The organism is Limnohabitans sp. 2KL-3 (genome assembly GCF_001269405.1).
Classification (GTDB): domain Bacteria; phylum Pseudomonadota; class Gammaproteobacteria; order Burkholderiales; family Burkholderiaceae_C; genus Limnohabitans_A.
Genome location: NZ_CXON01000004.1, coordinates 111,573 through 168,535, shown reverse-complemented (window position 1 = coordinate 168,535; position 56,963 = coordinate 111,573). Strand labels below are relative to the sequence as shown.

The 56,963-nt window shown below is 60.9% G+C and carries 50 protein-coding genes (1 of these 50 only partly in view); 17 read left to right on the top strand and 33 right to left on the bottom strand.

Annotated features, from left to right (window positions below; translation table 11 throughout):
* The 7 genes from AMM41_RS07855 to AMM41_RS07825 all read right to left on the bottom strand — a co-directional run.
* Positions 1-1,417 carry the 5' portion of an AAA family ATPase gene (locus AMM41_RS07855; RefSeq protein ID WP_089955803.1) on the bottom strand. 956 nt of this gene lie to the left of the window's left edge, so the window shows 1,417 of its 2,373 coding nt (coding positions 1-1,417); the start codon lies at positions 1,415-1,417; its stop codon lies off the left edge, out of view.
* Position 1,418: 1 nt separating this feature from the next.
* Complete coding sequence (locus AMM41_RS07850; RefSeq protein WP_089955797.1) at positions 1,419-2,882, bottom strand: hypothetical protein; 1,464 nt, start codon at positions 2,880-2,882, stop codon at positions 1,419-1,421.
* Entirely contained in the window at positions 2,872-6,186 is a 3,315-nt protein-coding gene (locus AMM41_RS07845) for a DEAD/DEAH box helicase (protein WP_089955793.1), read from the bottom strand. The genes AMM41_RS07850 and AMM41_RS07845 overlap by 11 nt, the downstream gene beginning before the upstream one ends.
* A gap of 7 nt (positions 6,187-6,193) precedes the next feature.
* Positions 6,194-7,621: a protein kinase domain-containing protein gene (locus AMM41_RS07840; protein WP_089955789.1), complete on the bottom strand. Its 1,428-nt coding sequence runs from the start codon at positions 7,619-7,621 to the stop codon at positions 6,194-6,196.
* A complete protein-coding gene (locus AMM41_RS07835) occupies positions 7,618-8,247 on the bottom strand; it encodes a PP2C family serine/threonine-protein phosphatase (protein WP_228769158.1) in 630 nt (209 codons plus the stop codon). Before AMM41_RS07835 ends, AMM41_RS07840 begins: the two co-directional genes overlap by 4 nt.
* Before the next feature lie 71 nt (positions 8,248-8,318).
* Positions 8,319-9,131: a vWA domain-containing protein gene (locus AMM41_RS07830; RefSeq protein WP_228769157.1), complete on the bottom strand. Its 813-nt coding sequence runs from the start codon at positions 9,129-9,131 to the stop codon at positions 8,319-8,321.
* Between the two features lie 33 nt (positions 9,132-9,164).
* The gene (locus AMM41_RS07825; RefSeq protein ID WP_228769156.1) at positions 9,165-10,349 is read right to left on the bottom strand and encodes a sigma-54 interaction domain-containing protein; all 1,185 of its coding nucleotides are present in this window, start codon (positions 10,347-10,349) and stop codon (positions 9,165-9,167) included.
* Positions 10,350-11,081: 732 nt separating this feature from the next.
* Between AMM41_RS07825 and AMM41_RS07820 the strand changes: the two genes are divergently transcribed.
* From AMM41_RS07820 to AMM41_RS07795, 6 genes are all read left to right on the top strand, one after another.
* A complete protein-coding gene (locus tag AMM41_RS07820; RefSeq protein WP_089955776.1) occupies positions 11,082-12,056 on the top strand; it encodes a Bug family tripartite tricarboxylate transporter substrate binding protein in 975 nt (324 codons plus the stop codon).
* A 48-nt stretch (positions 12,057-12,104) separates the two neighbouring features.
* Positions 12,105-13,004: an L-threonate dehydrogenase gene (gene ltnD, locus AMM41_RS07815; protein WP_089955773.1), complete on the top strand. Its 900-nt coding sequence runs from the start codon at positions 12,105-12,107 to the stop codon at positions 13,002-13,004.
* Positions 13,001-14,281 carry a 3-oxo-tetronate kinase gene (gene otnK, locus AMM41_RS07810; protein ID WP_089955769.1) on the top strand — a complete coding sequence of 427 codons (1,281 nt, stop codon included), beginning with the start codon at positions 13,001-13,003 and terminating at the stop codon, positions 14,279-14,281. Before ltnD ends, otnK begins: the two co-directional genes overlap by 4 nt.
* Positions 14,282-14,416: 135 nt before the next feature.
* On the top strand, positions 14,417-15,076 hold the full coding sequence (locus AMM41_RS07805; RefSeq protein WP_089955766.1) for a class II aldolase/adducin family protein: 660 nt from the start codon (positions 14,417-14,419) through the stop codon (positions 15,074-15,076).
* A gap of 57 nt (positions 15,077-15,133) precedes the next feature.
* The gene (gene otnI, locus AMM41_RS07800; RefSeq protein WP_089955762.1) at positions 15,134-15,967 is read left to right on the top strand and encodes a 2-oxo-tetronate isomerase; all 834 of its coding nucleotides are present in this window, start codon (positions 15,134-15,136) and stop codon (positions 15,965-15,967) included.
* 72 nt (positions 15,968-16,039) lie between these two features.
* The gene (locus AMM41_RS07795) at positions 16,040-16,783 is read left to right on the top strand and encodes a sulfite exporter TauE/SafE family protein (protein WP_089955759.1); all 744 of its coding nucleotides are present in this window, start codon (positions 16,040-16,042) and stop codon (positions 16,781-16,783) included.
* A 650-nt stretch (positions 16,784-17,433) separates the two neighbouring features.
* Here the strand turns inward: AMM41_RS07795 and AMM41_RS07790 are convergent.
* The 18 genes from AMM41_RS07790 to AMM41_RS07705 all read right to left on the bottom strand — a co-directional run bounded on the left by AMM41_RS07790 (position 17,434) and on the right by AMM41_RS07705 (position 38,441).
* A complete protein-coding gene (locus AMM41_RS07790) occupies positions 17,434-19,611 on the bottom strand; it encodes a xanthine dehydrogenase family protein molybdopterin-binding subunit (protein WP_089955755.1) in 2,178 nt (725 codons plus the stop codon).
* Complete coding sequence (locus AMM41_RS07785; protein WP_089955748.1) at positions 19,608-20,081, bottom strand: (2Fe-2S)-binding protein; 474 nt, start codon at positions 20,079-20,081, stop codon at positions 19,608-19,610. Before AMM41_RS07785 ends, AMM41_RS07790 begins: the two co-directional genes overlap by 4 nt.
* A 340-nt stretch (positions 20,082-20,421) precedes the next feature.
* Positions 20,422-21,426 (bottom strand): XdhC family protein, encoded by a 1,005-nt coding sequence (locus AMM41_RS07780; RefSeq protein ID WP_089955744.1) that lies wholly within the window; start codon positions 21,424-21,426, stop codon positions 20,422-20,424.
* 45 nt (positions 21,427-21,471) lie between these two features.
* Positions 21,472-22,623, bottom strand: coding sequence for a hypothetical protein (locus AMM41_RS07775; protein WP_194944660.1), 1,152 nt, complete (start codon positions 22,621-22,623; stop codon positions 21,472-21,474).
* A complete protein-coding gene (locus AMM41_RS07770; protein WP_089955737.1) occupies positions 22,616-23,314 on the bottom strand; it encodes a TIGR02466 family protein in 699 nt (232 codons plus the stop codon). Before AMM41_RS07770 ends, AMM41_RS07775 begins: the two co-directional genes overlap by 8 nt.
* 12 nt (positions 23,315-23,326) lie before the next feature.
* Positions 23,327-24,007, bottom strand: a complete 681-nt coding sequence (locus AMM41_RS07765; RefSeq protein ID WP_089955734.1) for a nucleotidyltransferase family protein — start codon at positions 24,005-24,007, stop codon at positions 23,327-23,329.
* Positions 24,008-24,009: 2 nt separating this feature from the next.
* Positions 24,010-25,098 (bottom strand): XdhC family protein, encoded by a 1,089-nt coding sequence (locus AMM41_RS07760; protein WP_089955730.1) that lies wholly within the window; start codon positions 25,096-25,098, stop codon positions 24,010-24,012.
* A 24-nt stretch (positions 25,099-25,122) separates the two neighbouring features.
* On the bottom strand, positions 25,123-26,307 hold the full coding sequence (locus tag AMM41_RS07755) for a vWA domain-containing protein (protein WP_089955725.1): 1,185 nt from the start codon (positions 26,305-26,307) through the stop codon (positions 25,123-25,125).
* Positions 26,304-27,287: an AAA family ATPase gene (locus tag AMM41_RS07750; RefSeq protein WP_228769155.1), complete on the bottom strand. Its 984-nt coding sequence runs from the start codon at positions 27,285-27,287 to the stop codon at positions 26,304-26,306. Before AMM41_RS07750 ends, AMM41_RS07755 begins: the two co-directional genes overlap by 4 nt.
* 2 nt (positions 27,288-27,289) lie before the next feature.
* Positions 27,290-27,919, bottom strand: a complete 630-nt coding sequence (locus AMM41_RS07745; protein WP_089955718.1) for a CoxG family protein — start codon at positions 27,917-27,919, stop codon at positions 27,290-27,292.
* A gap of 12 nt (positions 27,920-27,931) precedes the next feature.
* Complete coding sequence (locus AMM41_RS07740) at positions 27,932-30,343, bottom strand: aerobic carbon-monoxide dehydrogenase large subunit (protein ID WP_089955714.1); 2,412 nt, start codon at positions 30,341-30,343, stop codon at positions 27,932-27,934.
* Between the two features lie 29 nt (positions 30,344-30,372).
* Positions 30,373-30,858, bottom strand: a complete 486-nt coding sequence (locus AMM41_RS07735) for a (2Fe-2S)-binding protein (RefSeq protein ID WP_089955711.1) — start codon at positions 30,856-30,858, stop codon at positions 30,373-30,375.
* A 17-nt stretch (positions 30,859-30,875) separates the two neighbouring features.
* Positions 30,876-31,739 (bottom strand): FAD binding domain-containing protein, encoded by an 864-nt coding sequence (locus AMM41_RS07730; RefSeq protein WP_089955707.1) that lies wholly within the window; start codon positions 31,737-31,739, stop codon positions 30,876-30,878.
* A 1,122-nt stretch (positions 31,740-32,861) separates the two neighbouring features.
* Positions 32,862-33,605: a LytTR family transcriptional regulator gene (locus AMM41_RS07725; protein ID WP_194944659.1), complete on the bottom strand. Its 744-nt coding sequence runs from the start codon at positions 33,603-33,605 to the stop codon at positions 32,862-32,864.
* A 196-nt stretch (positions 33,606-33,801) separates the two neighbouring features.
* Entirely contained in the window at positions 33,802-34,533 is a 732-nt protein-coding gene (locus AMM41_RS07720) for a ribonuclease activity regulator RraA (protein ID WP_089956334.1), read from the bottom strand.
* 11 nt (positions 34,534-34,544) lie between these two features.
* Complete coding sequence (araD, locus tag AMM41_RS07715; protein ID WP_089955700.1) at positions 34,545-36,296, bottom strand: L-arabinonate dehydratase; 1,752 nt, start codon at positions 36,294-36,296, stop codon at positions 34,545-34,547.
* Between the two features lie 20 nt (positions 36,297-36,316).
* Positions 36,317-37,303: a Bug family tripartite tricarboxylate transporter substrate binding protein gene (locus AMM41_RS07710; RefSeq protein WP_228769154.1), complete on the bottom strand. Its 987-nt coding sequence runs from the start codon at positions 37,301-37,303 to the stop codon at positions 36,317-36,319.
* A gap of 109 nt (positions 37,304-37,412) precedes the next feature.
* Complete coding sequence (locus tag AMM41_RS07705; protein WP_089955697.1) at positions 37,413-38,441, bottom strand: LacI family DNA-binding transcriptional regulator; 1,029 nt, start codon at positions 38,439-38,441, stop codon at positions 37,413-37,415.
* A 94-nt stretch (positions 38,442-38,535) separates the two neighbouring features.
* Between AMM41_RS07705 and garD the strand changes: the two genes are divergently transcribed.
* Together garD and AMM41_RS07695 are read left to right on the top strand one after the other, a co-directional pair.
* The gene (gene garD / locus AMM41_RS07700) at positions 38,536-40,089 is read left to right on the top strand and encodes a galactarate dehydratase (RefSeq protein WP_089955694.1); all 1,554 of its coding nucleotides are present in this window, start codon (positions 38,536-38,538) and stop codon (positions 40,087-40,089) included.
* A 49-nt stretch (positions 40,090-40,138) separates the two neighbouring features.
* Positions 40,139-41,284, top strand: a complete 1,146-nt coding sequence (locus AMM41_RS07695; protein ID WP_089955690.1) for an L-talarate/galactarate dehydratase — start codon at positions 40,139-40,141, stop codon at positions 41,282-41,284.
* Positions 41,285-41,575: 291 nt separating this feature from the next.
* Here AMM41_RS07695 and AMM41_RS07690 read toward each other — a convergent pair whose 3' ends face one another.
* Positions 41,576-42,664: a 3-deoxy-7-phosphoheptulonate synthase gene (locus AMM41_RS07690; RefSeq protein WP_089955684.1), complete on the bottom strand. Its 1,089-nt coding sequence runs from the start codon at positions 42,662-42,664 to the stop codon at positions 41,576-41,578.
* 109 nt (positions 42,665-42,773) lie between these two features.
* On the opposite strand from AMM41_RS07690, the gene AMM41_RS07685 reads away from it, so the two are divergent.
* Both AMM41_RS07685 and AMM41_RS07680 read left to right on the top strand, forming a co-directional pair.
* Positions 42,774-43,373, top strand: a complete 600-nt coding sequence (locus tag AMM41_RS07685) for a DUF502 domain-containing protein (protein ID WP_194944658.1) — start codon at positions 42,774-42,776, stop codon at positions 43,371-43,373.
* 57 nt (positions 43,374-43,430) lie between these two features.
* The gene (locus tag AMM41_RS07680) at positions 43,431-43,898 is read left to right on the top strand and encodes a DUF3237 domain-containing protein (RefSeq protein ID WP_089955679.1); all 468 of its coding nucleotides are present in this window, start codon (positions 43,431-43,433) and stop codon (positions 43,896-43,898) included.
* On the opposite strand, the gene AMM41_RS07675 is transcribed toward AMM41_RS07680, so the two are convergent.
* Positions 43,883-45,106, bottom strand: a complete 1,224-nt coding sequence (locus AMM41_RS07675; RefSeq protein WP_089955676.1) for a pyridoxal-phosphate-dependent aminotransferase family protein — start codon at positions 45,104-45,106, stop codon at positions 43,883-43,885. The two genes, AMM41_RS07680 and AMM41_RS07675, sit on opposite strands and share 16 nt — an antisense overlap.
* A gap of 136 nt (positions 45,107-45,242) precedes the next feature.
* On the opposite strand from AMM41_RS07675, the gene AMM41_RS07670 reads away from it, so the two are divergent.
* Together AMM41_RS07670 and AMM41_RS22365 are read left to right on the top strand one after the other, a co-directional pair.
* A complete protein-coding gene (locus AMM41_RS07670) occupies positions 45,243-45,671 on the top strand; it encodes a PaaI family thioesterase (protein ID WP_089955672.1) in 429 nt (142 codons plus the stop codon).
* Between the two features lie 80 nt (positions 45,672-45,751).
* Positions 45,752-45,886: a hypothetical protein gene (locus tag AMM41_RS22365; RefSeq protein WP_255350435.1), complete on the top strand. Its 135-nt coding sequence runs from the start codon at positions 45,752-45,754 to the stop codon at positions 45,884-45,886.
* A gap of 70 nt (positions 45,887-45,956) precedes the next feature.
* Here AMM41_RS22365 and AMM41_RS07665 read toward each other — a convergent pair whose 3' ends face one another.
* The 3 genes from AMM41_RS07665 to modA all read right to left on the bottom strand — a co-directional run bounded on the left by AMM41_RS07665 (position 45,957) and on the right by modA (position 48,697).
* Entirely contained in the window at positions 45,957-47,132 is a 1,176-nt protein-coding gene (locus AMM41_RS07665) for an ABC transporter ATP-binding protein (RefSeq protein WP_089955670.1), read from the bottom strand.
* Positions 47,132-47,809 carry a molybdate ABC transporter permease subunit gene (modB, locus tag AMM41_RS07660; RefSeq protein WP_089955668.1) on the bottom strand — a complete coding sequence of 226 codons (678 nt, stop codon included), beginning with the start codon at positions 47,807-47,809 and terminating at the stop codon, positions 47,132-47,134. Before modB ends, AMM41_RS07665 begins: the two co-directional genes overlap by 1 nt.
* A gap of 69 nt (positions 47,810-47,878) precedes the next feature.
* A complete protein-coding gene (gene modA / locus AMM41_RS07655; protein ID WP_228769153.1) occupies positions 47,879-48,697 on the bottom strand; it encodes a molybdate ABC transporter substrate-binding protein in 819 nt (272 codons plus the stop codon).
* A 217-nt stretch (positions 48,698-48,914) separates the two neighbouring features.
* Here modA and AMM41_RS07650 point away from each other — a divergent pair, with 217 nt between their 5' ends.
* A complete protein-coding gene (locus tag AMM41_RS07650) occupies positions 48,915-50,795 on the top strand; it encodes a phosphoenolpyruvate carboxykinase (GTP) (RefSeq protein ID WP_089955664.1) in 1,881 nt (626 codons plus the stop codon).
* 82 nt (positions 50,796-50,877) lie between these two features.
* On the opposite strand, the gene AMM41_RS21805 is transcribed toward AMM41_RS07650, so the two are convergent.
* Positions 50,878-51,552 carry a hypothetical protein gene (locus tag AMM41_RS21805; protein WP_194944657.1) on the bottom strand — a complete coding sequence of 225 codons (675 nt, stop codon included), beginning with the start codon at positions 51,550-51,552 and terminating at the stop codon, positions 50,878-50,880.
* 68 nt (positions 51,553-51,620) lie between these two features.
* On the opposite strand from AMM41_RS21805, the gene AMM41_RS07640 reads away from it, so the two are divergent.
* Positions 51,621-52,568 (top strand): DMT family transporter, encoded by a 948-nt coding sequence (locus AMM41_RS07640; RefSeq protein ID WP_228769152.1) that lies wholly within the window; start codon positions 51,621-51,623, stop codon positions 52,566-52,568.
* A 9-nt stretch (positions 52,569-52,577) separates the two neighbouring features.
* On the opposite strand, the gene AMM41_RS07635 is transcribed toward AMM41_RS07640, so the two are convergent.
* Entirely contained in the window at positions 52,578-53,057 is a 480-nt protein-coding gene (locus tag AMM41_RS07635) for a hypothetical protein (protein WP_194944656.1), read from the bottom strand.
* Positions 53,058-53,203: 146 nt separating this feature from the next.
* On the opposite strand from AMM41_RS07635, the gene AMM41_RS07630 reads away from it, so the two are divergent.
* From AMM41_RS07630 to AMM41_RS07620, 3 genes are all read left to right on the top strand, one after another.
* Complete coding sequence (locus AMM41_RS07630) at positions 53,204-54,181, top strand: LysR family transcriptional regulator (protein WP_089955658.1); 978 nt, start codon at positions 53,204-53,206, stop codon at positions 54,179-54,181.
* Positions 54,178-55,044, top strand: coding sequence for a metallophosphoesterase (locus tag AMM41_RS07625; protein ID WP_089955654.1), 867 nt, complete (start codon positions 54,178-54,180; stop codon positions 55,042-55,044). Before AMM41_RS07630 ends, AMM41_RS07625 begins: the two co-directional genes overlap by 4 nt.
* Before the next feature lie 90 nt (positions 55,045-55,134).
* On the top strand, positions 55,135-56,097 hold the full coding sequence (locus AMM41_RS07620) for a threo-3-hydroxy-L-aspartate ammonia-lyase (RefSeq protein ID WP_089956319.1): 963 nt from the start codon (positions 55,135-55,137) through the stop codon (positions 56,095-56,097).
* 12 nt (positions 56,098-56,109) lie between these two features.
* Here AMM41_RS07620 and AMM41_RS07615 read toward each other — a convergent pair whose 3' ends face one another.
* Complete coding sequence (locus AMM41_RS07615) at positions 56,110-56,814, bottom strand: class I SAM-dependent methyltransferase (protein ID WP_089955650.1); 705 nt, start codon at positions 56,812-56,814, stop codon at positions 56,110-56,112.
* Positions 56,815-56,963 lie beyond the last annotated feature (149 nt).

Here is a 56,963-nt window from a genome sequence, read left to right as displayed (position 1 = left end):
TTAGCAGCTGAATATCTTCTAGACGGAAATGCAGTGTTGCACCTTCCTCCGCTTGAGCGATCCTGTGCTGCAATTCATTCGAAAATGTTTTCAGATCAGGAACGTCCTGCTCCGGCAGGCCCAACTCCTTGGCTTTGCGATCCTTGATCCAGTCTGCATTGGATGCCGAATCCATCCATGCCATCTGGGGGAACGGCTTTTCGGACTGCTGCGACTGGGTGAGGTCATCCACCGTTTTACCCAAGTCATTCAGCCTTGCACTCAAAATCTGATTGTTTTTTTCGAGGGCACGCTTCTCTTTTTCAAGGTTCTCTTTGTCACTGACGCCGAGTCGCAGGCGATGAAGCTGAGCTTTTGCATCAGCCAAGTCCACGTGAACCTCATCAAGTTGAGTCTTTTGCTCATCACGAAGTTTTCGCAGTGCTTCGTTCTCAGATTGCAGCTGATCATCTTGGCTATTTGCAATTTGGTTCTCCAGCTGAGTGACTCGACGCTTGTGAGCTGCCAACTCGTCAAGAATCTCGCGTGCAGACCGTCCCGCCAGTGCCTCTGAGAACTCTCGGTATTGTTCTAGTTTTTTTTCAGTCAAGGTCCAATCACGGTACACCTTTTCAAGACGAGACTCTGCTCGTTGTCGGGCCTCCGTCAATCTCGCAATTTCCTGGCTGGCCTCACGATGTGCATCTTCACGGATCTGTGTCCGTTCGCGCTCTAGCTCTTTCCACTCTGCATCTTGCCGTCGTTGTTGCTGCTGAAGACTTCTTTCCTTGTTTGCAATCTCCGCTTCTCGACCCATCAGTTCTGAGGCGCGCGCAGACTCGTCGTCCCGTGCTTTCTGGTCTGCTTGAAGGATGCCAAGTTGAACTTCTGTCTTCTTAGCCTCTAGCTCCACGATCTCCTTTTTTAAGTCACTGAGTGCTGCGACGTTTTGGGCGGCAAAACCGGATCGCGCATCCAACTCCCGCTTTTCAAGTTCCCGCTCCTTGTCAGCTAGATTTGATTCAGATTTTTTTATCTCGGCTTGTCTTTGCTTCAACTCATCGTCGAGTTTGTGGATTTCTTCGGTTCTCTTTTTGTTCTCATCACTTCGGCGAGAAAATGCTTCCTCCTTGCGAGCCACGTCTTCCGTGCGCTTCTGTGCATCCTCATTCAACTCACGAACTCTCTTTGCGACGTCAGAGACATCCGCCAACAGCTTCTCGAGCTCAACCTTTTTCTCAGGTTCGATTTTCTCCAATTCGCTGACCTGATCTTTGTCGAGGTCGGGGAGCGCCACGACGGAAGCATCGCTTTGCACCAGTGATGCAAGAGAGCCAATGCCAGCAGTTGCTTTCTGCCATGCCGATGCGACTCCACTTTGTGCAACATTCGTGTTTTGCGCCACTGGGGCTTTATTCCCTTTATTGTGTTTTGCCATATCAATACCAGCCCTTAAAAATTTGAACCCATTCGATAACGAAATCAGCGTATTCCATTGCTTCGTCTTTGCTTATCTTGTCACCGCCCGCGTGACCGGCCTTCCGATTTCTCGCGTCAGCCATATCCAATATTCGATCTAGGGCAAGAGCTTCGGGGGCAAGGTCCTTGAGAGGATGATTGGCATCCTCAATCGTGGAAAGCAGCGCGGCAAACATCAACGCCTTTAATGAACTATTCCCTCGAACAAGCGCATTCCGAATCTCTCTCAAATTCTGCGAAGCCAGTCGCCTAACTGTGTCATCGGTGAGTTGGGCCACCGGGAGTGTTCGCAGAATTTCCGAAGCTAGATCCTTTGTCCATTTTTTGTCCTGGCTCCGATCGGGCAATCTACGGACGTCCACTGGAAATCTCTTCAACAACCATTGAAAAACACTTTCGACGAGGTTGTGAGTCTCAATCAGTAAACTGGTCAAATCTTCCTGCCAAGTTTTATCCTGGGAGGCTAGCAGTGCATTCCTGCGTAGCACACTGGTCAAGTAGCCTGAAATAGGCGGCACTTTCCCGGACCAGCTGTAATCGGCCAGCACAGTCAAATCGATCTGGTTCTCAAGAGATCGCAGCCACTCCTCTGCCGACAATTCATTCGATCGGGTCTCACCAAGTGTGTTAGCGATGTAGCGTGCCAGGCCATCGTTACGAGGCAGGACTTCCTGCAATGGCTTACGCAACCATGATGCTGCTTGCTGAATACCGAAAGGGTCGGCAACCAGCCAGGGTTGTGGCCCTGCCTCATCTGGGAAGATCCACGTCCACAACCACATCGGTTGCGACGAATCTTCCACAAAGCTCAGGCTCTCAATGCGGACACGTGTCGGAAGTTCATCGTCACGCTGCTTAGCATGGTCGTGATCCGTCCGATAGCGCTCGAACGCATCAAAGAGCGCCCCCATGTCCAGCGCACTTTCCCGAATGTGATTTAGGCGAAATGGTCGATCTTCCTTTCCGGAATCCAGATCACGTAGAAATATTGGGTAACCACGCTCATCGATTCGCTTCGCTTCGATTTCTGGAAGTTCTTCAGTGAATCTCGGCAACCAGTTGCCAGTGACCGCGTCCTGATACGCGTATCCCATTCGGACTTCCTCGCTGGCGTCCTGCGTCTCTTCGAGAACACGCTCACCTTGAGTAGTAACGGCACCCAAGGTATTCATCCAGCCGTTGGGGATCAGCTGTGTGGCAATGATGAACACCACGAGCTCCCGGTCCAGCCCCAGCAGTGCCGCCATTTCAGAGTTGTCCTGGCATCGTGCCCGTGCAAGTCCAAGGATCGCCTGCTGGAAAAGATTCAGCTTCAGTACACGCTTTGTTGGATAAAGAACCTTCCAAACTCGAACAGGCCACAGAAACGGGCGCCCACCAAGGGGACGACGCGCATCAAAGCGGAGATAACGATCAGCGGCCATTTTTCATCTCCTCCCTGCAAAGCTTTAGGAAAGCATTCAGAGCTGGGACGGCTTCCTCGGACTCAGGACATTCAGCCATGCCTTTGTCACCAACGGCAACAAGGAGCTTTCTCTGGCGGCTCATCGCCACATTTAACCGGTTTGCCAAGCGCAAGTGGCCATACTTACCATTTAGCAGTCGTTCACGCTCGCTCCCGTCCTTTTGATCGGAAACGGCTGAGTCGTTAGCTCGCACGATCGACAGGAAGACGAGATCAAACTCTTTGCCTTGGAACGCGTCGACCGTGCCGACGCGCAGGCGCTCATCACCTGATTCAGTCTGCCGGTAGGATCTTGCGATGCGGATTTCACCGTCCTCCTCCTCCGCAAGGCCTTGGTCGACGAAGGCGTCAAGAATTAGGTCACATTGGGCGCGGTAAAAACTAATGACGCCAATACTCAGTGTCGGCCCACAAGAATCTGTTATCCGTTTAACCTCTTTTGCAATAGAAATTGCCTCCGCCTGTCTTTCATAACCGGGTTTCAGGAATTTTTCTTTCCCGTCCTGCAGAGGCACATCCAACCAAGCAGCACATTTGCCTGGGTAGCCAGGAATCGTGTGGGCGAAATCCTGTGCGGGTCGCCCTGAGTGCAAAACGTCCAGTCCCACAGATTCATAGAACTGCTTGCTTATGAAGTCACCCAAAGTTGGATGCATTCTGTACTGCGTATCGAGCATCACGACGCGCTTGATGTTGTCGACTTTCTCCTGCTCCCTAAGCTGTTTCACCAGTCGCTCAAAAAGACTCTGCTCATACGCCTTCGCTTGAGCCTCAGTCAGGCTTTGCCTGGAAATGAGTTCATCTTCCAACTCTCGCTGAACAAGGTGAGGCAGTTGTCGATGGTCGCCAACTAAAATGATGCGACGCTTGGCCATAGCCATAGGAACGAAAAGATCGAGAGGGTTTGCTCTCGCCGCTTCATCAATGACAACCGTGTCGAACTCAATTCCTTCTGATGCATCTAGATCGCTCAACTCCTTCAAACTGCTCATCGCCTTACCAGCTGACTGTTGACATGTCGCACCGACAATGCTGGCGTACTCGCGGACCGCTCTCGCTGCCTCATTGGGGGACTGGGCAAGCGCCGCGTGGTACGAGGCCACTACCGCAGAGATGCCACGGCGTGATTGGCGCAAAGGCGCGTCGATTGCGCACTCGATATCGGCCAAGAGACCAAGTGCTTCTCCACTCAACGCCTGCTTCAGCTGCGGGGGCCTGTAGTCGGGGCTCAGTCGATCTAGCATTGACTGCTTAAAGGCAGCCAATTCAGATAGGTCTGCCTCTGTAGCGTCGGCAACCGTTGAAAGTCGCTGTAGCAACATCCACTCGGACTCTTCGAGTTTGACTCCGCCACGTCGCAGAGTGCGCTCGAGCTGATGAGCTCTGTCCGGGCCGTCATCGGAGAACCCGATGTGGCTGGTTCGCAGAGCCCGGAGCAATCGCGCAAGCCCAGCGGGCTCGTTGGCCTGACGCTGGGTTTCAACTCTTTTCTGCTGAACAAGGAACTCATCCCACCGGTCTTTAACATTGGCAGGGAGACGAACATCCAGAGCGAACAACTGGCGCAATAAAAGATCAATTTGCTCGAACTGTGTTTGGCGTTCCTGTGCCGATAAACTTGCGAGCCTCAATGCTGTGACCCGCCGATCAAGCTCTTTCAAGGGCTGAGTCAGGGGCTCATTCAGCTGAATCGCATCGAGTTGAACGGCGATTTCCTTTCGTTTGCGTTCACACCAAACACCAACGGGGTCGACACCGCCTTCGTCACGACGCCCTCGACCGCCAATGCGAACTGCAGGCAAGCCAAAGACTTCAGCACGATTAAGAGCGTTATCGACGGCGTCGTGCTGGTAACTACTGATCAGCACTTGGTGCTGCAGCGAGTTTTCGCCTAGTGTTTCGGCAAGGCGGCGCTGCAAAGCAGCAATGACCTGGGTCTTCCCCGTTCCTGGTGGACCAACGATAAGCGCGATATCAGGTGTGTTTATCGCCTTCTCCAATGCCTCGATCTGGCGCTTGGTTGGAGCACCCTTAAAGCTAGCTTTGGAGTAGGCGGATAAGCCATCGAGTTGACGCCGTCGTGCGCTTGGCGGTGCAACCCCTTCCAGCAGGTAGCTCAATTGCGGCAATCGGCGTCCATCATTGATGGATTGTCTTGCACGCGTACGACGCGTCTGTACAGCTTCGTCACCCGATAGAGAGTAGTAGATGAAGCCCTTGGCTGGTGGCCGTTCCGAGCGCCGGTCCTGGCTTGGAATCAAGACAACGCCGTCTTTCTTAAACCGCAATTCACCTCGAACTGGGCGACGCCGTGCCCGGTCGCCTTTCTCCAGTGTGTCTTCAACTTCGGAATCAAGTTCGAGTTCTTTCTCCCCAAGTTCTACTTGTGTTGTGGCTGACAAACCCAAGGTATTCCATCGTTTTCGGAAATGCTTCAGGTGGTCACCATCAACTTTTAGAAACCATGCCCAGAGCTCACCCTCAATGAGATCCGCGTTCTTGAACTGAAGAGAGCCAAGCTCCCTCGCGCAATCTCTCGCCTGTTCCCATTCAAGCGCGCCGTATTCCTGCCATAGGCGCAGGTAGCTTCCGTTGTCGCGAAGTGCGGCATCCAGGAGTGCGCGCTGCTCTGTACTCTGGAGCCGAACGGCGACACTGGCATCTTGAAAAGAGATCTTGCCTACGGCCATCGCCACACGTGCATTAGTACCCTTGAGACGTGTGACGTTCATCAGTCTCAGCACGCCAGCATCTCGTTTGATGGTGCCTCGCCACCCCGCTCCAAACAGAACGAAACCTTCATCGGAAGCGTTGTCAAAGCGTCCTAGAAAGACACGATCCATTTCGGCGGTTGCCGCGTCATCAGTAGAGATGAATTGATCTATCAACCAATCCACGGCCGCCTGTACCTCCGGTGCGGAAATCTCACCCCTGCTGGCCAATTGCTCCGCAATGGCCTCATCAACAGAAATCGCCATTTCCAGCTGGATCTGCTCGACCAAATCCAGCGGTTGAAGGTGGAGAACTTTTTCGTGTAGATTTCTTATAACCCACAACGTCAAGCCACGCTGCACCCGAATCGCAGTTCGATATTGGCTTCCGACTACTTTGCCGACGCAGATGAAATCTCCCTGACGGAGAAGATAGTCATTGCCGTGCGCCTGCACTGATACTGCCTCGCCGATCTGCCAATCAGCATCCAAGTCGTCACAAGAGAATTGGACAAGTTCACTCGACAGGAGAGAAAAATCGCAGAGTTTCATCGTTGGCTCACCAGTTGAAACGCCATACGACGTGTTCTTCGTCTACTGCCCCTAGATGGAGCCAGAAAGACACACCTGAACGACTTTCTGATTTAAGCCGCTGTCGACGCGCAACGGCTACGACTTTGTCGTCAGATGCTCTCTGCAAGGAAATTCGCGCACCGGCGGAGGGCTCTATCCACAACCCATCCTTGGCAAGTTGAACCGTACATAGCGGACTCGCATCCGCGTACAAGGACGTTCCCAAGGGCAAGGTTTTCAATTCGGCTGGGCTCATGCTTAACACCAGGGCCTTACCTGTGCGAGTCCAACACTCCTTGCGAATCAACGACTCAGGAATATCCTCCGTCAAGCCCTCCCGGAGCAACTCGGGCGGCATATAGCGATATTCCTGAAGAAGGATCGTCCGATTCTTGTCCTGAGCTTTATCACAAAATGGACAAGTCTGTTTTTGGGTGTAGAAGAACGTACTATCACAGAACTCGCATTGGTCGCAATGACCTGTGGCAGCCTCGAAGGCATCAGCCCATTCACTTAGACTTGGTCGCTCGCCAGGACTATTCAGCCCGATATTGAAGCATCGTTCAAATAACGCACGCAGCGGCGCGTTTAGCGTGATCTCGCGTGGCAGACCAATCGACAAGGCGTTGCTGCGATCAACTGGGTGATCTACCCAAGGGAGTTCGCCACGGAGAGCCGCCTCTTCGTGCTCGGGTTCACCTTCAAGGACAACGTCTCCCTTGAGTGGGTGAACCAGCGTGAGGATGCGATATGCCATGACCGCAAAACTCCAACTGTCTGTCAGCGTATTGATACCGGTCTCCCCTCGGAGAATCTCGGGTGCACCGTAATCAGGAGTGAAGACGCCTTGCTGACCATCACGCGACTGACTCGCAACGTTGTCGGCATCGATTAACCAGACTTCGGCGAACTCCAGTGACTGCGATACGAAAACATTTGCAGGGGAGAGATCGCCATAAGCCAATCCTCGCCCATGCAACTGAGCCAACACCCGCGCTAGTCGCGCAAGCATCTTCAACCGACGCAGCAGGCCACCTGTTTTGACATAGCCGGAGAGGCCGTCATCAGACATCAAGGAATCAGTCGCCACCTGCATCAGCTCTGTCATTGGAGCCAACCCATCCATCAACTCCATGACGTAACCGGGCTGCGGCTGCGTGATCAGGGCCAACGGATGTGCTATCGGAAGACCTTCAAGTGGTTGGCGCATAAGTGCGCGGATCTTGTTCATCCAACTGGCTCGTTTTTCTTCTGTGGTTGCTCGCGCAACTTTGACGAGAACGTTGGGGTAGTTGGTCGTGCAGACGATTCCCTGCCCACCTTCGCCGATACGACCTGTTAACTCATAGGATTGACCATGTTGGTCTAGCACCGTTCTGTTTTTCTTCGGTGTTTCTGCTCTGGGTGTGCTCATTCAGACGTCCTAAATATGGTCACAAGTGTCTTGTCGTCGCTATGCAAGGGGGTCGCCCAGTTGTTCAATTCAGACTGCAGCCAGCGTCTGCCTCGGCGTCGATTTCGAGTGCTTAGGTCTTGATAAAGCGCATCAAAGAACTCTGCGAGTTGGGCAGGCTCGAGATCATCGGCAACGCCATCTGTCATCAGGACAACACCATCACCTGGCTCGGTGAGTCGGCCGAATGTGGTGCACCATTTGTCCTGCACGTGAGTGGACTCAAGTGCCCACGTCTGATTGCTATAGGCCGTGCGGTCTGGTGTGATGCGACGGAACTGGCCAGCGCATCTCACAAGCAGCAAACCGTCACCCAGCTGAGCTGCATGGACATCGCCTTCAGCTGTCACGCGCCCGAACAATAGCGTTGTCGCAGCGTCTCGTGGAGTTGTCGGCTCAATGGCTTTGAGCCATTCCTGATGAATCAATGGCAGCGTTGTAGGCAGATCGAAGCTGCTCGAAGCTGTGCGCAAAATCCTCCGGGAAACCTGGCAGGCATTACGCGCCCCCAGATCACTACGTGCTCTAGATCCCAGTCCGTCAGCCACGGCCGCAATCCAGCCGCCCCGCCAGCCCGTTAAAGCCATCGCGTCTTGGTTGGGCTCGCCCAGGTCTAGGTGTCGAGGGCCTATGACGCTCGCGCCGCTGGCAATAAACCTCATTGGAAGTCGAGGTCCAATGCGTCGTCATTCGGCGGCGGGACAACAAAGGTGGTTGAGAGGTCTGGATTTTGGCTTGCAGTGCGTGTGGTGACGCTCATGGTCACCGCTCGGAAGAAACGATGGATGTCCCGGGCGTTGTGAGCCTTGAAAATGGGCGCTTCAGCGTCGTTTGCAAAATCTCTCAGCATGGTTTCGTCGGCATCTGGGCCAATTGCCATTGCAAGCCGGGTTGCTTTCTGCGCCCGTTCGGAATCACAGAGAGCCTTGAAGGGAACCTCCCAGTCGTCAGTCGGCCGCCCATCAGACAAAAGGATCAAGACGGGGCGGTAGGCTCGAGAGGGGATGCGATCCTTGTCCTCCAGCAGCTGACGGGCGAGGTCAAATGCAGCACCCATCGGCGTCACCCCTTCGGCCTTCAATTCCGCAAACCCCGCGACGCTGTTTGCCGCAGCCAAAGGTAGGTGCATATGAGCCTTGCCGCCGAAGGTGATTAAGCCCACTTGGATCTCGGCGCGTAGACGACTTTCCTTGGCGAAAGTCGAGACCATGTCCTTCATCGCAGCGTTGAGCGCCTCGATCTTGCCGTTCTCCCCCATGCTGCCACTCGCGTCTGCCAAGACGATTACAGGTAGAGGCCGGGGAGTTGCTACAGCGAATTTTTTGAGACTACTCATTTTCTTTGTCCTTTGATCAGATTGATTTTTCGTATTCGGGGCTTTGGGTGGCGTAACTGGCGACTGAGTCGGACGCATCGCGAAATCGCCAACGTACCGGCTCACGATGTCTTCTTGGTATTTTGCAAACCCCATGACTCAGTCTCCAATTCATAAATTTCCTTACCATTAAGCACCATCCGTGCCAGATATTTTGGTCTGATACTTGACCAACCAATTCGTCAATGTTTGGTAGCTGCCAAGGCCCAGCAGCTTCGCCGCCTCAGTCTTGTTTCCGTGACTTTGTTCCATTGCCCTATCGAGGTAGTGCCGAGCTACATCTGCTATCAGATCAGGCAGCGAGAACCCCTCTCCAAGTCCAGCGCCAAGAATGGAGTCTTCTGCACCACTGGATGTGAGCGAAAGAACTTCAGCGACATCCTCGGCTGCTATTTCCTCTCCTGGAACCCAGATGGATGCCCTCAACAGAGCGTTGTGCAATTCCCTCACATTGCCTGGCCAGGTGTGACGAAGAAGAACATTTCTTCCTCCTACAGATAATTTCTTATGTTTGAAGCCTGGCTGTGATGTCGCTTCGCGGTTGACTTGGGCAAGGAAAGCATCAATCAACAGATTGAGATCTCCTTCGCGCGCGCGCAGTGGAGGTAACGCCAAGATGCCAACCGCTATTCGATGAAACACATCCTCTCTGAATCGACCAGCCCTAACCTCTTCCGGCAGGACTCGGTTGGTGGCGGCAACGATGCGCACATCGACTTTTCGAGATTTGCTGGCGCCCAGGCGTGTCACTTCATACTCTTGAAGCACACGAAGCAGCCGAACTTGTGACGACAGCGGCAGCTCACCGATTTCGTCCAGAAAAAGCGTCCCACCATCAGCCGCCTCGAAGTGGCCAACCCGAGCGGCATGAGCGCCGGTGAACGCACCCTTTTCGTGACCAAACAGCTCGGAGTCAATTAGTTCGAGAGGTATCGCGCCGCAATTTACCGCAATAAATGGCGCGTCCTTTCGTTTGCTTGAGGCATGGATTGCCCGCGCGAAGAGCTCCTTGCCAGTCCCAGACTCACCTTGGATCAACACCGGCAGATCCCTTTGAGCGAGTCTCTGCGCCATAGCAACTACACGCTTCATCGCACTGCAGCGATAAATGATGCTGGTGAACTCTGCTACAGCGGGAGGCAATCCTTGAACAAGGTGCGCGAGAGCCTCATCAGCTTGCTTGCTTGCAACTGGAAGGAATTCAGCGGCTAAGTCGAATGGAACAACGACAGGACGTACGCCATGCTCGCGAGAGGACTCTATGAGACTGGCGCCGTACTTGGCTTTTGCTAACAGCACCCACACAGCAGCCATGGCGGGGGTGCCAGGGCTCACATGGAAAGTGATTGGAAGCCCGGGCAAAGAAGAGAGCGTCGCAGACACCGCTCCATTGGCCGCAACGTATATGTCTTCGAAATCAGTGGGGCTACGCAGTTTTGCGTACCGCACATCTATAGCGCCCGTAAATTTGCAGCTAGCCCACGCCACGAAGGTCTGCGTTTTCTGTTGCCCGTGATCTGACAGAAGTATCAGGCGCTCATATGCTCCTGTATTCAAGGCCATCAAGATGGGGCCGGAGTCCGAGCTCGATGAAACCTCCGAGGCGCGAAGGTCTGAATTACCAAGCCAGGCAAAAAGTATTGGCATTAGACATAAAAATTTATGTAATCATATAAATTTTATTATATCTTTGATGGACTAGGTAGGAAGGAAATCCAGCATTGCAAGTTAATCAATGGCTTATCGTGCGACAACGAACACGCGGTGCAAAGCGTCATATGCACATATAACTTTCTTGAATCGGATGACAGTAATAGGTCTGCTATTGTCAGTGGTTACCTCATATCGTCATCCACTCCCAGCCTCAAGCCGACCCCAGAAATTGACGACCGCCCCAATTTGGGCGTCTCACTGATTCAGGCTGGCAGCCGTCGGTGACCCATATCCAAGATGCACCGACACCCACACCCGCCCCCGTGATCTCCCTGATGCGAAGTCCATTCAAAATTTGTATGATGACCTGATCAATTGACATCAGGGATCCCCATGCAACGCAGAAACTGGATCGCAGCGGCCGCTGCTTTGGTCGCCATTTCGCCATTGATGGCCAGCACCGCTTCGGCCCAAACCTGGCCCGCACGACCCATCAAGTTGGTCGTGCCTTTTCCGCCCGGCGGCTTGATCGACAACATGGCCCGTCTGGTCGCGCCCAAACTGGCGCTGGAGTTGGGCCAGCCCATCGTCATCGACAACAAGCCCGGTGCCGGTGGCAACCTGGGCGCAGCCGAGGCAGCGCGTGCGGCGGCCGATGGTTACACCTTGCTCATGGCTTCGCCCCCGCTCACCATCAGCCCGGCGCTGTACAGCAAACTGCCTTACAAGCCCGAGCAAATTGCCCCGGTGGCCTTGCTGGGCCGGGTGCCCAATGTGCTGATGGTCAACCCGGCTTCGGGCATCAACAGCCTGGCCGAATTGACGGCTTTGGCCAAGTCCAAGCCGGGTCAACTCAACTACGCATCCAACGGGCAGGGCACCTCGCTGCACCTGAGCGCCGAGCTGTACAAAAGCCAGTCGGGCGCGTTCGTCACGCACATCCCTTACCGGGGCGCGGCAGCGGGCCTGACGGGCTTGATGGCGGGTGAAGTGAACATGATGTTTGACAACCTGCCCTCAGCGCTGGGCCTGATCAACGGCGGCAAGCTCAAGGCCCTGGCCGTGACCACGCCCCAGCGCAGCAGCGCCTTGCCCCATGTGCCCACCATGGAAGAAGCCGGTATGAAGGGCTACCAGGTGTTTGCCTGGTTTGGTGTGGCCGCGCCTGCGGGTCTGCCTGCCCCGGTTGCGCAAAAGCTGGAACAAGCGCTGGAGCGTGTGGCCAGCCAGCCCGAGGTGAAGGCGGCCATGCTCAAAGCCGGTGCCGAGCCCGCTTGGGCCAACGCCCAAGGCCTGGCCAGCTTCATGCAGGCCGACACGGCGCAATGGAAAAAAGTGGCGGCTTTCGCCAAGATCAGCTTGGATTGAAACCTCGTTTGTAAAATTTGAATGCGTTTTTGACGCTGGAGACATGAAATGAGCACAGTGGGTTTGATCGGTTTGGGGGCCATGGGCTCGGGCATGGCGGCATCGCTGCGCCGCGCCGGGCACAGCGTGCAGGTGTTTGACGTGCGCCGCGAGGTGGCTGACGCCTTCACGAACGCGGGGGGCACAGCGCATGACACCCTGGCCTCGCTGGGTGCAGCGTGTGACGTGGTCGTGTCGGTGGTGGTGAATGCCGCGCAGACCGAAGCCGTGTTGTTTGGCGATGGCACCACCCCGGGTTGCGCCGCCAGCATGAAACCCGGCAGCGTGTTTGTGATGTGCTCCACCGTGGACCCCAACTGGTCGGTGGCTTTGGAATCGCGCTTGGAGGCCATGGGTCTGCGCTATGTTGATGCGCCCATCTCGGGTGGTGCGGCCAAAGCGGCATCCGGCCAAATGACCATGATGACCGCAGGCAAGCCCGAGGCTTACGCGCTGGCCGAGCCCTTCTTGAACGCCATGGCCGCCAAGGTCTACAAGCTGGGCGACAGCGCAGGCGCGGGCAGCAAGGTCAAGATCATCAACCAGTTGCTGGCGGGCGTGCACATCGCCGCAGCGGCCGAAGCCATGGCGCTGGGCCTGCGCGAAGGTGTGGACCCGGCCGCTCTGTACGAGGTGATCACCCACAGCGCGGGCAACAGCTGGATGTTTGAAAACCGCATGGCCCATGTGCTGGCGGCCGACTACACGCCGCTGTCGGCCGTGGACATTTTTGTGAAAGATTTGGGCATCGTGCTCGACATGGCGCGTGCCACCAAGTTCCCGCTGCCACTGTCGAGCACCGCGCACCAGATGTTCATGCAGGCCAGCACAGCGGGCTTTGCCAAGGAAGACGACAGCGCGGTCATCAAGATTTTTCCGGGCATTGAGCTGCCGAAGGGGAAAGCATGAGCGCGTTGAAACTCGGATTGAAGTTGGGCTGTATAGCCGACGACTTCACCGGCGCCACGGACCTGGCCAACAACCTGGTGCGTTCGGGCATGCGGGTGGTGCAAACCATTGGCGTGCCTACCTCGCCGCTGGCCGCCGAGGTAGACGCCGTGGTGGTGGCGCTCAAGTCGCGCACCATTCCGGCTGCCGAGGCCATCGCGCAGTCGCTCGACGCCTTGAAGTGGTTGCAGGCCCAAGGCGCAGAGCAGATCTATTTCAAATACTGCTCCACCTTTGACAGCACGCCCGAAGGCAACATCGGCCCGGTAACCGAAGCGCTGATGGACGCGCTGGGCACGGACTTCACCATCGCCACGCCCGCCTTTCCGGACAACGGGCGCACCGTGTTCAAGGGTTACCTGTTTGCAGGCAACGTGTTGCTCAACGAGTCGGGCATGCAAAACCACCCGCTCACGCCCATGACCGACGCGAACTTGGTTCGCGTGATGCAGGCGCAAACAAAACGCAAGGTCGGCCTGATCGACTACAAAACCGTGGCCCTTGGCGCGGTGGCCATCTGCGAACGCATTGCCGCGCTGCGTGCCGAAGGTGTGGGTGTGGCGGTGGTGGACGCGACCAGCAACGACGACCTGCACCTTCTGGGGCCTGCTTTTAAGGAGATGCCGCTGCTCACCGCCGGTTCGGGCGTGGCGATTGGCCTGCCCGCCAACTTTGGCCTGAAGCCTTCGCTGCAAGCCAGTCAGTTGCCTGCAGCCAGCGGCTTGCAAGCCGTGGTCTCGGGCAGTTGCTCTGTGGCCACCAATGCGCAAGTGGCGCACTTCAAAGCCTCCGGCCGCCCCGCGATGGCGATCAACCCTGCGGCGCTCATGAATGGCCAAAGCGAGGCGCTGGTGCAGCAGGTGCTGGCCTGGGCCGCGCCGCTGCTCAAGGACGGCCCGGTGCTGGTGTATTCCACCGCCGAGCCTGAGGCCGTCAAAGCTGTGCAGGCGCAATTGGGCGTGGCCGAGGCGGGTGCTTTGGTCGAGCATGCGCTGGCTGCTGTGGCGCGTGGCCTGGTCGATTGGGGTGTGAAGCAGCTGGTGGTGGCGGGCGGCGAGACCTCGGGCGCTTGTGTGCAGGCGCTGGGCATTGCGCAGTTGCAAATCGGCCCGCAGATCGACCCGGGTGTGCCGTGGTGCCATGCGCCCTCCGAAACAGGCGGCCTGCACATCGCCCTCAAATCGGGCAACTTCGGCACCGAAGACTTTTTCAGCAAAGCGTTTGGGGTTTTGCAGTGACAGTTGCGCACAGCGGGGCATCGAGCATGTCGGGGCTGAAGCCGCCGACCTGCCGCATACCCCGTAGGTCGGTGGCTTCAGCCCCGACAAGGCGGCCACTGCACTTGGAAACCCCACGAATTTCGGAGACCCTGCATGAATGAATCCCAAGCCCGCGAAGAGATCTGCCGCGTGGGCCGCAGCTTGTTTGAGCGGGGCTATGTGCACGCCTCGGCAGGCAACATCAGCGTGCGTTTGGATGACGGCTTTCTCATCACCCCCACCGATGCGTGCCTGGGTTTTCTGGACCCGGCACGCTTGGCCAAGCTCGATGGGCAAGGCCAACAAGTCAGCGGCGACAAGGGCAGCAAAACCATCGCCGTGCACCGCCAAATTTACGCCGCTGCTTGCGAGACCGATGCCCATACCCGCTGCGTGATCCACACCCACAGCACCCACTGCGTGGCCCTCAGCCTGAACAGCACCGGACCCGAATTGCTGCCCCCCATCACCCCTTATTTTGTGATGAAGGTGGGCCATGTGCCATTGCTGCGCTACCACCGCCCGGGCAGCCCGGATGCGGCGCAAGAAGTGGCCGACCTGATCCGCCACCACGCCGCCCAAGGTGCGCCGATCCGTGCTGTGATGCTGGCGCGTCTGGGGCCCAATGTGTGGCACGACTCGCCTGCAGCGGCCATGGCCACGCTCGAAGAGCTGGAAGAAACTGCGCGGCTCATGCTGCTGCAACCCCACACGCAAGCCCTGCACGCCAACGATCTGGACGAACTGCGCCAAATCTTTGGTGCCCGTTGGTAACCCTGCAGGAACGGCGCCCTCGCCGCGAAGATCTTCTCTGACCACTGAAAGAAACCCATGCCCCGTTTTGCCGCCAACCTCTCCATGATGTACCCCGACCTGCCGTTTCTGGACCGCTTCGAAGCCGCGGCCAAAGACGGCTTCAAGGCCGTGGAGTACTTGTTTCCTTATGCCTTTGCCGCCAACGAACTGGCTGCCCGCTTGAAGGCCAACGGCTTGCAGCAGGTGCTGTTCAACGGCCCCCCTGGCGGCACCGATACCGACAGCTTTACCAAAGCCTGGGAGACGGGCCAACGCGGCACGGCCAGCGTGCCCGGACGCGAGGCGGAGTTTCGCACCGGCTTTGCGCAAGCACTGGTCTATGCCGAAGCGCTGAACTGCCCGCGCATCCACGCCATGGTCGGCTTGCGTGCATCAGGCGCAGAAGCCGAAGCGTCTGACGCCACGCTGATCAGCAACTTGCAATGGGCCGCCGTCGAAGCCGCCAAGGCCGGGCGCGATGTGCTAATCGAGCCGATCAACACCCGCAGCGTGCCGGGCTTTCACCTCAACCGCCAAGACCATGCGCACCGCATCGTGCGTGCGGTGGGCGCAGACAACGTCAAGGTGCAGATGGACCTGTTCCACTGCCAAATCGTCGAGGGCGACTTGAGCGCCAAGATCGCCCAATACCTGCCCACGGGCCGGGTGGGGCATTTTCAGATTGCCGAAGTGCCGCATCGCCACGAGCCGGGCACCGGTGAGGTGAACTGGACACACATCTTCCAAGTGATCGACCGTGTGAGCGGCGAATGTGGCTGGGACGGCTGGATCGGGTGCGAGTACAACCCGGCCGATGCGTCAGCGGGTGGGACTTCACGCGGTTTGGGCTGGGCGCGTGCCTATCTGTGAGCACGCCGATGCGATCATTCGCGCGATCAGGGGTGAGATCAGCGCCCGGCACTGAGCAGCGCCCGGTGTGACATGGCCGATGCGAATTACCTGATCTGGGCAGGGCTGGCAGCGGCCATGGTCGGCCTGTCCAAAGGCGGCTTGCCCACGGTGGGCATGCTGTCTGTGCCCATTCTTTCGCTGTTCATGTCCCCGGTCAAAGCGGTGGTGATGCTGCTGCCGATTTACATCATCTCGGACCTGGTGGGCTTGTGGCTTTACCGCAAAAACTTCAGCGCCATCAACCTGAAAATCCTGATACCCGCTGGTGTGGGCGGTGTGCTGGTGGGCTGGCTGACGGCATCAGTGGTGTCCGACACGGCTGTGAAAATGATGATCGGCCTCATGGGCGTGGGCTTTGTGCTCAACGCCTGGCGCAAGCGACATGCAGTGCAAGCACCCCAACCTGCCAGCTGGGGTCAAGGCCTGCTGTGGGGCAGTTTGTCGGGTTTCACCAGCTTCATCTCGCATGCAGGTGGTCCACCGTTTCAGGTTTACCTCTTGCCCCAAAAACTGCCCAAGTTGGTGTTTGCGGGCACCTCGACCTTGTTTTTTGCCTGCATCAACCTGGCCAAGCTGGGGCCTTACCACGCGCTACAGCCCTATGGCCCGAACGAACTGATGGGGGCCTTGGTGCTGATTCCGTTTGCCTTGGTGGGCACCGTGGCAGGCGCTTACCTCACACGCAAAATCGCCGATGACTGGTTCTTCAAATGGGTGCAAGTGGGTTTGCTGGCGATTTCTGTCAAGCTGATCGTCGACGTGATTTGGGCTTGATGCCCGCCGCTGTGGATGAGGCCTTGTGAAGGCTGTTTTTGTGGGAGCCCCGCCCTAGGGGCGATGGGTGGTGGTCTGCGAGGCTTTTCGCGACGGGGGCGTCGCTCCTACAGGGGATGTCCGCATTTTGTGGGTGCACTGCCCTCGGGGCGATGGGTGGTGGTCTGCGAGGCTTATCGCACGGGGGCGTCGCTCCTACAGGGGATACCCTGCATTTTGTAGGAGCCCCGCCCTCGGGGCGATGGGGGGTGGTCTGCGGGGCTTATCGCGACGGGGGCGTCGCGCCTACAGGGGGATGCCCTGCATTTTGTAGGAGCCCCGCCCTCGGGGCGATTCTTGGTGGTCTGCGAGGGTTTTCGCGACGGGGGCGTCGCTCCTACAGGGGATGCCCTGCATTTTGTAGGAGCCCCGCCCTCGGGGCGATGGGGGGTGGTCTGCGAGGGTTTTCGCGACGGGGGCGTCGCTCCTACAGGGGATGCCCTGCATTTTGTAGGAGCCCCGCCCTCGGGGCGATGGGGGGTGGTCTGCGAGGCTCTATCGCGGCGAGGGCACCGCTCCCACAAAAAGCCTACAAAAAGCCCACAAAAAAGCCCACGAAATGCCATGCAAGGGCGTCTCGTGGGATTTGGCTTTGACAAGCCCTTTTCAGATCACACCATCGGCAGCGGCAAAGCACGCAAGCGCTTGCCGTTGATCGTTGCGATCGCGTTGGCAATGGCCGGGGCCAAGGGAGGCAGGCCCACTTCGCCAATGCCGCCGGGGTGGTTGTCGGTGGGCATCACCTTCACAAATACTTCTGGCGTTTCGTTGGCACGAAGGACTTGGTACTTGTTCAGGTTGGTTTGCTGAGGCTCACCGGCCCTGAAGTCCATGTGCTCATGCAAGGCGGCCGACAAACCAAAGATCACCGAGCCTTCAATTTGCGCTTGCACGTTTTGCGGCTGCAAAGCGTGACCGCAATCCACCGCCGACCAGACCTTGTGGACCTTGGGGCGACCGTTGACGATGGAGACTTGCACCACCATGCCGCAGAAGGTGTTCCAGGCGTCAGAGAACGCCAGGCCCAGTGCGTGGCCTTTGGGCAGCTTGGCTTTGCCCCACTGCGACATGTCGGCCACGGCTTTGAGCACAGCCTGACCACGCGGGTTTTTCTTGAGCAAGTCCAGGCGGTAGTCAAGTGGGTCGGCTTTTACGCCCCGCGCCACTTCGTCGATCAGCGTTTCAATGGCGAACTTGGTGTAGCCCGGACCCACCGCACGCCAGAACCCGGCCTGGATGCCACGGTCTTCGATCATGAATTGCACGCTGTGGTCGGGGATGTCGTAAGTGATTTCGGTGCCTTCCATCACGGGCGCGTCTTTGCCGCCTGCAGCCTTGAATGCGGGCGGCACCACGCGGGCGTACACGCCTTCGGACACCACGCGGTGCAACAAGCCCACCAACTTGCCTTGCGCATCCACACCGGCTACCAAATGCTGGCCGGTCATGGGGCGGTACTTGTCGTGGGTCATGTCGTCTTCGCGGGTCCAGATGACCTGGATGGGCGTGCCCGGCATGGCCTTGGCCACCAAAGCCGCATCGGCCGAGTAATCGGCCTCCACCCGGCGACCAAAACCACCGCCGAGCAAGGTGATGTTGACCTTGATGTTTTCGGGCTTGAAGCCACCCGCGCCCGCCACCGTGCCGGTGACAAACGAGGCCGATTGGGCCGGTGCCCAGACTTCGATTTTGTCGCCGTCCACACGCGCGGTGCAGTTCATGGGCTCCAGGCAGATGTGGCTCACCATCTCGCTGGTGTAGGTGGCGCTGAAGGTTTTGCTGGCACCTGCCAACTTGGCCGCTGCGTCGCCGTGTGCGATGAAGGCCACGCCTTTGTCGTTCAGGTCCTCCGCACGCTTGGTGTATTCCACACGCATTTGGTCGGTGTACTGCACGCGTGCCTTGGAGTTGCGGCTCCAGACCACTTTGAGCTGGTCGCGTGCCATCTTGGCCGTGTAGAACGAATCGGCCACCACAGCCACGCCATAAGGCAAACGCACCACGTTCTTCACGCCGGCCACCGCGCGGGCAGCCGTGTCGTCCACGCTCTCGGGCACTTCGCCTTGCACCGGGGCACGCAGCACCGAGGCCCACAGCATGCCAGGCAAGCGCTGGTCAATGCCGTACAGGGCCTGGCCGCTCGACTTGGCGGGCACGTCCACGCGGGGAATGTCTTTGCCAATCAGGCGGAACTGCGCCATGGGCTTGAGCATGCTCTTGTCGACCTTGGGCAGCTCGGCTGGAACCGTGGCCACCTTGGCGATGTCGGCATAGGTCATGGCGCGGCCACCGCTGTGGATCACGCGGCTGGCTTCGGTGCGCAGCTCGGCAGCGGGCACACCCATGGCCTGAGCTGCCGCGTTGACCATGACCAGACGGGCCTGGGCACCGGCCAGGCGCAACGGCTCGTAATAGCCTTGCACCGTGCGCGAAGCGCCCGTGGTCATGCCGCCGCCAAACTTGGGGTTGCCAAAGCGCTTGGGGTCGCTGGGTGACTGCACCACGCGCACCTGGCTCCAGTCCAGGTCCATCTCTTCGGCCAACAGCATGGGCATGGCGGTCATGGTGCCTTGGCCCATTTCGGAGGCGGGCGACATCAAGGTCACCACGCCGTCCAGTCCGATGTTGATCCAGCTGTTGGGGCCAAAGCCACCCGCGCCGGGGGCTTGGGCCAGCGCCAGCTCGGTTTGTGTGAGGCCAAAAGACAGGCCCAGGGCCAAACCGCCTGAGCCGAGGATGAAGGAGCGGCGAGAGACGCTGGGTGTCAGTGGGGTGTTCATGGTTTTCATGCCTTGCCTCCTTGGAGGGTTTTCTGGGCGTGCGAGACCGCGCTGGCGATCTGGTTGTAGGTGCCGCAGCGGCAGATGTTGCCGCTCATGGCTTCCAAAATCTCTGTGCGGCTGAGGTTCTTTTTGACCACGCTGATCACCTTGGCCGCGGTCATTAGCTGACCGGACTGGCAGTAGCCGCATTGCGGCGCTTGGGCTTTGACCCAACCGGCTTGCAAAGCTTGACCGGTGGGGGTCTTCATCAAACCTTCGACGGTGGTGATGTCTTTGCCCTCAGCCGCCGACACGGGCAGCGAGCATGAACGCACCGGCTGACCGTTCAGGTGCACCGTGCAGGCGCCGCACTGGGCAATGCCGCAGCCGAACTTGGTGCCCGTGAGGTTGAGCTTTTCGCGGATGACCCACAGCAAAGGGGTCTCCGGCTTGGCATCGACCGAGACGGCCTCGCCATTGACTTTCATTCGAACCATGCATTTCTCCTGTTATCGAAAATGGACAAAGGGGCTTTGCCCCGGTAAACCACAGGCGGTGTGCAAAGACATTTTGCAAAAAGCACACCGCTTGAAAACTCAACTGTTGATTCGGCCCTGTGAAGCTTGAAGCAGAAGGCTTGTTTGGGGCACAGCGATCAGCGCGGGAGCCCCGCCATCAGGGCGATGGGTGCTGGTCTGCGTGGCTCCATCGCGGCGAGGGCGCCGCTCCCACAAAAAAGCTTTCATGCAAATTTCATCCAATCGGATCGATGGCAAACATAAGGTTGTCTTGCAGACCCGACTGTCGCTCAAGGCTCAATGTCGGGCAAACCCTGAATCAGGCGCTCAAGCCACACACCGTCTTCGAGCCTGACCAATTGCTGAGCGCCTGGCTCAAATCTGTGCCTCGGCGCAAGGCGGTCATTTCGGCCACGATGCTCAGCGCAATTTCGGGGGGTGTTAAAGCGCCCAGGTTCAGGCCCACGGGGCCGTGCAGTTGGCGCACTTCGGCTTCGCTCACATCAAAGTCGAGCAAGCGTTTGCGGCGCTGCGCGTTGTTGTGCAGCGAGCCCAATGCGCCCACATAAAACGCGGGGGTGCGCAATGCCTCCATCAGGGCCAGGTCGTCGAGTTTGGGGTCGTGTGTGACGGCCACCACCGCGCTGTTGTGGTCCAGGCGCATGGCCAGCACCAGATCGTCGGGCATCTCTTTGGACAAGGTCACACCGCTCATGGCTTCCCAGCCTTCGTGGTATTCCACACGCGGCTCGCACACCGTGACCTGGTAGTCCAGCATCACGGCCATATGGGCCAGATAGCGCGACAACTGACCGCCACCAATGATGAGCAAGCGCAGGCGCGGGCCGTGCACCGTGGTCAGACTTTGGCCGTCAAACTGCAGCTTGTCGCCTTCTGTGGCCGCACTCATGCGGACCATGCCCGTGGCCATGTCCATGCGGCGCTCCACGCGCTGGTGTTGCTCGATCAGCACCAGCAATTCGCGCAGTTGCGACTGGGCCGACAGTGGCTCCAACACCACCTGCACCGAGCCGCCGCAGGGCAGGCCAAAGCGGCGCACCTCTTCGGCGGTTTGGCCGTAGGTGGTGGTGTCGGGCAGGCGCAGGGCCAGCTCGCCAACGGCCACGCGGCGGATCAGGTCGTCTTCGATGCAGCCGCCCGAGACCGATCCGGCCACTTGGCCGTCGTCCCGGATGATCATGAGCGAGCCAGGGGGCCGTGGGGCCGAACCCCAGGTGCGCACCACCGTGCCCATGACCACGCGGTGGCCCCGGCTTTGCCAGTCGAGGGCGGTGCGGATCACGTCAATGTCGATGCTGTTCATGCTTGTCTCCGTTTTATTGTGCAAAAAATGGGCTGCCCTGCCCCGTCAAAATTGACGAGGCAAGCCCGCCGAAGGGGGCACGGCCCAGCGCCGCAAACCATGCAAAATTTGCACCGCCGCCAACACCCCCAACAAGGCAAAGGCCGACTGCACGGCCAGCGGGCCTTGCCAAGGACTGAGAAAGCCCACCCACGCCAGCAAGCCTGGCCCGAGCAAAAGGGCCAAACCACGCTGCACACCCGGTGGCCACCGCACAGCAGACCCCAGCGGCATGCGGTGACGCCCCAGATGCACAGCCCAAGCCAAGGAGGGCAGCAGCATGGCCAACACCCCATGCACCACACTGTCGCCCAGCAGCATCAAGGGGCCCATGATCAGAAAACCCAGGCTGATGAAACTCAGGCGTTCATGCGCCAGGGCATGGCCAACGGGCATCCACCAGCGCATGACCCCTGCCACCAAGGCGGGCAAACCCGCCATCAACACCAAATGCGAGGTGGCCATCCACTCCAGTGACAGGTTCAAACCCGCACACCATGCGTTGCCCAGCCACAGACTGCCCATCATCAGCCCCATCGCCGAAGCCGGCAGCACCTGCGGCAAACTGGCCTGCACGCCCCTGCACACGCCAGCTGGCCAAGCACCGAGGCGGTCTCGCGCATGCAACACGGCCGCACACAGGGCCAGCAACACACTCGCGCCCAAAGGGGACAGCAGCAGGCTGCCCGGCATGCGCCAGGCCAAGTAAGTCAACGCGGCCGCCACCAAGGGGTGCCATGCCAGGCGGCCCAAAGTGAAGGTGCTGGACTGGCTGCGGGTCTCGATCAAGCCGCACCACACCCCCCACAACACCGCCACCGCCAGCAAGGCCGCATGGGCCGCACCGTGTCCCGACAACAAGTCAGGCCACCACACGCCCCAAGCCGTCAGCAATCCCAACAAACCCATCAAGGCTGGGGCCGCCTGCAAGGTCCAGACACGGCCACGGCTGAGCAGTCGCGCGGCCCACCACAGCACCACCGCCAAAACGCCGCTGGCCCATGACCACCCCAGTCGCATGCCTTGCTCACCCAGCCAAAGCCAAGCGAGCAAAACCACCGTCCATTGCGCCACCTCACCGGCATGGACCAGCGCATGAACAGACACCGGGCCCAAACCAGGCTGACCAGTTGCCACGGGGCGATGGTGCTCAGACATGCGCATACCCATGCAATTGGTCCGACCCCCCGGCCGCGTGCACGCTCACATTGAAGGACACGATCACCCGGTCAGCCGTGCCGTGATAGGGCATGGCCTGGTGCGCCAGCCAAGACGGAAACACCACCAACTGGCCCGGCACGGGGTCGATGTCGAGGTGGGCGTTTTGCAAATAAGCGTTGCCAAAATCCATGGCTGCGCCGCCCAGGCGGTTGAAGTGGGGACCATAAAAACGCGTCACGCCATTGGCCGCCCCCAGCACCGGGTGCTGGCAGCGCTGCTCGGGCGGGTCCACCTGCAGGCAATACACGCCCGACCACGAACAGTTGCCGTGCGTGTGCACATCGTGGTGGCTGCCCTGGCTGGAGATTTGGAACCAGATGCCGCGCAGCGCAATCTGAAAACCGGGCTTGGCTTCGGGCCAAGCGCCTTGGTTGGCCAGCACCACGGTCTGGCGCACGCTGTCCACGATGAAGCGCACCAGCTGTTCCCATTCGGACAGGCGGATGCGTTGCAGCAAATCGTCACGGCTGGCGTAAAAGGCTTTGGGCTCGCCCGACACGGCGGGGTCGGTGGCCCGCATGGTCTGAAACACGCGCACCAGCACCTCGTTGACGGCCTCGGCTTGCGCCAGGCGGTGCACGCCGATGGGCGTGTGCCACAGCGTGTGGAGCGGGTCGGGCTGGATCATGTAGCGCTCAGATCAAACGGTGACCATCAAATCAGCTGGCCACTTGAGTTGATGGCCTGTGCGGGCGGCCAGGGCCGCAATGTCTTCGAGGGTGTCGACGTCGGTGCGGTAACGGCTGTTAGTGGTGGCCCAGGGGTGCACTTGTTCGGGGTTGGCCGATTGCCACTGGCGGCAACCCACATTCGCAGCCCCGGCCAGAATTTGCTCGCGCACCTCGGTGCTGAACATGACCGGGTTGCCCGGCAAGCCATCGACCGTGGGTTGCACGACTTGCGTGCCTGTTGGGCGCTTTTTGTAAGCCCCAATCAGGTCGTTGATGTCTTGCGAGTTGATGAGCGGCTGGTCCGCCAGCGCCACCAGCACCGCGTCCAGCTTGGGCGACAGCGCCTGCAAGCCCAGGCGCAGCGATGAAATCTGCCCGGCGTCCGGGTCGGGGTTGCGCACCAGCGTCACCGGAAATTCCTTGACGGCCTCTTCGATGCGATCTGCGTAATGGCCCAGCACCACCACCACCTCGTCCATGCCCGCGCCCGACAATGCGATCAGCTGGCGGCGAATGAGTGGCACGCCGCCCAATTCGAGCAAACTTTTGGGACGGTGCCCCATGCGCGAGCCCGAACCCGCAGCCAGCAGCACCGCGCCCACCGCCACGCGGCTGTACAAGCCCCCGCCCCCTTTGAGAATGCAACCCATGTTCAGCCTCCGCAGCAAGAAGATTTGACCGATGCTGGCACAGCCGTCAGGGCCAATGCAGGCTCGACGGTCCGGCTCGGGACAGCATCGGTCGCCGTGGCCGCGGCTTGGCCTGCGGCCTGTTTGGACCCACCGCAGCAAGCGCTGGCCGCCACCGGCGCAAGGGCCTTGGACTTGGCGGCCTCTTTGGGCTCGGTGGCCGCAGTGGTTGAGCAGCAAGAAGACGCCACAGAAGCAGATGTTGCAACAGCTGAAGCACCCATGGGCGGTGTCAAAGCAGCCTGAGCCGCAGGCGCTGAGGATTCACGTCCGCGTCTTGCAGCCACCACCGAAGTCAGCACCGACAAGGCGATTTCTTCGGGCGTTTGCGCGCCGATGAATTCACCTGCTGGGGCCACGATGCGGGCCACGGCTGCCGGGTCTTCGCCGCTGGTCACCAGCGTGTCGAGCAACACCGCCGCTTTGCGGGCGCTGGCCACAAACCACAGGCCTTGCGGCTGCAGGGCGAGTGCGGCTTTGAGGCCTTGCAGGTCGCGGCGGCCTTGTGTGGCCACCACCACAAAGGGTGAAGACAGACGGGCGCTCACTTGCGAGGCCTCGTCGCTGTTCAGCACCGTGTCGGCATCGGGAAAATCAGCGGCCTGTGCGCCCTGCGCCACCACCGCCACGCGCAAACCCACACGGGGGGCCAGGCCCACCAAAGCTCGCGCCACGGGCGAGTCGCCCACCACGGTCAACATGGCCGAGGGCATGACCGGGTCGATGAACAATTCCAGTGTGCCGCCCGAGTGGCAGGCCATGCCAAATTCGAGCACATCGCCCAAATCGCGCTCGGCGCTTTCGTCGGAGGGGGCAATGCGGATCTTGCGCGGCTGGCCGTCGAGCAAAGCACGGCGCACGGTCTTGATGACCGCCGGTTGGGCGCAACCGCCACCGATCCAGCCATGGATTTGACCGTCGGGCGTGACGACCGCTTTGTCGCCCGCTTTGCCCGAGGTGGGGGCTTGGGCGCTCAAGACCGTGACCAAGGCAAAGGGCTGGTCGGCGCTTTGCAGGCGGGCGGCTTGGGTGATCCATTCGTTACGGTTCATGGCGTTCTCCTTGAATGTCAAATGTCAGTGCAGCACATGGCGGGCAGCGGCCAAATCGGCCAGGCTGGCCAGGGGCACAAAGCGGTCAATCATGGCACGCGCTCGCTGCAAGGCCCCAGCGGCAGGCACCTGGCGCGTGGGGTGAAACCAGGTGATGCGGGCACCGCGTGCACGCACCTCTTGCAGCGCTGCGCTCAAAAACTCTGGCCCATCGGTGTCAAAGCCGTCCGAAAACACCCACACACGGGCACCCCGGTTGAGCTGGGCGCGGGCGTGGTGCCGGGCAAAGTCTTGCAAGCTGGCGGCAATGCGGGTGCCACCACCAAAGCCCGCCGTCACGGCGTTCACTTTTTCCTGAATGGCGGGGGTGTCGCGCTGCATGTAGGGCGTGACCTCGGCCAGGCGGGTGTGAAACACAAACACCCGGGCATCGGCCTCGAGCGCAAAGGCACGGGCCACGCGCAAAAACAGCGCGGCGTGCGACTCCATCGAGCGGCTCACATCGGCCAGGATGAACAGGCGCGGCGGCTCCACGCGTTTGACTTTCCACGCCGGTTGCAGCAACTCGCCGCCCCAGGCCACGCTGCGGCGCAGGGTCTGGCGCAGATCCAGCCGCTGCCCACGCGGGGCCACGCGCCAGCGGCGGGTAGCGCGGGGCTGCAGCTTGGCCGTGATCTGTCGGGCCAGACTTTGCAGGGCGCTGAGTTCTTGCGGCATCCACATCTGGCCGTCGCGCTGGTGCAGGGCTTCGGTGCGGCTGGCACCGCCTTGGGCGCGGGGCGTGCCTGCGTCTTGTTCGTCATGCGGGCTCGATGCCGAGTCGCCCGCAGTTTGGGGCGCTGTTTGGGGGCTGCCGGGTTGGCTGGCGGGCTGTTGGGCCGCGTCCATTTGATCGTGCAGGGCCTGCACACTTTGGCGCAAGTTGCGGCTGGGCCGGGTTTGGCCACTGACCTTGACGCCGCCGCGCAGTTTTTCGGGATGCCAAAAGCGCTCGTACACATCGGCCCACAGCTGCCACTCGCGCTGGCTGTGGCATGCAATGGCCCGCCAAGCGGCTTGCAAAGGGCGCTCGTGCACAGGGCCAAAGTACAGCATGGCTTGCAACATGGCCTGCTGCTCGGCCACACCCACCGTGAGGCCGTGGTCGCGCAAGAGCGCAGCAAAACCGGCCAGTCGCTCTGAGGGCGCGGTGGCGGGCGAGGTGCTCATGCCGCCACTTTGGCTTGTTCGTTGGCGTTTTCGGCCACACCCACGGTGCGGCGGCCTTCGACCAGTTGGCGCAGGCGGTCAGCGCCCATCACAAAGCGGTCTTCGCGGGTCTTGAGCAGGCAGCCCAGGGTGCCCAACACGGCCGACATGTCTTCGGGCAAGTGGCTGTGGCGCAGCTGGAACAGCGCACGCACCCAGTCCAGCGTCTCGGCAATGCCGGGGATCTTGGCCAGGTCTTCGCGGCGCAGGCGCTGCACAAATTGCACCGCGTCTTCCACCAAGCGGGTGTCGGCCTCGGGCAAGGCGGTTTTGACGATGGCGATCTCTCGCGCCAGCGTCGGGTAATCGAGGTAGTGGTACAGGCAGCGGCGGCGCAAGGCGTCTGACAGCTCACGCGTGCCGTTGCTCGTCAAAATCACCTGCGGAATGTGGGTGGCGCGGATCGTGCCGATCTCGGGCACGGTGATCTGGTACTCGGCCAGCACTTCGAGCAAAAAGGCTTCAAAGGCTTCGTCGGCGCGGTCGATCTCGTCGATCAAGAGCACGCAGGGGCCGCTCTGGCTGATGGCGCGAAGCAAAGGGCGCTCGAGCAAATACTCGCGGCTGAACACATCGGACTCGCGCACACGGCCTGCGCCGTCATGACTGCCGCTATTTTGGGCCGCTTCGCTCATGCGGATCGCCATCAACTGGCGGCCGTAATTCCACTCGTAAGCGGCTTGTGCCAGGTCCAAGCCTTCAAAGCATTGCAGGCGAACCAAGGTGGCGTTTTGTGATTGGGCCAAGGCGGTGGCCAAGGCGGTTTTGCCCACGCCCGCGTCGCCTTCGAGCAACAGCGGGCGTTGCAAAGCCGACGCCAGCCACACGGTGGTGGCCAGGTCGGCATCGGCCAGATAGCCCGAGCGCTGCAGCCGCTCACGCAGCAAGCGCTCTTGCTCAGCGGGGGTGGCAGCGGTGGCGCTCAGGTCTGGCGTCGTCATGCTCAGGCTTTCTTGCCAACCAAACCACCGAACCAGCTCTTGAGCAAAGCCCAGAAGATGGCCAGGCCGTTGATCTCGCGGGCCACCACGGGCGCGGCAGGCGCTGCCGCTGGCGCTGCGGCCTCGGTAGCCGAAGCCACCGTTGCAGCCGCTGGCGAGCCTTCGGCCGCAGGCAAGGTCAGCGCGGTCTGGCGGAAGTTTTCAACAAACTGCGCCAGCAGCATGTCGGACACCTGCACCATCATGCGGCCGCCGAATTGCGCGAACTTGCCGTTGACGATCACCGCCGCTTGGCCGTTCAGCACGCAGTGCGCCGGGTTGGCCGGGTCAGCGGTGATGATCGCGGTCAGGTCCATCGAGGCGGACGAGCCGCCCTTGTCGGCACCCTTGCCGCGCAAGACCATCTTGCGCTCGGCGGCCACGGCTTCAATCACGTCCACGGTGCCGCCGAACTGGGCCACAGCCGGGCCGACCTTGACCTTGACGCCGCCCTTGAACGAGGTCTCAGACAGCTGCTCGGTGATTTCGGCACCGGGCATGCAGTTGGCCGTCGCCTTCAGGTCGGTCAGCAGGGCCCAGGCCCGTGCCGCGTCCACATCCAGCGGGTATTGTTTGTCGAGTTTGACTTCCATGATGGTTCCTGATTACAAAGCGGCGCCGTGCTCGCGCAGCGCTTTCCAGGTGCGGAAAGCGTTGTGTGGCATGTCCAGGTGCGTGACACCCAGGTGCGAGAAGGCATCGACCACGGCCGAGGTGAAGGTGGGGATCGAGCCGACGTGCGGTGATTCGGCCACGCCCTTGGCACCCAGCGGGTGGTGCGGCGAAGGCGTCACGGTGTGGTCGGTTTCCCAGTGCGGGGTTTCCACGAAGGTGGGCAAGAAGTAGTCCATCAGCGTGTTGCCCAGCAAGTTGCCCTGCGCATCGAACGGCATTTGCTGACCCATGGCCACGGCAAAACCTTCGGTCAGACCGCCGTGGATCTGGCCGTCGATGATCATCGGGTTGATGCGGGTGCCGCAGTCGTCCAACGCATAGAAGCGGCGGATCTTGGTCTCACCCGTGGCGCGGTCGATGTCCACCACGCACAGGTAGATGCCGAAGGGGAAGGTGAAGTTCGGTGGGTCGTAGTAGTGCACCGCTTCCAGGCCTGGCTCCAAGCCATCTGGTGGCTGGTGGTAAGCCTGCCATGCCACATCGGCCATGGTTTTGAATTTGCTGTCGTCGCCCTTGACCTTGAAACGGTCGACTTCCCAGTCGAGGTCGTTTTCGTTGACTTCGAGCATGTGGGCGGCGATCTTGCGGGCCTTCGCGTGGATCTTGCGGGCAGCCAAAGCGATGGCGGCACCAGCCACGGGGGTGGAGCGTGAGCCGTAGGTGCCCAGGCCGTAAGGCGCAGTCGATGTGTCACCTTCTTCGACCTGAATCACTTCAGACGGAATACCCAGCTCGGTGGCGATGATCTGCGCGTAGGTGGTCTGGTGACCTTGGCCCTGCGTGATCGTGCCCATGCGGGCGATGGCGCTGCCGGTGGGGTGGATGCGGATTTCGCAGGAGTCGAACATGCCCACGCCCAGGATGTCGCACATCTTGGACGGGCCAGCGCCCACGACTTCGGTAAAGGTCACCAAGCCAATGCCCATCAGCGTGGGGCTGTTGGGGTCGGCGCGTTTGGCCGCTTGCTCGGCGCGCAGGCCTTTGTAGTCCACGGCTTCGAGCACTTTGTCCAAAGCGGTTTGGTAGTCGCCCGAGTCGTATTCAAAACCGAAGGCGCTGGTGTAGGGGAACTGCTCTTTCTTGACGAAGTTCTTGGCGCGGATTTCGGCCTTGTCCATGCCCAGCTTTTGCGCCAGCACGTCGACCATGCGCTCGATCAAATACACGGCTTCGGTCACACGGAAAGAGCAGCGGTACGCCACGCCACCGGGGGCCTTGTTGGTGTAGACGCCCTTGACGCTCGCGTGCGCCGCTGGAATGTCATAAGAGCCCGAGACGATGTGGAACATGCCAGCAGGGAACTTGGTCGGGTCGGCACAGGCGTCAAACGCGCCGTGGTCGGCCACCACGTTCACGCGCAGGCCGGTGATCTTGCCGTCGGCTGTGGCGGCCAGTTCGCCGTCCATGTGGTAGTCACGGGCAAAGGCGGTGGACGAGATGTTTTCGATGCGGTCTTCGACCCACTTGACGGGGCGACCCAGCACGATGGAGGCCACGATGGCGCAGACATAACCGGGGTAAATGCCAACCTTGTTGCCAAAGCCGCCACCGATGTCGGGGCTGACGATGCGCACTTTGGATTCGGGGATGCCCGAGAGCATGGACACCACGGTGCGCACCACATGGGGGGCTTGCGAGGTGATGAAGGTGGTCAGGTCGCCCTTGATCGGGTCAAAGCTGGCCACGCAACCGCAGGTTTCCAGCGGGCAGGGGTGCACGCGGGGGTAGTACATGTGCTGCGACACGGTCACTTCGGCTTTGTCAAAAGCCGCATCAGCGGCCGACTTGTCACCCGCATCCCAAGTGAAGATGTGGTTGTGGTGGTCGCGCTTGCCGTGTGCGCCTTCGGTCTTGCCAGCCAAGTCGTCACGAATCACCGGGGCGCCAGGCTGCAAGGCTGCGTAGGGGTCGAGCACCACGGGCAGCTCTTCGTATTCGATCTCGACGGCTTCGACCGCGTCTGCGGCGATGTAGCGGTCGTCGGCGATGACGATGGCGACTTCCTGCATCTGGAAGTGGACCTTCTCGTCGGCCAGCACAGCGGCCACGTCACCGGCCAGAGTGGGCATCCAGTGCAGTTTGAGGGGCTTCAAGTCGTCTGCAGTCAGCACGGCGTGCACGCCGGGGATGGCGAGCGCGGCTTCTTTGTTGATCTTGACGATGCGGCCGTGGGCGATGGGGCTGCGCACGATGTCCATGTGCAACATGCCGGGCATCTTGATGTCGTCAACGTAGTTGCCCTTGCCCTGGATGAAACGGGCGTCTTCTTTGCGCAGGCGCGATGCGCCCATGCCAGCCAGCGCGAGTTCGCGGGCTTCAGCGGTTTGTACCGGTGCGTTCATGTGTGTCTCCGATCAAATGGGTGTTCGCATCAAGCCGCAACGGGCTCTTGCAGTTTTTTGGCGGCGTACTGGACGGCTTTGACGATGTTTTGGTAGCCCGTGCAGCGGCACAGGTTGCCGGCCATGCCGTGGCGAATTTCGTCTTCGCTCGGGTTGGGGTTCTCTTGCAAGAAGCGGTAGGCACGCATGAGCATGCCGGGCGTGCAAAAGCCGCACTGCAGGCCGTGTTCTTTGTAGAAGCCTTCTTGCACCGCGTGCAACACGCCTTTGTTGGCCAGGCCTTCGACAGTCAGCACTTCGGAGCCGTCGCACTGCACCGCCAGGTGGGTGCAAGACTTGACCGATTGGCCGTCGATGTCCACGGTGCAAGCGCCGCAGTGGCTGGTCTCGCAGCCGATATGGGCGCCGGTCAGGTTGAGTTCTTCGCGCAAAAAGTGGATCAGCAAGGTGCGTGGTTCAACGGCTTTTTCTTCTTTTTTGCCATTGACGTAAACGGTGACGAGTTTTTTGGACATGTTGTTTTCCTTGTGCTTTAAGCGCAGCGCGACCAGGCTTTGTTCAGGGCGCGTTTGACCATCTCACCGGCCATGGCGGTCTTGTATTCGATGTCACCACGCAGGTCTTCTGCGGGGTCGCAGGCGGCGATGGCGGCTTCAACGGCGGCTTGCACGTTGGCGGCGTTGAAGGGCTTGTTCAGCAAGGCGGCTTCGGCGGCTTCGACACGCAGCGCGGCCGGGGCCACGTTGGTCAGGGCCACACGCACATGGCTGACCTGGTCACCCGACTTGCGGATCACCACCGCGCAACCGGCTGTGGCCCAGTCACCGGTTTTGCGCTTGAGTTTTTCGTAGGCGTAACCGGTGCCAGCCGCGAAAGCGGGCACGCGGATCTCGCACATGACTTCGTTTTCTTCGAGCAGCGTCATGTAGGTGCCGAGGAAAAAACCGTCGGCGGCCACGGTGCGGCGGCCATTGGGGCCTTCGAGCACAAAGGACGCGTCGATCACGATGGACAGTGCGGGGTGGTCGTTGCCGGGGTCACCGTGGGCGATGTCGCCGCCAATCGTGCCGCGGTTGCGCACCTGGGGGTCGGCGATCAGCTTGGCCGCTTCGCACAACAAAGGCACTTTGGCTTGCAGGATGGGCGAGCTGATCAGCTCGTTTTCGACCGTCATGGCGCCGATCACCACGGTGCCGCCTTCTTCGCGGATGCCCTTGAGTTCGGGGATGCGGTTGATGTCGATCAGGTGCTCGGGCGCTGCAAAACGCAGCTTCATCATGGGCAACAGGCTGTGGCCGCCGGCCAGCAGCTTGGCGTCAGAGCCCAATTGGCCGAGCAAGGCCACGGCCTCGCCGACGGTTTTGGGCGCGTGGTATTCAAAACGCGGTGGAATCATCAAGGGTCTCCTGAGTTTTGTGAAAAACAGTTCGGAGTATTGGTGAGAGTCCTTTTCCGACTGAAGAGTCAGGTTTTATTCAAATTCGTCTCTTAATGGCCGATTTATTGCACGAAATGCACTTTATTGAGCACGAAATGAATTGAACAGACTTTGTCGGTCTCGCAATCAGGGAATGTCCTAGGTGCCTCAAAGCCCAGTGAATACCCTTGGTTTGGACGCTCAATACCCGGGGGTGTAAGGGGAATGACGGGCGGTTTGCAAGGGTTCATCGCGGCTGCAGTTTGTGGGTGCAAAGCCCAGGTGGCAGCTTGCACTTTGTAGGAGCCCCGCCCAAGTGGCTACCTGCAGTTTGTAGGAGCCTCGCCCTCGAGGCGATTCTTCGTGGTCTGCGAGGCTTTTCGCGACGGGGGCGTCGCTCCTACAGGGCCATGTCCGCAAATTGTGGGAGCACAGCACCGGTGGCTGCCTGCAGTTTGTAGGAGCCCCGCCCCCGGGGCGATTCTGCGTGGTCTGCGAGGCTTTTAGCGACGAGGACGTCGCTCCTACAGGGCCATGTCCGCAAATTGTGGGAGCCTCGCGCAGGTGGCAGCTTGCAGTTTGTAGGAGCCTCGCCCTCTGGGCGATTCTTCGTGGTCTGCGAGGCTTTTCGCGACGGGGGCGTCGCTCCTACAGGGCCATGTCCGCAAATTGTGGGTGCCCCGCCCAAGTGGCTGCCTGCTGTTTGTAGGAGCCTCGCCCTCGAGGCGATTCTTCGTGGTCTGCGAGGCTTTTTGCGACGGGGGCCTCGCTCCTACAAGGCCATGTCCGCAAATTATGGGTGCTCCGCACAGGTGGCTGCCTGCAGTTTGTAGGAGCCCCGCCCCCGGGGCGATTCTTCGTGGTCTGCGAGGCTTTTCGCGACGGGGGCGTCGCTCCTACAGGGCCATGTCCGCAAATTGTGGGTGCCCCGCCCAAGTGGCTGCCTGCAGTTTGTAGGAGCCTCGCCCTCGAGGCGATTCTGCGTGGTCTGCTAGGCTTTTCGCGACGGGGGCGTCGCTCCTACAGGGCGATGCCTGCAGTTTGTGGGAGCCCCGCACAGGTGGCTGCCTGCAGTTTGTGGCCCCCCACAAAAGGCGGGGTTCAGCTCAGGCCCAGTGCCTCGCGCAAGCGGGCGACTTCGCCGCGTGACACGGGCACGGCTTGGGTGTTTTTGCCTTTGAGCAAGATGTGGGTTTTGCTGCCCTCGCGCCCCAAGGATTGCACAGCATCCAAGTTCACAATGAAGCAGCGGTGCACCCGCATGAACTGCGCCGGGTCCAGGCGCAGCGCCAGATCGCCAATGCTCAGGTTGCAAAAGTGGTAACCCTCGCGCGTGAGCACGCGGGTGTAGTGGGCTTGCGACTCCAGGCTGAGCACATCGGCGGTGTCGACAAACGAGACTTTTTGATCGGCCACCATCGGGATGCGCGACAAGCGCATGTTTTTGGCGGGGGGCTCAGCGGCAGGCAGTTCCTGGCTGACCACTTGGGTCACGTCGTAGAAGACCAAGGCAAAACCAGTGGTGTCGCCATTCGCATCGCCCAGACGGCTGACTTTGATCAGCAGCACCTGCTCGGGGATGTTGATGATCATGGTCATGGGCACGGCATTGGCCATGGGACAACCCGAAGCCTCGTCGAGCAAAAAATTGACTTTGGGCTTGGAGCGCTCAGGGTGGAAAGAGGTGACCAGTTTGTTAAAAGGTTGTTTCTCGTCCACCGGCAAGACCCGTCGCGCAAAGTCGTTCATGGCCAGCACATTGCGCTGGGCATCCAGGTGGATGACCCCGGCCTCGAACTTTTCAAACAAGTACAGGCTGGGGTTGGCGGTGGTTTTGGCGTCCATGGTGGGGGGCATTGATGCGACTGACAAGCGGCTTCGGGTTTGCAGGGCCAAGCGGTTCAAAGTTCACCATTTGACGCCGTCGGATGGCGGAATTGGGCCACTTTAACAATGAATTGAAACCGCTGTTGCAAGGGTGTATGTGTCACCCTTGGCATGCTGGCAGCTTGGCCGGGGTTTGCCCAGGTGCCATGGCCGGTCAACGCCCCTTGGCCTGACGCCAAACCGCAAAGTCGTCCTTGGACTGTGGATCGGTGGGCGGGTACAGGCCCAAAATGCTGCGGCCGTGGTTTTGCACTTGGTCGATCACAAAGTCTTCAAACACGGTCATTTCCACCGCTTCGTCGGCCAACTCGTCGGCCAGGTGTGCGGGCAGCACAACCACGCCCTCTTTGTCCCCCACCATCACATCCCCAGGCCAGACGGCCACATCACCACAGCCAATGGGCACGTTGATGTCCAGCGCTTGGTGCAGTGTCAAATTGGTGGGGGCGCTGGGGCGCTGGTGGTAGGCCGGAAAATTCAAGGCCGCAATTTCGGGTGAATCACGGAAACCGCCATCGGTCACCACACCCGCGCAGCCTCGAACCATGAGACGTGACACCAAAATGCCACCGGCCGATGCGGCCCGTGCGTCTTTGCGGCTGTCAAACACCATCACCGCGCCAGGTGGGCAAGTTTCGACCGCCACACGTTGAGGGTGATGGCGGTCCAGAAACACGCTGATGGGGTTGAGGTCTTCCCGGGCCGGGATGTAGCGCAGTGTGAAGGCTTCACCCACCATATTGGGCATGTCGCGCTGCAAGTCGGCATTGACGGGGCGAACGTCCTGAATGAACTGGTTGCGCAAGCCGCGCTTGAACAGCGCGGTGCACAAGGTGGCGGTGCTCACGGTTTTGAGCTTGTCACGGGTTTCGGCTTGGAGAGGCATGGCTTGCGTGCTCAATAAATGACCGGCTCGCTCACTGGTGCGCCGAACGAGGTTTCCAGATAATCGAAGTCGCAGCCCTGGTCGGCCTGCAAAATGTGCTGCGTGAACATGTGGCCGTAGCCCCGCTCAAAGCGTTTGGGCAGCGGCGTCCAGGCCGCGCGGCGCGTGGCCAGCTCTTCGTCGCTCACCTGCAGGTGAATGCTGCGATTTGGAATGTCCACCGTGATCAAGTCACCGTTTTGCACCAGCGCCAGGTTGCCGCCCACATAGGCTTCGGGCGCAACGTGCAGCACGCAGGCACCATAGCTGGTGCCGCTCATGCGGGCATCGCTGATGCGCAGCATGTCGCGCACGCCTTGCTTGACCAGCTTGGTGGGGATCGGCACCATGCCCCACTCGGGCATGCCGGGGCCGCCCTTGGGGCCCGCGTTGCGCAAGATGATGACGTGGTCTTCGGTCACGTCCAGATCGGGGTCGTCGATGGCGACTTTCAGGCTGGGGTAATCGTCAAACACCAAGGCTGGGCCGGTGTGCTGCTGGAACTTGGCCGAGCAAGCGCTGGGCTTGATCACGCAGCCATCGGGCGCGAGGTTGCCACGCAGCACGGCCAATGCGCCTTCGTCGTAAATCGCGTTGCTCAGCGGCCGGATCACGTCGTCGTTGTAAACCTCGGCATCGGCGATGTTCTCGCGCACGGTTTTGCCCGAGACGGTCATCGCGTCCAGGTGCAGCAAACCGCCATCACGCAGGCGGCTCATCAGGCCTTTCATGCCCCCCGCGTAGTAAAAATCTTCCATCAGGTACTGGTCGCCGCTGGGGCGGATGTTGGCGATCACCGGCACCTTGCGGCTGAAGGCGTCAAAGTCGTCCAGCGTCACAGCGCAGTGCGCCCCGGCGCGGCGCGACATGGCCACCAGGTGGATGATGGCGTTGGTCGAGCAGCCTTCGGCCATGGCCACGGTGATGGCGTTTTCAAAGCTTTGGCGCGTCAGGATGTCCGAGGGTTTTTGGTCTTCCCAGACCATGTCCACGATGCGGCGGCCGCAGGCGGCCGACATGCGCGGGTGGTTGGCGTCGGGTGCCGGAATGCTGGATGCCCCAGGCAAGGTCATGCCCATGGCTTCGGCAATGCCCATCATGGTGGCGGCCGTGCCCATGACCATGCAGGTGCCGTGGCTGCGGGCAATGCCGCCTTCGACTTCGAGCCATTGCGTCTGTGTGATGTTGCCCGCCCGGCGCTCGTCCCAGTACTTGAACGCGTCAGAGCCCGAGCCCAGGATTTTGCCTTTCCAGTTGCCGCGCAACATGGGGCCTGCGGGCAAATAAATGCAGGGCATGTTCATGCTGAGGGCCCCCATGAGCAGGCCCGGTGTGGTTTTATCGCAGCCACCCATCAGCACGGCACCGTCGACCGGGTGCGAGCGCAGCAGCTCTTCGGTCTCGATGGCCAGCAAGTTGCGGTACATCATGGTGGTGGGTTTGACGAAGTTTTCGGCCAAGGAGATGGCAGGCAACTCGATGGGAAAACCCCCGGCCTGAAATATGCCGCGCTTGACGTCCTCCACCCGCTGCTTGAAATGCGAATGGCAGTTGTTGATGTCGCTCCAGGTGTTGACGATGGCGATCACCGGCTTGCCCGCCCAGTCCACATGGTCGTAACCCATTTGCATGGCGCGTGAGCGGTGGCCAAAAGATCGGAAATCGTCCGGTGCAAACCAGCGGGCGCTGCGCAGTTCTTCGTAAGTTTTTTTCTTGGCGGTCATGAGGGAATTCTTGAAAAAGCTCACTGAGGTTTGATGCCTGCGGTCTTGATGACTTGGGTCCAGGTGTCCAGCTCGCTTTGCACAAAGGCGGTGTAGGGCTTGATGCCCTGCGCCGGGATGATGAAGCCGACCGAGCCCATGCGCTGCTTGATGTTGTCGGACTGCATGACCTGCGCCAGAGCGCTTTCGAGTTTGGCCACGATGGGCTGGGGGGTGCCCTTGGCCACCGACATGCCCGACCAGGACAAGGCCTCAAAGCCCTTGTAGCCTGCCTCGGCAATGGTGGGCACATCGGGGTACAGCGGGTTTCGCTGCACGCTGGTCACGGCCACAGGGCGCAGTTTGCCCGCTTTGACGTGGGGCAATGCGGCGTCCTGGTTGATGAACATCATGGGGATGGTCCCGGCCAGCAAGTCGTTCAGCATGGGGCCACCGCCCCGGTAGGGAATGCCGGTCATGAAAATGCCGGTGGTTTGTTTGAACAACTCCATCGCCATGTGGCCTGAGGCGGCGTGGGTGTAGCCGTAGTCCAGCTTGCCGGGGCTTTTCTTGGCGAAATCCACGATGTCCTTGACCGTTTTGTAGGGGGTTGAGGGGTGCACCACCAACACATTGGGGCCGGAATGGATCTGCGACAGGTGGATGAAATCGGTGATCGAGTTGTATTTGAGCTGGGGGTCCAGGCCATGCGCCACCGCGTTTTGGCCCACGCCGGTCTGGATCAGGGTGTAGCCGTCGGCGGGCAATTTGAGGGCGCGGTCCATGCCGATGGTGCCCCCCGCACCGCCAATGTTTTCCACCACAAAGGGCTGCTTGAGCAGCTTGCCCATCTCGTCTGCCACCATGCGGGCCATCACATCGCTGGTGCCCCCGGGTGGAAACGCCACGATGATCTTGACCGGCTTGGTGGGGTAGTCGGCCTGGGCCTGGGCGCCGGTGCTGACCAGACCGGTCAGGCCCACCGTCAAGGCCAGCAGCTGGCCCATCCAATTGCGTTTGCTGTTCATGTCTTGTCTCCTGCGGCTTGTTTTTGGTAGCGCTACCAATTGCGCTTGCAGGCATCGTAACCAGCGCCCCATGCGGCGTCAATCCTTTGGAGGCTAGGGTTTACGAGGGTCAGGCGCTGTCGCGGGCCACCACAGAAAACCCCACGTCGATGGTGGGTGAGGCCACGTCGCGCCCTTCGGCGCGGGCCATCAGGTATTGGGCCGCGAGTCGGCCAATCTCCTCACCATTGATGCGCACCGACGACAAGGCGGGTGCCACATCGCTGGCCAGCGGGGTGTCGCCAAAGCCCATGATGGCCAGTTGCTGAGGCACTTTCAAACCCAGCACCCCAGCCTGCATCAGGACCCCCAAAGCCAGCAGATCGGAGCTGCAAAAGACCGCGTCCACATCGGGCGCGGTTTGCTGCAACTGGGTCAATGCGTCTCGACCGCTTTGGATCGAGCGCCTGTCCTGCACGTCCACCTCGACCACGGGGGGCAGGCCCAGCTGCAACAGCTCGTCACGGAAAGCGGCCGCGCGTCGCTTGGCCCGCTCATCATTGGCCCGCACGATCGCCATTTGGCGGTGGCCTTTGCCTGCGAGGTAGCGTGCCACTTCGCGCCCAATGTGGGTGTGGGAAAAGCCAATCAGCATGTCGATCGGGGTGGGCGTCAGGTCCCAAGATTCGACCACCGGAATGCCCGAGGCCATGAGCAGGGTGCGACTTTTGCCGGGCGGCAACAGGCCGGTCAGAAAAATGCCGTCTGGACGCCGCCCGATGATGGCTTCGAGCAAGGCCTCTTCACGCTCGCTCGAGTAGCTGGTCTGCCCGAGCATGAGCTGGTAGCCCGCATCAAACAAAGTGCTGTTGAGCGATTCGATGGTGCCCATGAGCACCGTCATCACCGTGCTGGGCGTCACTGCCGCAATCAAGCGGCTGCGCGAGGACGCCAGCCCACCGGCCATGCGGTTGGGCACATAGCCGGTGCGCAAGACCGCTTCCTGCACCTTGCGCAAGACCTCGGCCGAGACCTGATCGGGTGTGTTGATCGCACGCGAGGCGGTGATGGGCGCCACCCCGGCGAGCATGGCGACATCGCGCAAGGTCATGGCACCGGTGCTGCGCCGGGATTTTTTGGGAAGGTCTTTTTCGGGCATTCAGGTTTCTTGTGGGTCGGCAATGGTAGCGCTATCATCTTGCTGGCAACACATGCCGTCAAGCGATGGGCTTGATCAGATCATAGGAGACACCATGGCCGCGCCCCTCACCATCCGCATGCACCCCAGCGACAACGTGGCCATCGTGGCCAACGACGGGGGCTTGCCCGCAGGCACGGTGCTGCCGTGCGGCCTGGTGCTGCGTGAAAAAGTGCCACAAGGCCACAAGGTCGCCCTGCTTGACTTGCCCGCGCACAGCCCGGTGCTGCGCTACGGCATTCCGATTGGCCATGCGCTGCAGGACGTGGCGGCGGGCAGCTGGGTGCACGAGCGCCTGCTGCACATGCCCGAGGCCCGGGGCCTGGCGCAGCTGCCCATGGCCACCGCTCAGCCCGCCCCGTTGCCCCCACTGGAGGGCTACACCTTTGAAGGCTTTCGCAACGCCGACGGCTCGGTGGGGACCCGCAACATCCTGGCCATCACCACCACGGTGCAATGTGTCTCGGGCGTGGTCGACTTTGCCGTCCAGCGCATCAAGGCCGAACTGCTGCCGCTGTTTCCCCATGTGGACGATGTGGTGGGCCTGGAGCACAGTTACGGCTGTGGCGTGGCCATCGATGCCGAAGGCGCCGAGATCCCGATTCGCACCCTGCGCCACATCAGCCTGAACCCCAACTTTGGCGGCGAGGTCATGGTGGTCAGTCTGGGCTGCGAAAAGCTGCAGCCCGAACGGCTGATGCCGCCAGGCACCATTCCCATCACCGACACCCGAAGCGAGCCCGCCGCCTTGGACGTGGTCTGCCTGCAGGACGAGGCCCATGTGGGCTTCATGGCCATGATCGAGGCGATCATGGCCACCGCCCGCGAGCACCTGACCCGGCTGAACCAGCGCCGACGCGAGACCGTGCCCGCCAGTGAGCTGGTGGTGGGCGTGCAGTGCGGCGGCAGCGATGCGTTTTCGGGTGTGACCGCCAACCCGGCGGTGGGCTTTTGCACCGACTTGCTGGTGCGTGCAGGCGCCAGCGTCATGTTTTCCGAAGTCACTGAAGTGCGCGACGGCATTGACCAACTGACCGCACGAGCGTCCACCCCCGAAGTGGCCCAGGCCATGGTGCGCGAGATGGCTTGGTACGACGCTTACCTGGCGCGTGGCCAAGTCGACCGCAGCGCCAACACAACCCCCGGCAACAAAAAAGGTGGGCTGTCCAACATCGTCGAAAAAGCCATGGGCTCCATCGTCAAGTCGGGCACAGCCCCGATCAGCGGCGTGCTGGCACCCGGCGAAAAACTGCGCCAAAAAGGGCTGATTTACGCGGCCACACCGGCCAGCGACTTCATCTGCGGCACCTTGCAACTGGCCGCCGGCATGAACCTGCATGTCTTCACCACGGGTCGCGGCACGCCCTACGGCCTGGCCGAAGTGCCGGTCATCAAAGTGGCCACGCGCAGCGAGCTGGCGCGGCGCTGGCACGACCTGATGGACATCAACGCCGGAACAATCGCCGACGGCACCGCCAGCATCGAAGACGTGGGCTGGGAGCTGTTTCACTTGATGCTGGAGGTGGCCAGTGGCCGCCAAAAAACCTGGGCCGAGCGCTGGAAGCTGCACAACGCGCTGGTGCTGTTCAATCCGGCCCCCATCACCTGAAGCGTTTTGCAACGGCCTTTCGATCTTTGCCCCCCCTCCTTCACACACCATGACCACACCCACCACCCCCGACCCCATCACCTGGGCACGCGTGTCTTCGTGCTATTTGCCCTTGGCCAATCCGATCAGCGATGCCAAGGTGCTGACCGGCAGACAAAAGCCGATGACCGAAATCGCCATGCTGTTTGTCGAAATCCAGACCGCCAGCGGCCACCAGGGTTTGGGCTTCAGTTATTCCAAACGGGCAGGCGGTCCGGCCCAGTTTGCCCACGCACGCGAAATCGCCCCGGCCGTGCTGGGCGAAGACCCCAACGACATCGCCAAGCTGTGGGACAAGCTGTGCTGGGCCGGGGCCTCGGTGGGACGCAGCGGCGTGAGCACGCAGGCCATAGGCGCTTTTGATGTGGCGCTGTGGGACCTGAAAGCCAAACGTGCAGGCCTGTCATTGGCCAAGCTGCTGGGCGCACAGCGTGACTCGGTGCGCTGCTACAACACCTCGGGCGGTTTTTTGCACACCCCGCTGGAGCAGCTGCGGGTGAATGCCAGTGCGTCCATCGCCCAAGGCATTGGCGGCATCAAACTCAAGGTGGGTCAGCCCGACTGCGCCCTGGACATTCGGCGCGTGGCCGCCATGCGCGAACACCTGGGTGACGCGGTGCCCATCATGGTCGATGCCAACCAGCAATGGGACCGCCCCACCGCGCAACGCATGTGCCGCACGCTCGAAGCCTTCAACCTCGTCTGGATCGAAGAGCCGCTGGACGCCTACGACCACGAAGGCCATGCCGCGCTGGCCACCCAATTTGACACCCCCATTGCCACGGGTGAAATGCTGACCAGTGCAGGCGAGCACTGGGACCTGATCCGCCACCGCGCCGCCGATTACCTGATGCCCGATGCGCCGCGCGTGGGCGGCATCACACCGTTTTTGAAAGTGGCCGCCCTGGCTGAACATGCGGGCGTGATGCTGGCGCCGCACTTTGCCATGGAGCTGCATGTGCACCTGGCCGCCGCCTACAAGACCGAACCCTGGGTCGAACACTTTGAATGGCTGGAGCCCTTGTTCAACGAACGCATTGCCATCCACAACGGCCGCATGCAGGTGCCCACCCGCACCGGCTTGGGCGTGAGCCTGAGTGAACAAGCCCGGGCCTGGACACGCGAGGTGGCCGAAGTGGGTGTGCCTGTGAACTGAGCGGATCGGCGGCCCTGGTTTGCATGGCCTTGACTCGGTGCCTATGGAGCCGGCCCTGCGAAGTTTGAAGTGAAAAACCGATCTTGGGCGCAGCGATGCGCTCCACGATCGGTGTGAGAGCCCCGCTGTCCGGGCGATGGGGGGGTTCAGGGCACCATCGCGGCGAGGGCGCCGCTCCCACAAAAAACGCCCGAACCAACATCATCGGACAAAATCACTGCGTGTTTCAAAAGGCAAGTCGTTGTTGACCTTGGAGGATGGCATGTCTGGATGAAACGCTTGCAGACCCTGTCAATCACCCAACAGCCCGCTGCACCCCCGCCGCTTTTGCACCGCCTGCGCCAGCGCATCGAGTACCGGCACGGTCTGAGCAAAGCTGATGCAGGCATCGGTGATGGACACGCCGTATTGCAAAGGCTGACCCGGCTTTTGATCTTGCCGTCCTTCGCTCAAATGGCTTTCAATCATGAGGCCCATGATGCGGCGCTCGCCTGCGGCCACTTGCGCGGCCACGTCGTGCGCCACCTCGATTTGCTTGGCGTGCTGTTTGCTGCTGTTGGCGTGCGACACGTCCACCATGACCTGCGGCGCAATGCCGCAAGCTTGCAGCGCTTGGCAAGCTGCATCGACATCGGCGGCCGAGTAGTTGGGCGCTTTGCCGCCGCGCAAAATGATGTGCACGTCCTGGTTGCCACGCGTCTCAAAGATCGCCGCCTGGCCCATCTTGGTCATGCCCATAAAAGCGTGGGGGGCCTTGGCCGCCACCACCGCATCGGCCGCGACCTTGACACCACCATCGGTCCCGTTTTTGAAGCCCACTGGGCACGACAAGCCACTGGCCAGTTGACGGTGGCTCTGGCTTTCGGTGGTTCTTGCACCGATGGCGCCCCAGGTGACCAGGTCGCTGATGAATTGTGGGCTGAGCAAATCCAGAAATTCGGTGGCCACGGGCAGGCCCAAGTCCAGGACATCGAGCAAGAGCTTGCGGGCCATCTCCAGCCCCTGGTTCATGGCAAAGCTGCCGTCCAGGTGCGGGTCGTTGATGTAACCCTTCCAGCCCACCGTGGTGCGGGGCTTTTCAAAATACACGCGCATCACGATGTGCAAATCCTGCACATGTTTGTCGGCCTCGGCCTTGAGCAGCTTGGCGTAGGCAATGGCCTGGTCGTGGTCATGGATCGAGCACGGCCCGACCACCACCACCAGCCGGTCGTCTTGGCCCAGCAACACGTTCGAGATGTCTTGCCGTGAACGTTCCACCAGCGCCAGGTGCGCGGGCGAGGCAGGCAACCGCTCTTCGAGCAAGGCGGGCGTCATGAGGGGGCGCACCGAAGCGATGCGGGTGTCGTCGATGCGGGTTTTGTCTTGGGTGGAAAGCATGGGCAGGTGGGGTTGAGCGGGTCGATGTGATCTCAATAACGCGAACCAGTATAAAAGCGACTTTTCCCCGCCTGTCCCGGCCCTTTGCCGCACGGTCACAATCTGGCGCATGAAACGCATTTACGCCTATTTTTTTCGCGGTCTGATCAGCTTTTTGCCTGTGGGCCTGACGGTTTATGTGCTTTACCTGTTCATCACTTGGGTTGAGGGCCTGGCCATGCAAGTGTTGCGTCCGTTCACGGGCGATTTCTATCTGCCGGGCCTGGGCATCGTGCTGGGCACGGCGCTGATTCTGGTGCTGGGTTTTCTGGTGTCGCAGCCCTTCATGACCCGCATGCTCAGCTGGGTGGAGCTGCCCTTCACCAACTTGCCACTGGTCAAAAGCATTTATTCCTCGCTCAAAAGTTTTGCCGATTACTTTTCGCCGCACGAGCGCGATGCGCAGCAGGTGGTGCTGTTGAAAAAACCGGACAGCGAGCTGTCCATCATCGGCCTGGTCACGCGCCAAAACCTGAGCGACCTGCCGCTGGATGCGCAGACCCGCCAAAACGTGGCGGTCTATCTGCCCATGGGCTACATGATCGGCGGCTACACCGTGTTTGTGCCGCGCGAATGGGTGCAGGTGCTGGACATGTCGGTGGAAGAAGCCATGCGTTCATCCTTGACCGCCTGGATGGGCAACGCCAAAAGTCCATCTGAGCCAACGTGACAGACTGCCCCGCGCTGCGCCTTAAACTGCGCATTCCCCTTGTATGGAAAATCTGCCATGACCTTGCCCCCACCCGCACTTGAGCATGTTTGCGACCTGGCCGTGACCATCGCTCCCCCCGTAGAAGTCGGCCAGACCCCTGCGGGTCTGCGCCGCATGATCCCGATCACGGGCGGCACCGTGACCGGCCCCCGCTTGAATGGCAAAGTGATGGCCGGAGGTGCCGACTTTCAGCTCATCCTGAACAGCGGCACGCAGGCGCACCTGGACGCGCGTTACGTGATTGAGCTGGACGACGGCAGCCGGGTGTTTGTGCAAAACACCGCCTTGCGCGTGGCCTCGCTCGAAAACTCCCAACGCATCATGAACGGCCAACCCGTCAACCCGGACGAGATTTACTTTCGCTGCCAACCCAAGCTGGAAGCCACTGCGCCGCAATGGGCCTGGTTGAGTGATAGCCAGTTCATCGGCAGTGGGCGACGGGCACCCGATGGGGTGTATCTGAGTTTTTACCGGGTGCTTTGAGAGGCCAAATGATCGGCCAAAAAGGCCACTGCCGCCGCCACGCCGTCGGTGCCAAACGGGATTTTTTGCACCGTCATGGCCGCCTCAATGCCGGCCAGCGCCCCCAAGATCATGGGCTCGTTCATGTCACCCAAGTGGCCGATGCGAAACACCCGCCCCGCCAGTGGACCCAAGCCCCCGGCCATGGCCACCTGAAAACGCTCGCGGGCCACGGTGCGCAGGGCTTCGGGGTCGATGCCAGGTGCCATCTCGATGGCCGTGACCGAGGCTGAACGGGTCTCGGGCAAGCGGGCATGAAAACGCATGGCCCCATGCACCGCCCAGCGCTCCACGGCCGCGTGCACCGCGCCCGCCAGGCGCTGGTGACGCGCCCACACTTTGGGCAAACCTTCCTCTTCGAGCAAGGCGATGGACACCTCCAACCCCGCAATGTGCGCCAGCGGCGGCGTGCCGCAAAACTTGGCCGACTGGTTGGTGGACTGGCGGCGTTGCCAGTCCCAGTAAAAACGCGGGTCAGCGTGCTGGGCCGACCAGGCCATGGCTTGGGCATTGACGGCCACAAAACCCAGACCGGGCGGCATCATCAACCCTTTTTGCGAGCTGCCCAGGGCCACATCCACGCCCAGGGCATCCATGTCAAACGGGCTGGCGGCCAGCGAGGCCACCACGTCGACCACATACAGCGCCGGGTGCGCCGCCGCGTCGATGGCGCGGCGCACCGCCGCCAGGTCGCTGGTCACGCCACTGGCGGTGTCGGTGTGCACCACCATCACCGCGCTGATGCGGTGGTCTTTGTCTTCGCGCAAGGCTTGCTCGATCGCAGCCACGTCAAAAGGATGGCCCTCTTGATAAGGCGTGCGCTGCAAAGCGATGCCCAGCCCCTCAATCTGGATCGCCCACTGGTCTGAAAAATGGCCCGAACCGGCCAGCAGCAAGGTGTGCTGCGGCGACGCCAGGTTGGCCGCTGCCGACTCCCACATGCCGTGGCCGTTGCTGGCAAACAGGAACACATCTGAACGAGGGCTGTTGAGCAGCCGTTTCATGCCGCTTTCACATTCGGCGATCATGGCCGCCACCCGGGGATCCGACAAATCGGTCATGGGCCGCTGCATGGCGTGCATGACCTCGTCGGGCACATGGGTGGGGCCGGGCGAATGCACAAAGCGGATGCCGGGAATGCGGGGTGTGGACGGTGAAAAGCGGTTCATGCCGTTCCTGCAGGTCGGTGAAAAAGGTTTTCAGTCTAGTGGGACTTGTTGGGGGCGGCTGTACCCTGTGCGATAGGCAGGCGCTGGATAATGGCCGTGACCCACAGCCAACGTTGGCATTCTTTTTTTGCAAACCATGACCCCTGATACCTCATCGCGCGTGAGCGCCGACTCTCTGCAGCAAGCCCTGTCCGAGCTGTTTGCCCCTTGGGTGCAGGCGCTGAACCTGAAGGTCGAGCGCTTTGACGCCGACAGCGTGACCCTGCGCCTGCCACAGAGCGATCAGCTCTCGCGGGTGGGCGGCATGCTGTGCGGCCAGGCCATGATGGCTGCGGCCGACACGGCCATGGTGCTGGCGCTCATCAGCCACTTTGGGCAGTTCCGGCCCTGCAGCACGGTGCAGCTGTCGAGCAGCTTCATGAAGCCCCTGTCGGGCCAGGACGCCCTGGTGACCGCCCGGGTGCTGCGGGCGGGCAAGGCCATGGCCTTTGGCGAGATTGACCTGGCCGGGGCCGAGGACGGCAAAAGCGTTTTTCGGGCCAGCACCACCTATGCCCTGATGTGAGCCGGGTTGTCGCGTCCCTTTGTCAGCGGCCCGCCAGTCTGGCTTGGCTACAATAAGCCCATTATTTTTTGAGGTTCCACATGTCCGCTCACAACGACGCTCACACATCCGACGATCCCGTGGAAAACGTGGTCAAGCACATTCCCGTGATCATTCCAGCCGCTGGTGCCGTGCTGATTTTCCTGCTGGCCTTCATCGCCGTGTTCATGGCCTGAGGCTTGGCCGCCCCCGGTGCGCCGCTTGGCCGCACCCGCCCAACCCGCAACAGCCCGTGCTTTGCGGGTTTTATTTTGTGCGCACGGGCATGATGTGCAGCGCCCCCGGCGCGATCAGCAATTGCACCCTGCCCCCGGCTTGCACCTGCAAACGGTCCAGCAGGCGAGTGGTCAGGTTCAAGGTGATGATTTGGCTGGGCAGGGCTTCGGGCCGGAGCGTGCACAAGCTGATTTCGCCCAGCGACAAGACCTCCAGCAACTGGCAGCGCAAGCGGGTGTGGCCCGGCTCTGCCAGACTGGGCAGCTGGCCGTCGGCCATCACGTCCACCTGTTCCCCGTTCAGCACCCAGGTCACGCGGGTGCCGTCGTCGATCTTGTTTTTGTCAAACACCGCCAGGTCCAGTTCGGCTTCTGGCTGCGCGGGGTCTGTCCAGCACAAGCGCCCCCAGCCGGCTTCGCCCTTCAAAAAGCGCCCTTCAAAGTGGTTTTGAATGCCCACCAACTCGGCCACCCGGGCGTTGCGCGGGCTGGCAAACACGCGGGCAGGTTCGCCGGTTTGCAGGGTCTGGCCCGCGTCCACGATCACCACCCGGTCGGCCAGGCGTCGGGCCTCGGCCAGGTCGTGCGTGACCAGCACCATGGGCACCGACACCTTTTGGCGCAAAGCGGCCAACTCGCGGTACAGCGTTTGGCGTGTGGGTGCGTCCACCGCAGAAAAGGGCTCGTCCAGCAACAAGACGCCGGGCAACGCTTGGGGGGGCTTGGCGGGGCTTGACGCCAAAGCGGGCCTGGGCATGACCCGCACCAGCGCCCGAGCCAGCGCCACCCGCTGCTGCTGACCGCCAGACAGTTGCGAGGGCCTGCGCTGGCTCAGCGCGGCCAGCCCCAACCGCGCCAGCAAAGTCTGCACGTCAGCGCCCGACCAGCCCGGCCCAGCGGCCAGCGCCACATTGGCCTGCGCCGTCATGTGCGGAAACAGCGCGTAATGCTGGAACACCAGGCCGGCCCGGCGCTCTTGCGGGCTGAGCTGCACCCCCGCCGCCGTGTCCAGCCAAGCTTGGCCCGCCACCCGAATGTGGCCTTGCACATCGGTGGGTGTCCACAAGCCCGCGATGGCGCGCAGCATGCTGGTTTTGCCGCTGCCCGACGGCCCGACCAGCGCCACCAACTCGCCCGCGCCGCAGTCAAACTCGGCCTCCAGCCGAATGGGGCTGTTTGAGCGCAATTGCACTTGCAAGCCGTTCATCAGCGCTCCTGCAAGGCGCGGCCGCGCTGGCCCACCCGATCAAACGCCAGCACGAGGCTGAGCGCCAGCAAGGAGATGCCCACCAGCGCCAAGGCCATCACATGGGCAGACTGCAAATCCATGCCCTGCACTTTGTCGTACAACGACACCGACAGCGTGCGGGTCTCACCCTCGATGTTGCCGCCCACCATGAGCACCACGCCAAACTCGCCCAGCGTGTGCGCCACCGTGAGCGCCATGCCGGCCAGCAAACCGGGCCAGGCCAAAGGCAACTCGATGCGCCAAAAGGTCTGCCAGGTCGACAAGCCAGACACCCAAGCCGCCTCGCGCAGGCTGTGCGGCACTGCTGCAAAGGCGCGCTGAATCGGTTGCACCATGAAGGGCAGGTTGACCAGCACGCTCACCAGCAGCAAGCCTTCGAGCGTGAACACCAAGCGGACGCCCGAGGACGAGAGCCACGCGCCCAAAGAACTGCCCTGCCCAAAGGCCACCAAAAAGTAAAAACCGATCACGGTGGGTGGCAGCAGCAAGGGCAGCAGCAGCAATGCCTCGACCACAGGGCGGCCTGCCCAGGCAGTCACGGCCAACCAACGGGCCAGCGCCAAGCCTACGGGCAGCAGCGCCAGGGTGGTCAAAACCGCCAAAGTGAGCGAAACGTGAAGGGCGGACCAATCCATAAAGTGGGGTTTGCAGGCGAATGGAAGTGCAGGGTTGATGGCTGAGTTTGAGGCGGGTGTTGAGCTGGATTATTGCGGCAAGGCGTAACCGTGCCGCACAAACACCGCTTGTGCGGGCGGGCTGAGCAAAAACTGGTGCCAGTTTGCCGCCGCCGCACCCGCACCCTTGAGCAGCACCATGCGCTGGTGCAGGGGGGCGTGCAAATCAGCAGGCAGCGGCAAAACCTGCAAGCTGCGGGCGATCTCGGGGGCCTGCGCCAGCGCCAAAGCGGTGATGCCCGCCTGCGCCGCGCCCGTGGCCACAAACTGGGTCGCCTGGCCGATGTGGTCGCCCAGCACTTTTTGCTGTGCAGTCAGTGGTCCAACGCCCGCACGCTGCAAGGCCTCTACGGCGGCCACGCCATAAGGGGCCAGGGCCGGGTTCGCGAGGGCGAATTTGTCGCCCGGTTTCAGGGCGCGGACCACCGCCGCCAAGCCCTGAGCCAGCGGAAGTGCTGAATTTTTAGGCACGATCAGCGCCAAGCGACCCGTGGCATATCGCTGACCCGCGTCCACCGTGCGCCCGGCTTTGGCCAGTTCGGCCACCCAAGCCTCATCGGCCGAGATGAATTGTTCAACCGGCAAACCCTGCAAAATCTGCCGCGCCAGGTTGCCCGAAGCGCCCAAATTCACATCGACCTGAACGCCGGTTTGTTGCTTGTATTGGCTTGTCAAGTCAGCCAGCACAAACTTCAGATTGCTGGCTGCGGCGATTTTGAGGCGCACAGGCCCTTGGCCCTGGGCCTGTGCCAAAAACGGGAACAGGGCTGCCGATACGAACAACGCACTCACCAGCAGGGTGCGGGCGCGACGGCCTTGGCGCCCATGTTCAAACCAATCGGTTTGCATAACGTCATGCGTTTTTTGCATAGATATAAAAGGGTTTTTCAGCAATCTGACAGGCACGCAACAGGCAGGCTCCCTAAAATCGAGGCCCCACAGCTTACCCAATGGTGACCACCCATTTTCAGTGGGTCACGCGCAGTATCTCAGCCCCCCAGCCGTTTTTTCAAAGCCCCTGCGCAGAGGTTTTGAAAAAACGATTTTTAAACTTGGAGCACTTCCCATGAACTCACCCGTGATGCAGGGCCTGTCCCTCAATACGCCCAGTTACGTCAAAAACGCCAAGCTGATCGCCTGGGTCGCCGAAATGGCCGCCCTGTGCAAGCCCGCCAACATTTATTGGTGCGACGGCTCCCAAGAAGAATACGACCGCCTGTGCGCCGAATTGGTCGCTGCAGGCACCTTCAAAAAACTCAACCCGGCCAAGCGCGCCAACTCTTTCTTGGCCTGCTCTGATCCATCAGACGTGGCCCGTGTGGAAGACCGCACCTACATCTGCTCGGCCCAAAAAGAAAACGCCGGCCCCACCAACAACTGGATGGAGCCCGCGCAAATGCGCACCACCCTGAACCCGCTGTTTGACGGCTGCATGGCTGGCCGCACGATGTATGTGGTGCCTTTCTCGATGGGCCCGCTGGGTTCGCACATCAGCCACATTGGCATCGAGCTGACCGACAGTGCCTATGTGGCCGTGAACCAGAAAATCATGACCCGCATGGGCAAGGCCGTGTTCGACGTGCTGGGCACCGACGGCGAGTTCGTGCCCTGCATGCACACCGTGGGCGCACCTTTGGCCACCATCGACGGTGTTTGCCAAAAAGACAGCACCAGCTGGCCTTGCAACCCCACCACCAAATACATCGTGCACTTCCCTGAGACCCGCGAGATCTGGTCTTACGGTTCGGGCTACGGCGGCAATGCGCTGCTGGGCAAGAAGTGCTTTGCGCTGCGCATCGCCTCCAACATGGGCCGTGACCAAGGCTGGTTGGCCGAGCACATGCTGATTTTGGGCGTGACCAACCCCGAGGGCAAGAAGTACCACGTGGCAGCGGCTTTCCCCAGCGCCTGCGGCAAGACCAACTTCTCGATGCTGGTGCCACCCAAGGCCTTTGAAGGCTGGAGCGTGACCACCATTGGTGACGACATCGCTTGGGTCAAGCCGCACACCGACGGCAAGATGTACGCCATCAACCCCGAAGCCGGTTACTTTGGCGTCGCCCCCGGCACCAACATGAAGACCAACCCCAACTGCATGCTGAGCCTGCACAAGGACGTGATCTTCACCAACGTGGCCCTCACGGACGATGGCGACGTGTGGTGGGAAGGCATGGAAAAGGACACCGGTAAGCTGCCCGACCATTTGATCGACTGGCAAGGCAAGGACTGGACACCCCAGATTGCCAAGGAAACCGGTGCCAAAGCCGCCCACCCCAACGCCCGCTTCACCGTGGCTGCGACCAACAACCCCGCACTCGACCCCGCTTGGGACGACGCTGCGGGCGTGCCGATCGACGCCTTCATGTTCGGCGGCCGCCGTTCAACCACTGTGCCCTTGGTGACCGAAGCACGCAGCTGGACCGAAGGTGTTTACATGGCTGCCACCATGGGCTCTGAGACCACCGCTGCCGCCTTTGGCGCGCAAGGCGTGGTGCGCCGCGACCCGTTCGCCATGCTGCCGTTTTGCGGCTACAACATGAGCGACTACTTCCAGCACTGGCTCGACACCGGCGCCAAGGCTGAGGCCGCTGGCCACCAACTGCCCGCCATGTACTGCGTGAACTGGTTCCGCAAAGGCGAAGACGGCTCGTTCGTCTGGCCTGGCTACGGCGACAACATGCGCGTTCTGAAGTGGATGATTGACCGTCTGGAAGGCAAGGCCCAGGGCGAGCAGACCATGTTCGGCGTGGCCCCCACTTACGCAGAGATTAACTGGAGCGGCATCGACTTCAGCGCCGAGCAGTTCAAAGCGGTGACCAGCATCGATGCCGCCGCCTGGCAAGCCGAGTTCAAGCTGCACGACGAACACTTTGCGCAGCTGAGCTACCACTTGCCCCAAGCGCTGCTGGACACCAAGTCGGCATTGCAGGCGCGTTTGGCGGCTTGATTTGGCGTCAAACTGTGAGGGCTGTGCCACCCCGTGGCACGGCCAAACGACCGCTGCGACCCCAAGTCGTGGCGGTTTTTTTTCAGGGCACCCACACCACGCGCTCATCCACCGCGTAAGCCTTGCACCCTTGAGCCCGCTTTTCACATCGGGCCATGGCCCGAGGCAAAGGGTCGGGGCTTTCGTCGCCACTGCCCGTGGTCAGGCCCCAAGTGGCGTTCCATGTTCCGTTGGGTGCAAGAACAAAGGCTTTGGGAGGCTTTTGGTTCAGCCAATGGCGATACCCTTCACGTCCCCGGTCATTCAAGAATGGGACCGCCTGCACATCTGAAACCTTTGCAAAGTCCTTGTCCAAGTCAACCTGGGGCTTGTTGGGTGAGATTTTTGCCATGGGTGCTGCCACAACTGAGGCACATTTTTTGGTGATGGCGGCTTGCTCAGCGGCCTCGTATTCACCTTTCAAACGGGCGTACTCAGCCTCTTGTTGCTTGGTTCCTCCAAGGGCCAACAAAGCTGGCCAGAACAAAACAGCCCCCACCACCCCAATGGCTTGGTCATTGGCTGCAGCCTGGTCCAATTGAACACCGAGTTGTTTGACCCGCACCAAGATCCGATGGGATTCTTGAGCCAACTGGGCACAATCGTAAGATTGGTACTGTTGGGGAGATGTGTAAGTGGCAGCGATTTTTTTGGATGCCGTCGAACATCCCGCCAACATGGCGAGTACCAGCAAGCACACCCCTGTTCTGATCAGCATGTCAGTCCTTTCGTTTATAAAAAGAAGAAATTTTGAATTCTTTTGGCATGAATAAACATATTAACTCCATGAACAGCCATTTCAAATTCATGGGGATGGATCGGCAGCGCATGGCTTTGACCTTGCTGTGGATCACCCCTGCCCTGTGGTCCGTCAATTACATCGTGGCCCGCACCGCGCCTGGGGTGGTTGAGCCGCACATGCTGGCCTGGGGTCGGTGGGCCTTGGCCGGGTTGATTTTGGGTTTTGTCGCCCGCCGTGAACTGTGGCGTGAGAGGCGCAGCACCTTGCAAGAAACATGGCGCTATTTGGTCTTGGGGGCATTGGGCATGCTGGTTTGTGGGGCCTGGGTTTACCAAGGGGCGCAGACCACCACCGCCATGAACATTGCGCTGATTTACGCCGCCTCACCGGTGCTGATCACCTTGGGGGCGGTGTTGTGGCTGGGTGAGCGTTTTTCGTGGCGGCAAGGCCTGGGCGTGGTGGTGGCTTTGTCTGGCGTTTTTCATGTGGTGGTGAAAGGCCAGTGGGGCGCTCTGGGGCAAGTCAACTGGGTCGCAGGCGATGGCTGGATTGTGCTGGCCATGGTCGCGTGGGCGGCCTTTGCTTTGTTGCAAAAGAAATGGCCCAGTCCCCTGGGGGCCACAGCGCGTTTGGCGGCCATTTGTGCAGGTGGGGTCTTGGTCTTGACGCCATTTGCAATTTGGGAACTGCAACTGGACAGCACACCCGCATGGGGCGTGCAGGCCACGCTCTTGGTCGTGTTGGCGGGTCTCGTTCCCGGCATTGGGGCTTATTGGGCCTATGGTTTTTGCCAGAAAGCCTTGGGCGCGAGTCGGGTGGCCGCCAGTTTGTACCTCGGCCCTTTGTATGGCGGCTTGACCGCTTGGGCTGTGTTGGGGGAGTCTTTGGGCTGGCACCATGTGATGGGGGCTGCCTTGATCTTGCCCGGCATCTACTTGGCCTCACGACCCACACCGGCCCTTGATCAAAAATCGGCCGCGAAAGGGGCTTAGGCCCAACGCTCAGATGTAATACAGGCGGTTATGGACCATGCGGGCCGCGCGGCGGGTCATGTAAGTGGTCAAGTTGGGCGTTGGAAGCCCGATTTCATCGGCACGGTCCATCGCTGTTTGCAGCTCACCCATCAAACGGCTGTCGGCTTGGGCCATGTTCCACAGGCGTTCATCGGCCCGACGGCGTGCCAGATGTGCAGACCACTGGTTCAGCCCCGTGATCATGTTTTGCGCCAGCATTCGGCTCACGCTGCGCAAAACAACGATGGCCACAATGGCCAAGGCCCACAAAGCCAACCAAGCGGCCATGAGGTGTGTTTCGGCCCAATCGTCCATGAGGTGGTTGGCCAAGACCAGCAGGGCTGCCACGCCTGCCGTGGACAGCCATGTCGACAACGCTTTGGTGGATGCACTCAGCACAGGGTGCTTGGCACGGACGGTGCTCAGCTGAGCCAAGACGGATGAGGTGGTGGTGGTGGAGGTGTTCATTTTTTGTTCCCTTGATTCGATTTTGTGCTCTTTGATATTCAAAACATCAAAATCGATGGGTGGATCATAGGGTTTTTACCAGTGTCGTTCAACTTTATATTCATGATGTTTGACATTCATAATGGTGATAAATCATCTGTCCCCGCATGAACGCTCACATCCCGGCCTCATTTCGCACGCTCGACCTCAACTTGCTTCGGATTTTTGACGAAGTCATGGCCGAGCGCAGCCTGACCCGGGCGGCCCGAAACCTCTCACTGTCTCAACCGGCGGTGAGCAATGCTTTGCGCCGCTTGCGCGACGCCCTGGACGATGAGCTGGTCAAACGCCAAGGCCATGGCATCGAGCCCACCCCCCGGGCGCTGGCGCTTTGGCCCAGTGTGCGCGAAGCCCTGCGCCAGCTTCAAGAGGCCATCGTGCCCAGTCCGTTTGTGCCGCAAGAGGCCACCAACACCTTCATCTTGGCCATGGCCGACGCCACAGCTGCCGAGTTGATGGGCGGCTTGGCCCGACAACTGCAACAGCAAGCGCCCGGCGTGTCAATCAGGGTGGTGCCGCTGAACACGCGCGACCCACGAAGCCTGCTCGGTGAAGGGGTCGCCGACATGGCCTTGGGCTACTTTCCTGCCGTGTTGACCGATTTGACGGGGCGTGCCCAAGCCGGAGAAGCGGTGTCTTTTGAACACCAGCGTCTGTACGCGGGTGAATACGTCTGCGTGATGCGTCAAGGTCACCCCATGGCCCACGACCCCATGACGCTCGACGCTTACTGTGCCGCACGCCATTTGTTGGTCAGCTTTTCAGGCCGGCCTTATGGTTTTGTCGACGAAGCCCTGGCCTCGATCGGACGGCAGCGGCGCATCGTGCTCACCGTGAACCAGTTTTTCACAGCGGGCCAAGTGGTGGTCAGCTCTGACTTGCTCACCGTGTTGCCACGCCACTTTGTGCCCACCACGGGCATGGCCGACAAACTGGTGTTGTGCGAGTTGCCGCTGGATGTGCCGCCTGTGCATGTGGAGGCACTGTGGCATCGTCGAATGCAACACGACAGTGCGCACCAATGGTTGCGCGGGCAACTGCTGCAAGTGGCACAGGCCGCATTCTCAGCCAAGGACCTGACATGAACATTCAGCTGCTGTCTGACCTGCACCTCGAATCCAACCTCGACTTCATGCCCCGGCCGGCCCCGTTGGCGGATGTCTTGGTCTTGGCCGGAGACATTGGTTCTTACCAGGCCCATTCGGCATTGCGCAGCGCGGGCGATGACGACTTTGGGCTGCAACGGTTTTCACCCTTGCATGGCTGGCCCACCCCGGTGCTGTTTGTGCCGGGCAACCACGAATACGACGGACTCGATTTCGACGAGGCCCACGAGCGCCTGCAAGAAACCTGCGCACGGCTGGGCATCACTTGGTTGGAGCGCCAAGTGCTCCCAATGGGCGGCGTGCGCTTTGTGGGCACCACGCTGTGGACCGACTTTGACGCGCTGGGACCCTTGGCGGGGCAGGCCTTGCCCGACAAAATACCCGCGCATTTCAACCACCCCAACAGCCAGTACACACGCCACCTGAAGGCCCGCGACAAAGCATTTCGTGCGGCCAACTATTACCTGCGCAAAACCCAGACCACACGCCACGGCCTGCCTTGGCTGGCCGAAGAAATGCGCGAGCACGCCCTGCAATGCCAAGACTGGCTGAGCCAGGCGCTGGCCACCCCTTTTGATGGCCCCACCGTGGTTGTGACGCACTTTGCCCCGAGCCTGCACAGCGCCGACCCACGCTACGGCAAAGTGCCCGGCACTGCGGGGTTTTGCAATGCGTTGGACCATTGGCTGCCCCAAGCGCAGCTGTGGTTGCACGGCCATTTGCATTGCGCCAGTGACTACATCCACAAGGGCTGTCGCGTGGTGGCCAACCCACTGGGTTATGCCCATAAAAACGAGCAACTTCAATTTCAGGCCCAACAGCTCTTGCACCTGGGGGGCTGATCGCCGACACGCGGGTTTGCACAGATCGAGCGACCGTGTCAACATGCGCGCTTTTGTGCCCCCCACTCAGAAAGCCCCACGATGGACGACATGACCTTGCCCACTTTTGACGACGTTCTGGCAGCTGCCGCTCGGCTGCAGGGTCACGCCCACCGCACGCCGGTGCTGCAATCGCGCACACTCAATGCGCAGTTGGGGGCGCAGGCTTTCATCAAATGCGAAAACTTCCAGCGCATGGGGGCCTTCAAGTTTCGGGGGGGCTTTAACGCCTTGTCTCGGCTGTCACCGTCTGAGCGCCGGGCTGGGGTCGTGGCGTACTCATCAGGCAACCACGCCCAAGCGGTGGCTTTGTCGGCGCAAATTCTGGACATCCCCGCCACCATCGTCATGCCGCACGACGCCTCACCTGCCAAGCTGGCCGCCACGCGTGGCTATGGGGCACAGGTCGTGGGCTACGACCGCTACAAAGACGATGCCTTGGCCATCGCGCAAGGCATTGCCGCTGCACAAGGACGTCGCTTCATCCCGCCGTTTGACCACCCCGACGTGTTGAGTGGCCAAGGCACCGCTGCCTTGGAGTTGTTCCAGGAGGTGGGCGAGTTGGATGCCTTGTTTGTGTGTTTGGGCGGCGGTGGCTTGCTCAGCGGCAGCGCCTTGTCGGCCAAGGCCCTGTCACCCGCCTGCAAAATCTATGGCGTGGAGCCCGAAGCGGGCAATGACGTCCAGCAATCCTTGCGTCAAGGCCAACGCGTTCGCATTGCCACCCCGGTCACCATTGCCGACGGTGCGCAAACCCCCATGGTCGGTGAGATCACCTTCGAGATCATTCGCCGTCTGGTCGACGACGTGCACACCGTCACCGATGCACAGCTGATCGAGGCCATGCGCTTTTATGCCGAGCGCATGAAGATGGTGGTCGAGCCCACGGGCTGTTTGTCGCTGGCAGCAGCATGTCAAGCGGCCAAGCAGCTCCAGGGGCAACGTGTGGGCATCATCGTCAGCGGCGGGAATGTGGACTTGGCCCGCTTTGCACAGTTGATCACGCAGGGTTGAACACCCAAGCCTTCAAACCGCAGGTCGACGCCCCACCAACACGTATTGCAAGGGCAGGCTGCGCTGCATGAACTGTTGAGGGTCCACCCCCAGCAACTGCGCCGCCGGTTGCAGCGCTTGCAACAAAGCTTGCCCGTTTTCAGGCTTGAAAATGCGGGGCACGACTTGTTCAACCACCAAACCCGCCCGCTGCAGCAGCTGCACCATGTCGGTCAAGGCAAACCAGCGGATGTGGGTGCGATCAAACAAACCTGCATCTTGTTGTGGCCAATGCCCACGCAACAGCTGGGCCATGACGCTCCAATGCTGCACGTTGGGAATGCACACCAAGGCACTGCCCCCCGGGCGCAAACAGGCCACGGCTTGCTGAAACACACGGTCAGGGTGGTACAGGTGCTCGAGCACATCACCAAAAATCACATGGTCAAAGCTGCCATGGGGCAGCGCCGCCATCAACTCGGCATCGACCGACCAGTTGGGTGTTTGATCAAGGTTGCGCACCAAGGCCACATCCAGCACTTCGTGCGCTTTGGCCAATTCGTCGGCCATCAGCTCAACACCCACATAGTGCACGCGCGCGTTGCAGCGCTGACGCACCGCTCGGGCCAAAGCCCCAGCGCCGCAGCCAAACTCGGCCACGCGCTGTGCCAAGGGATCGACCACCCCCAACAAAGTGGGGTTGACGTTGCCGTAATAGTCAGAAGGTGTGGTTTGCATAAGCTTCCATGATTTAAGCAAAGTATCTTACAAACAGGGCCTTGTGCATGCTTGATGGCTACATCCTGATGATGTTTGCATCAACCCTTTTTTGCAGAAGCGGTGCCCTCGCCGCGAAAAAGCCTCGCAGAACACCCCCCATCGCCCAG

Coding starts and splice junctions, on each gene's coding strand:
- AMM41_RS07830 (WP_228769157.1), bottom strand. CDS start 9,131: ATGGGGTTTGCAAAATACCAAGAAGACATCGTGAGCCGGTACGTTGGC.
- otnK (WP_089955769.1), top strand. CDS start 13,001: ATGAGCGCGTTGAAACTCGGATTGAAGTTGGGCTGTATAGCCGACGAC.
- otnI (WP_089955762.1), top strand. CDS start 15,134: ATGCCCCGTTTTGCCGCCAACCTCTCCATGATGTACCCCGACCTGCCG.
- AMM41_RS07710 (WP_228769154.1), bottom strand. CDS start 37,303: ATGAACAGCAAACGCAATTGGATGGGCCAGCTGCTGGCCTTGACGGTG.
- AMM41_RS07680 (WP_089955679.1), top strand. CDS start 43,431: ATGACCTTGCCCCCACCCGCACTTGAGCATGTTTGCGACCTGGCCGTG.
- AMM41_RS07690 (WP_089955684.1), bottom strand. CDS start 42,664: ATGCTTTCCACCCAAGACAAAACCCGCATCGACGACACCCGCATCGCT.
- AMM41_RS07760 (WP_089955730.1), bottom strand. CDS start 25,098: ATGAACCGTAACGAATGGATCACCCAAGCCGCCCGCCTGCAAAGCGCC.
- AMM41_RS07695 (WP_089955690.1), top strand. CDS start 40,139: ATGACCACACCCACCACCCCCGACCCCATCACCTGGGCACGCGTGTCT.
- modB (WP_089955668.1), bottom strand. CDS start 47,809: ATGGATTGGTCCGCCCTTCACGTTTCGCTCACTTTGGCGGTTTTGACC.
- garD (WP_089955694.1), top strand. CDS start 38,536: ATGGCCGCGCCCCTCACCATCCGCATGCACCCCAGCGACAACGTGGCC.
- ltnD (WP_089955773.1), top strand. CDS start 12,105: ATGAGCACAGTGGGTTTGATCGGTTTGGGGGCCATGGGCTCGGGCATG.
- AMM41_RS07745 (WP_089955718.1), bottom strand. CDS start 27,919: ATGGAAGTCAAACTCGACAAACAATACCCGCTGGATGTGGACGCGGCA.
- modA (WP_228769153.1), bottom strand. CDS start 48,697: ATGCAAACCGATTGGTTTGAACATGGGCGCCAAGGCCGTCGCGCCCGC.
- AMM41_RS07685 (WP_194944658.1), top strand. CDS start 42,774: ATGAAACGCATTTACGCCTATTTTTTTCGCGGTCTGATCAGCTTTTTG.
- AMM41_RS07785 (WP_089955748.1), bottom strand. CDS start 20,081: ATGGTTCGAATGAAAGTCAATGGCGAGGCCGTCTCGGTCGATGCCAAG.
- AMM41_RS07795 (WP_089955759.1), top strand. CDS start 16,040: ATGGCCGATGCGAATTACCTGATCTGGGCAGGGCTGGCAGCGGCCATG.
- AMM41_RS07850 (WP_089955797.1), bottom strand. CDS start 2,882: ATGGCCGCTGATCGTTATCTCCGCTTTGATGCGCGTCGTCCCCTTGGT.
- AMM41_RS07615 (WP_089955650.1), bottom strand. CDS start 56,814: ATGCAAACCACACCTTCTGACTATTACGGCAACGTCAACCCCACTTTG.
- AMM41_RS07770 (WP_089955737.1), bottom strand. CDS start 23,314: ATGATCCAGCCCGACCCGCTCCACACGCTGTGGCACACGCCCATCGGC.
- AMM41_RS07730 (WP_089955707.1), bottom strand. CDS start 31,739: ATGATTCCACCGCGTTTTGAATACCACGCGCCCAAAACCGTCGGCGAG.
- AMM41_RS07765 (WP_089955734.1), bottom strand. CDS start 24,007: ATGGGTTGCATTCTCAAAGGGGGCGGGGGCTTGTACAGCCGCGTGGCG.
- AMM41_RS07825 (WP_228769156.1), bottom strand. CDS start 10,349: ATGGCTGCTGTGTGGGTGCTGTTAGCAAAAGCCAAGTACGGCGCCAGT.
- AMM41_RS07790 (WP_089955755.1), bottom strand. CDS start 19,611: ATGAAAACCATGAACACCCCACTGACACCCAGCGTCTCTCGCCGCTCC.
- AMM41_RS07840 (WP_089955789.1), bottom strand. CDS start 7,621: ATGAGCACACCCAGAGCAGAAACACCGAAGAAAAACAGAACGGTGCTA.
- AMM41_RS07820 (WP_089955776.1), top strand. CDS start 11,082: ATGCAACGCAGAAACTGGATCGCAGCGGCCGCTGCTTTGGTCGCCATT.
- AMM41_RS07835 (WP_228769158.1), bottom strand. CDS start 8,247: ATGGCTTTAACGGGCTGGCGGGGCGGCTGGATTGCGGCCGTGGCTGAC.
- araD (WP_089955700.1), bottom strand. CDS start 36,296: ATGACCGCCAAGAAAAAAACTTACGAAGAACTGCGCAGCGCCCGCTGG.
- AMM41_RS07675 (WP_089955676.1), bottom strand. CDS start 45,106: ATGAACCGCTTTTCACCGTCCACACCCCGCATTCCCGGCATCCGCTTT.
- AMM41_RS07620 (WP_089956319.1), top strand. CDS start 55,135: ATGACCTTGCCCACTTTTGACGACGTTCTGGCAGCTGCCGCTCGGCTG.
- AMM41_RS07650 (WP_089955664.1), top strand. CDS start 48,915: ATGAACTCACCCGTGATGCAGGGCCTGTCCCTCAATACGCCCAGTTAC.
- AMM41_RS07665 (WP_089955670.1), bottom strand. CDS start 47,132: ATGAACGGCTTGCAAGTGCAATTGCGCTCAAACAGCCCCATTCGGCTG.
- AMM41_RS07640 (WP_228769152.1), top strand. CDS start 51,621: ATGAACAGCCATTTCAAATTCATGGGGATGGATCGGCAGCGCATGGCT.
- AMM41_RS07735 (WP_089955711.1), bottom strand. CDS start 30,858: ATGTCCAAAAAACTCGTCACCGTTTACGTCAATGGCAAAAAAGAAGAA.
- AMM41_RS07625 (WP_089955654.1), top strand. CDS start 54,178: ATGAACATTCAGCTGCTGTCTGACCTGCACCTCGAATCCAACCTCGAC.
- AMM41_RS07755 (WP_089955725.1), bottom strand. CDS start 26,307: ATGAGCACCTCGCCCGCCACCGCGCCCTCAGAGCGACTGGCCGGTTTT.
- AMM41_RS07845 (WP_089955793.1), bottom strand. CDS start 6,186: ATGAAACTCTGCGATTTTTCTCTCCTGTCGAGTGAACTTGTCCAATTC.
- AMM41_RS22365 (WP_255350435.1), top strand. CDS start 45,752: ATGTCCGCTCACAACGACGCTCACACATCCGACGATCCCGTGGAAAAC.
- AMM41_RS07740 (WP_089955714.1), bottom strand. CDS start 30,343: ATGAACGCACCGGTACAAACCGCTGAAGCCCGCGAACTCGCGCTGGCT.
- AMM41_RS07725 (WP_194944659.1), bottom strand. CDS start 33,605: ATGGACGCCAAAACCACCGCCAACCCCAGCCTGTACTTGTTTGAAAAG.
- AMM41_RS07780 (WP_089955744.1), bottom strand. CDS start 21,426: ATGAACAGCATCGACATTGACGTGATCCGCACCGCCCTCGACTGGCAA.
- AMM41_RS21805 (WP_194944657.1), bottom strand. CDS start 51,552: ATGCTGATCAGAACAGGGGTGTGCTTGCTGGTACTCGCCATGTTGGCG.
- AMM41_RS07630 (WP_089955658.1), top strand. CDS start 53,204: ATGAACGCTCACATCCCGGCCTCATTTCGCACGCTCGACCTCAACTTG.
- AMM41_RS07775 (WP_194944660.1), bottom strand. CDS start 22,623: ATGTCTGAGCACCATCGCCCCGTGGCAACTGGTCAGCCTGGTTTGGGC.
- AMM41_RS07750 (WP_228769155.1), bottom strand. CDS start 27,287: ATGACGACGCCAGACCTGAGCGCCACCGCTGCCACCCCCGCTGAGCAA.
- AMM41_RS07635 (WP_194944656.1), bottom strand. CDS start 53,057: ATGAACACCTCCACCACCACCACCTCATCCGTCTTGGCTCAGCTGAGC.
- AMM41_RS07805 (WP_089955766.1), top strand. CDS start 14,417: ATGAATGAATCCCAAGCCCGCGAAGAGATCTGCCGCGTGGGCCGCAGC.
- AMM41_RS07705 (WP_089955697.1), bottom strand. CDS start 38,441: ATGCCCGAAAAAGACCTTCCCAAAAAATCCCGGCGCAGCACCGGTGCC.
- AMM41_RS07720 (WP_089956334.1), bottom strand. CDS start 34,533: ATGCCTCTCCAAGCCGAAACCCGTGACAAGCTCAAAACCGTGAGCACC.
- AMM41_RS07670 (WP_089955672.1), top strand. CDS start 45,243: ATGACCCCTGATACCTCATCGCGCGTGAGCGCCGACTCTCTGCAGCAA.